The 57,671-nt window shown below is 56.0% G+C and carries 50 protein-coding genes and 1 tRNA gene (1 of these 51 cut by a window edge); 15 read left to right on the top strand and 36 right to left on the bottom strand.

Translation table 11 applies throughout. The features are described 5' to 3' along the window. The first annotated feature begins 80 nt into the window (after window positions 1-80). A complete protein-coding gene (locus AAFM46_RS08050; RefSeq protein ID WP_283526963.1) occupies window positions 81-1,016 on the top strand; it encodes an SPFH domain-containing protein in 936 nt (311 codons plus the stop codon). A gap of 266 nt (window positions 1,017-1,282) precedes the next feature. Continuing rightward, window positions 1,283-1,624, top strand: coding sequence for an RNA polymerase-binding protein RbpA (locus AAFM46_RS08045; protein ID WP_283526961.1), 342 nt, complete (start codon window positions 1,283-1,285; stop codon window positions 1,622-1,624). Between the two features lie 143 nt (window positions 1,625-1,767). Here the strand turns inward: AAFM46_RS08045 and AAFM46_RS08040 are convergent, their stop codons facing one another. The 18 genes from AAFM46_RS08040 to AAFM46_RS07955 form a co-directional block, all read right to left on the bottom strand. Further along, window positions 1,768-2,499 (bottom strand): polyprenol monophosphomannose synthase, encoded by a 732-nt coding sequence (locus AAFM46_RS08040; RefSeq protein WP_343317328.1) that lies wholly within the window; start codon window positions 2,497-2,499, stop codon window positions 1,768-1,770. Between the two features lie 507 nt (window positions 2,500-3,006). Further along, entirely contained in the window at window positions 3,007-4,728 is a 1,722-nt protein-coding gene (locus tag AAFM46_RS08035) for an amidohydrolase family protein (protein ID WP_343317327.1), read from the bottom strand. 62 nt (window positions 4,729-4,790) lie between these two features. Beyond that, complete coding sequence (locus AAFM46_RS08030; protein WP_343317325.1) at window positions 4,791-7,637, bottom strand: DEAD/DEAH box helicase; 2,847 nt, start codon at window positions 7,635-7,637, stop codon at window positions 4,791-4,793. A 19-nt stretch (window positions 7,638-7,656) separates the two neighbouring features. Further along, entirely contained in the window at window positions 7,657-8,457 is an 801-nt protein-coding gene (gene tatC, locus AAFM46_RS08025) for a twin-arginine translocase subunit TatC (protein ID WP_283526953.1), read from the bottom strand. A 59-nt stretch (window positions 8,458-8,516) separates the two neighbouring features. Then, the gene (gene tatA / locus AAFM46_RS08020; RefSeq protein WP_283526952.1) at window positions 8,517-8,843 is read right to left on the bottom strand and encodes a Sec-independent protein translocase subunit TatA; all 327 of its coding nucleotides are present in this window, start codon (window positions 8,841-8,843) and stop codon (window positions 8,517-8,519) included. 21 nt (window positions 8,844-8,864) lie between these two features. After that, window positions 8,865-9,236 (bottom strand): hypothetical protein, encoded by a 372-nt coding sequence (locus AAFM46_RS08015; protein ID WP_283526950.1) that lies wholly within the window; start codon window positions 9,234-9,236, stop codon window positions 8,865-8,867. Window positions 9,237-9,245: 9 nt separating this feature from the next. Beyond that, complete coding sequence (locus AAFM46_RS08010; protein ID WP_343317324.1) at window positions 9,246-11,336, bottom strand: WYL domain-containing protein; 2,091 nt, start codon at window positions 11,334-11,336, stop codon at window positions 9,246-9,248. 203 nt (window positions 11,337-11,539) lie between these two features. Beyond that, window positions 11,540-11,935 (bottom strand): FKBP-type peptidyl-prolyl cis-trans isomerase, encoded by a 396-nt coding sequence (locus AAFM46_RS08005; RefSeq protein WP_343317323.1) that lies wholly within the window; start codon window positions 11,933-11,935, stop codon window positions 11,540-11,542. 30 nt (window positions 11,936-11,965) lie between these two features. Further along, window positions 11,966-12,922: an FKBP-type peptidyl-prolyl cis-trans isomerase gene (locus AAFM46_RS08000; protein WP_343317321.1), complete on the bottom strand. Its 957-nt coding sequence runs from the start codon at window positions 12,920-12,922 to the stop codon at window positions 11,966-11,968. A gap of 194 nt (window positions 12,923-13,116) precedes the next feature. Next, window positions 13,117-14,490: a Pup--protein ligase gene (gene pafA / locus AAFM46_RS07995; RefSeq protein ID WP_343317320.1), complete on the bottom strand. Its 1,374-nt coding sequence runs from the start codon at window positions 14,488-14,490 to the stop codon at window positions 13,117-13,119. Window positions 14,491-14,577: 87 nt separating this feature from the next. Then, window positions 14,578-15,318 (bottom strand): proteasome subunit alpha, encoded by a 741-nt coding sequence (gene prcA, locus AAFM46_RS07990; RefSeq protein WP_343317319.1) that lies wholly within the window; start codon window positions 15,316-15,318, stop codon window positions 14,578-14,580. Between the two features lies 1 nt (window position 15,319). After that, window positions 15,320-16,141, bottom strand: a complete 822-nt coding sequence (gene prcB, locus AAFM46_RS07985; protein WP_343317318.1) for a proteasome subunit beta — start codon at window positions 16,139-16,141, stop codon at window positions 15,320-15,322. A 6-nt stretch (window positions 16,142-16,147) separates the two neighbouring features. Then, window positions 16,148-16,354 (bottom strand): ubiquitin-like protein Pup, encoded by a 207-nt coding sequence (locus AAFM46_RS07980; RefSeq protein ID WP_283526934.1) that lies wholly within the window; start codon window positions 16,352-16,354, stop codon window positions 16,148-16,150. Between the two features lie 141 nt (window positions 16,355-16,495). After that, window positions 16,496-18,073, bottom strand: a complete 1,578-nt coding sequence (dop, locus tag AAFM46_RS07975; protein WP_343320418.1) for a depupylase/deamidase Dop — start codon at window positions 18,071-18,073, stop codon at window positions 16,496-16,498. A 14-nt stretch (window positions 18,074-18,087) separates the two neighbouring features. Continuing rightward, entirely contained in the window at window positions 18,088-19,815 is a 1,728-nt protein-coding gene (arc, locus tag AAFM46_RS07970) for a proteasome ATPase (RefSeq protein ID WP_343320416.1), read from the bottom strand. Between the two features lie 123 nt (window positions 19,816-19,938). Beyond that, window positions 19,939-21,021: a tRNA (adenine-N1)-methyltransferase gene (locus AAFM46_RS07965; protein WP_343317317.1), complete on the bottom strand. Its 1,083-nt coding sequence runs from the start codon at window positions 21,019-21,021 to the stop codon at window positions 19,939-19,941. Window positions 21,022-21,101: 80 nt separating this feature from the next. Further along, a complete protein-coding gene (locus AAFM46_RS07960) occupies window positions 21,102-22,277 on the bottom strand; it encodes a site-2 protease family protein (protein WP_343317316.1) in 1,176 nt (391 codons plus the stop codon). After that, window positions 22,274-23,011, bottom strand: a complete 738-nt coding sequence (locus AAFM46_RS07955; protein ID WP_343317315.1) for an HAD family phosphatase — start codon at window positions 23,009-23,011, stop codon at window positions 22,274-22,276. The genes AAFM46_RS07960 and AAFM46_RS07955 overlap by 4 nt, the downstream gene beginning before the upstream one ends. A gap of 106 nt (window positions 23,012-23,117) precedes the next feature. Here AAFM46_RS07955 and AAFM46_RS07950 point away from each other — a divergent pair, with 106 nt between their 5' ends. After that, window positions 23,118-23,999 (top strand): PAC2 family protein, encoded by an 882-nt coding sequence (locus AAFM46_RS07950; protein ID WP_343320414.1) that lies wholly within the window; start codon window positions 23,118-23,120, stop codon window positions 23,997-23,999. Window positions 24,000-24,116: 117 nt separating this feature from the next. On the opposite strand, the gene mshC is transcribed toward AAFM46_RS07950, so the two are convergent. Further along, complete coding sequence (gene mshC / locus AAFM46_RS07945; RefSeq protein WP_343317314.1) at window positions 24,117-25,409, bottom strand: cysteine--1-D-myo-inosityl 2-amino-2-deoxy-alpha-D-glucopyranoside ligase; 1,293 nt, start codon at window positions 25,407-25,409, stop codon at window positions 24,117-24,119. 343 nt (window positions 25,410-25,752) lie between these two features. After that, complete coding sequence (locus AAFM46_RS07940; protein WP_343317313.1) at window positions 25,753-26,589, bottom strand: undecaprenyl-diphosphate phosphatase; 837 nt, start codon at window positions 26,587-26,589, stop codon at window positions 25,753-25,755. Between the two features lie 92 nt (window positions 26,590-26,681). Here AAFM46_RS07940 and AAFM46_RS07935 point away from each other — a divergent pair, with 92 nt between their 5' ends. Continuing rightward, on the top strand, window positions 26,682-27,620 hold the full coding sequence (locus tag AAFM46_RS07935) for an aldo/keto reductase (RefSeq protein ID WP_343317312.1): 939 nt from the start codon (window positions 26,682-26,684) through the stop codon (window positions 27,618-27,620). A 151-nt stretch (window positions 27,621-27,771) separates the two neighbouring features. Here the strand turns inward: AAFM46_RS07935 and AAFM46_RS07930 are convergent, their stop codons facing one another. Further along, window positions 27,772-28,071, bottom strand: a complete 300-nt coding sequence (locus AAFM46_RS07930; RefSeq protein ID WP_283526916.1) for a hypothetical protein — start codon at window positions 28,069-28,071, stop codon at window positions 27,772-27,774. Between the two features lie 130 nt (window positions 28,072-28,201). Between AAFM46_RS07930 and AAFM46_RS07925 the strand changes: the two genes are divergently transcribed. After that, window positions 28,202-28,441: a DUF5703 family protein gene (locus AAFM46_RS07925; RefSeq protein WP_283526913.1), complete on the top strand. Its 240-nt coding sequence runs from the start codon at window positions 28,202-28,204 to the stop codon at window positions 28,439-28,441. A gap of 94 nt (window positions 28,442-28,535) precedes the next feature. Here the strand turns inward: AAFM46_RS07925 and AAFM46_RS07920 are convergent, their stop codons facing one another. Together AAFM46_RS07920 and AAFM46_RS07915 are read right to left on the bottom strand one after the other, a co-directional pair. Continuing rightward, the gene (locus tag AAFM46_RS07920) at window positions 28,536-29,687 is read right to left on the bottom strand and encodes an acyl-CoA dehydrogenase family protein (RefSeq protein WP_343320412.1); all 1,152 of its coding nucleotides are present in this window, start codon (window positions 29,685-29,687) and stop codon (window positions 28,536-28,538) included. 30 nt (window positions 29,688-29,717) lie between these two features. After that, the gene (locus tag AAFM46_RS07915; protein WP_343317311.1) at window positions 29,718-31,022 is read right to left on the bottom strand and encodes a M20/M25/M40 family metallo-hydrolase; all 1,305 of its coding nucleotides are present in this window, start codon (window positions 31,020-31,022) and stop codon (window positions 29,718-29,720) included. 202 nt (window positions 31,023-31,224) lie between these two features. Between AAFM46_RS07915 and AAFM46_RS07910 the strand changes: the two genes are divergently transcribed. Beyond that, window positions 31,225-31,307: transfer RNA gene (locus AAFM46_RS07910), tRNA-Leu, on the top strand. Window positions 31,308-31,457: 150 nt separating this feature from the next. Continuing rightward, window positions 31,458-32,234, top strand: a complete 777-nt coding sequence (locus AAFM46_RS07905) for a DUF2786 domain-containing protein (RefSeq protein ID WP_343317309.1) — start codon at window positions 31,458-31,460, stop codon at window positions 32,232-32,234. A gap of 111 nt (window positions 32,235-32,345) precedes the next feature. Here AAFM46_RS07905 and AAFM46_RS07900 read toward each other — a convergent pair whose 3' ends face one another. From AAFM46_RS07900 to AAFM46_RS07890, 3 genes are read right to left on the bottom strand one after another with little or no spacing between them, the layout of a single operon-like run. Then, a complete protein-coding gene (locus AAFM46_RS07900) occupies window positions 32,346-33,257 on the bottom strand; it encodes a MaoC/PaaZ C-terminal domain-containing protein (RefSeq protein ID WP_343317308.1) in 912 nt (303 codons plus the stop codon). Beyond that, window positions 33,254-34,630 (bottom strand): 3-oxoacyl-ACP reductase, encoded by a 1,377-nt coding sequence (locus tag AAFM46_RS07895; RefSeq protein WP_343317307.1) that lies wholly within the window; start codon window positions 34,628-34,630, stop codon window positions 33,254-33,256. Before AAFM46_RS07895 ends, AAFM46_RS07900 begins: the two co-directional genes overlap by 4 nt. Before the next feature lie 4 nt (window positions 34,631-34,634). Next, window positions 34,635-36,017 carry an acetyl-CoA C-acetyltransferase gene (locus tag AAFM46_RS07890; RefSeq protein WP_343317305.1) on the bottom strand — a complete coding sequence of 461 codons (1,383 nt, stop codon included), beginning with the start codon at window positions 36,015-36,017 and terminating at the stop codon, window positions 34,635-34,637. A gap of 71 nt (window positions 36,018-36,088) precedes the next feature. Here AAFM46_RS07890 and AAFM46_RS07885 point away from each other — a divergent pair, with 71 nt between their 5' ends. Next, on the top strand, window positions 36,089-36,940 hold the full coding sequence (locus AAFM46_RS07885; RefSeq protein ID WP_283528550.1) for a TetR/AcrR family transcriptional regulator: 852 nt from the start codon (window positions 36,089-36,091) through the stop codon (window positions 36,938-36,940). Continuing rightward, complete coding sequence (locus AAFM46_RS07880; RefSeq protein WP_343320291.1) at window positions 36,937-39,012, top strand: acyl-CoA dehydrogenase; 2,076 nt, start codon at window positions 36,937-36,939, stop codon at window positions 39,010-39,012. Before AAFM46_RS07885 ends, AAFM46_RS07880 begins: the two co-directional genes overlap by 4 nt. Before the next feature lie 108 nt (window positions 39,013-39,120). Here the strand turns inward: AAFM46_RS07880 and AAFM46_RS07875 are convergent, their stop codons facing one another. Continuing rightward, the gene (locus tag AAFM46_RS07875) at window positions 39,121-40,041 is read right to left on the bottom strand and encodes a hypothetical protein (RefSeq protein WP_343320290.1); all 921 of its coding nucleotides are present in this window, start codon (window positions 40,039-40,041) and stop codon (window positions 39,121-39,123) included. Next, a complete protein-coding gene (locus tag AAFM46_RS07870; protein WP_343320288.1) occupies window positions 40,038-40,757 on the bottom strand; it encodes a DUF6318 family protein in 720 nt (239 codons plus the stop codon). Before AAFM46_RS07870 ends, AAFM46_RS07875 begins: the two co-directional genes overlap by 4 nt. A 298-nt stretch (window positions 40,758-41,055) precedes the next feature. Between AAFM46_RS07870 and AAFM46_RS07865 the strand changes: the two genes are divergently transcribed. Next, window positions 41,056-43,140 carry a DUF222 domain-containing protein gene (locus tag AAFM46_RS07865; protein ID WP_343320287.1) on the top strand — a complete coding sequence of 695 codons (2,085 nt, stop codon included), beginning with the start codon at window positions 41,056-41,058 and terminating at the stop codon, window positions 43,138-43,140. A 56-nt stretch (window positions 43,141-43,196) separates the two neighbouring features. On the opposite strand, the gene glgA is transcribed toward AAFM46_RS07865, so the two are convergent. Then, on the bottom strand, window positions 43,197-44,399 hold the full coding sequence (glgA, locus tag AAFM46_RS07860; protein ID WP_343320285.1) for a glycogen synthase: 1,203 nt from the start codon (window positions 44,397-44,399) through the stop codon (window positions 43,197-43,199). Window positions 44,400-44,504: 105 nt separating this feature from the next. On the opposite strand from glgA, the gene glgC reads away from it, so the two are divergent. From glgC to pepN, 4 genes are read left to right on the top strand one after another with little or no spacing between them, the layout of a single operon-like run. Further along, window positions 44,505-45,935 carry a glucose-1-phosphate adenylyltransferase gene (gene glgC / locus AAFM46_RS07855; protein ID WP_343320284.1) on the top strand — a complete coding sequence of 477 codons (1,431 nt, stop codon included), beginning with the start codon at window positions 44,505-44,507 and terminating at the stop codon, window positions 45,933-45,935. After that, entirely contained in the window at window positions 45,932-47,371 is a 1,440-nt protein-coding gene (locus AAFM46_RS07850) for an SDR family oxidoreductase (RefSeq protein ID WP_343320282.1), read from the top strand. Before glgC ends, AAFM46_RS07850 begins: the two co-directional genes overlap by 4 nt. Next, the gene (locus tag AAFM46_RS07845) at window positions 47,365-48,432 is read left to right on the top strand and encodes a putative sulfate exporter family transporter (protein ID WP_343320281.1); all 1,068 of its coding nucleotides are present in this window, start codon (window positions 47,365-47,367) and stop codon (window positions 48,430-48,432) included. Before AAFM46_RS07850 ends, AAFM46_RS07845 begins: the two co-directional genes overlap by 7 nt. A gap of 26 nt (window positions 48,433-48,458) precedes the next feature. Further along, window positions 48,459-51,176: an aminopeptidase N gene (gene pepN, locus AAFM46_RS07840; RefSeq protein WP_343320279.1), complete on the top strand. Its 2,718-nt coding sequence runs from the start codon at window positions 48,459-48,461 to the stop codon at window positions 51,174-51,176. Here pepN and AAFM46_RS07835 read toward each other — a convergent pair. From AAFM46_RS07835 to AAFM46_RS07805, 7 genes are all read right to left on the bottom strand, one after another. Then, the gene (locus tag AAFM46_RS07835) at window positions 51,173-52,255 is read right to left on the bottom strand and encodes a tellurite resistance/C4-dicarboxylate transporter family protein (RefSeq protein ID WP_343320278.1); all 1,083 of its coding nucleotides are present in this window, start codon (window positions 52,253-52,255) and stop codon (window positions 51,173-51,175) included. The genes pepN and AAFM46_RS07835 overlap by 4 nt on opposite strands. After that, a complete protein-coding gene (locus AAFM46_RS07830) occupies window positions 52,252-53,313 on the bottom strand; it encodes a biotin/lipoate A/B protein ligase family protein (RefSeq protein ID WP_343320276.1) in 1,062 nt (353 codons plus the stop codon). The genes AAFM46_RS07835 and AAFM46_RS07830 overlap by 4 nt, the downstream gene beginning before the upstream one ends. Window positions 53,314-53,502: 189 nt before the next feature. After that, complete coding sequence (locus AAFM46_RS07825) at window positions 53,503-53,757, bottom strand: type B 50S ribosomal protein L31 (protein WP_283526879.1); 255 nt, start codon at window positions 53,755-53,757, stop codon at window positions 53,503-53,505. 135 nt (window positions 53,758-53,892) lie between these two features. Continuing rightward, complete coding sequence (locus AAFM46_RS07820) at window positions 53,893-54,351, bottom strand: peroxiredoxin (RefSeq protein WP_343320275.1); 459 nt, start codon at window positions 54,349-54,351, stop codon at window positions 53,893-53,895. After that, the gene (locus tag AAFM46_RS07815) at window positions 54,348-55,160 is read right to left on the bottom strand and encodes an RNA methyltransferase (protein ID WP_343320273.1); all 813 of its coding nucleotides are present in this window, start codon (window positions 55,158-55,160) and stop codon (window positions 54,348-54,350) included. The genes AAFM46_RS07820 and AAFM46_RS07815 overlap by 4 nt, the downstream gene beginning before the upstream one ends. Next, window positions 55,157-55,936: a sulfite exporter TauE/SafE family protein gene (locus AAFM46_RS07810; protein ID WP_343320272.1), complete on the bottom strand. Its 780-nt coding sequence runs from the start codon at window positions 55,934-55,936 to the stop codon at window positions 55,157-55,159. The genes AAFM46_RS07815 and AAFM46_RS07810 overlap by 4 nt, the downstream gene beginning before the upstream one ends. 101 nt (window positions 55,937-56,037) lie before the next feature. Beyond that, window positions 56,038-56,823 carry an ABC transporter ATP-binding protein gene (locus AAFM46_RS07805; protein WP_283526871.1) on the bottom strand — a complete coding sequence of 262 codons (786 nt, stop codon included), beginning with the start codon at window positions 56,821-56,823 and terminating at the stop codon, window positions 56,038-56,040. A gap of 127 nt (window positions 56,824-56,950) precedes the next feature. On the opposite strand from AAFM46_RS07805, the gene serB reads away from it, so the two are divergent. Further along, window positions 56,951-57,671: the 5' portion of a phosphoserine phosphatase SerB gene (gene serB / locus AAFM46_RS07800; RefSeq protein WP_343320270.1), read on the top strand. Its footprint extends 209 nt past the window's final position; 721 of the gene's 930 nt are visible here — the first part of the coding sequence; its start codon is at window positions 56,951-56,953; the stop codon falls past the right edge of the window.

The following is a 57,671-nucleotide window of genomic DNA, read 5'->3' as shown; positions in this document are numbered from 1 at the left end:
AGCTGCCGGACCGCGAGTTCACGCCCGCGGGCCATGTTGGCACAGATGCAAAGATCTTTACATAGAGAAGAGGGGATTTCATGGGAGACGGAGCAGGCACCATTGTGTGGCTATTTGTTGTTTTAGTCCTACTGATATTCGTAGTTATTGTCCTTGTTCGTTCCGTGCGCATCGTTCCGCAGGCACGTGCGGGTGTTGTCGAACGGCTGGGTAAATACCAGCGCACACTCAACCCAGGTCTGACAGTGCTGATTCCGTTTGTGGATCGCCTGCTGCCCCTGCTGGATTTGCGCGAGCAGGTTGTCTCGTTCCCGCCGCAACCAGTGATCACCGAAGATAACCTTGTGGTCTCCATTGACACCGTTGTTTATTTTCAGGTCACAGATCCTAGGGCAGCGACCTATGAGATCGCGAACTACATTCAGGCAGTTGAACAGCTGACAACTACCACCTTGCGTAACGTTGTGGGTGGACTGAACCTGGAGGAGGCTCTGACCTCCCGTGATCAGATCAATGGCCAGCTGCGTGGTGTCCTCGATGAGGCCACAGGCCGCTGGGGCATCCGAGTCAGTCGGGTAGAGCTCAAGGCCATTGACCCGCCCTTGTCCATTCAGGACTCCATGGAAAAGCAGATGCGTGCTGAGCGTGATCGCCGTGCGGCTATTTTGACAGCTGAAGGAACTAAGCAGTCAGCTATTTTAACCGCAGAAGGTGAACGCCAGTCCTCCATCTTGAAGGCTGAGGGTGATGCCAAGGCGGCGATTTTGCGTGCAGATGGTGAATCGCAGGCTATTCAGAAGGTCTTCAGTGCTATCCACAAGGGCAATCCCACGCAGAAGCTATTGGCCTACCAGTACCTGCAGACGCTGCCCAAGATTGCCTCCGGTACCTCAAACAAACTGTGGATCATCCCCAGCGAAGTAGGCGAGGCATTGAAGGGGATCGGGAATGTTCTGGGGACAACAACCCCTGACAGTGACGATGCCGGTGAGCCCGCCATGAGCTCGGAAGCGTAGCCCACACCACTCCTGGAACAGCAACGGCATGATGAGGGTGGCCAAGCACGTATAATGGGTGCTTGGCCGCGTGGCGTTTTGCCCGGCCGCATTTTTCACATCCAAGCCATGCAGGAACAATTGCATGCGGTGATGCGTTGATATTAATGTCGTCAAAGTCTTGAAGAACAACGGAAGCCCAGAAAATCGGGAGCCGGGAAAAATCAGGGCCTTACACTCGTGCTCCATGAACGTCTTGGAGCATGGCACAACTTGAGGGAGAAGTCATGAGCGATCGCAGCCTGCGTGGCATGCGCTTGGGCGCACAGAGCATGGAGACGGAATCCGGTGTGGAGCCGGCCCCCCGCCAGCGCGTAGAATACCGTTGCCCCGACGGTGAGCAGGTGTTTGTCACTTTCTCATCCGAAGCCGATATCCCAGCGACATGGATGTCCAAGACCGGCAAGGAAGCTCTCCTTGTGAATGGGGAGGCCCCGGATACTTCCAATGACAAACCGATCCGCACCCACTGGGACATGCTTTTGGAACGCCGTAGCCTACCGGAGCTGGAAACCATTCTGGCTGATCGTTTGACCTTTCTGCGGGAAAAGCGCGGCGAAAAGGTTTAGTTGGATGCGTTGGCTCCGTTGTTTCGAAGGCAGCCATTAACGTGAGTATGAAGAAAAGGTGGGCCACCCGATCGGGTGGCCCACCTTTTCTTCATACTCACGTATTTGTAGTCAAGCCTGGCTTTTCATTGCGGCAGTTATGGCTATTTTGACTTGCCGGTTAGCTTGCGCCACCGTGCGCTTAGGCCCCACTTGGTGACGTTGAGCATGGCTTCTTGAACAATATTCCCGCTCATCTTGGATGCGCCAAACTCGCGCTCCACGAAGGTGATGGGCACCTCAACAACTTTGAGTCCCTGCTGGCAGACGCGCCACAGCATGTCCACCTGGAAGCCGTAGCCCACTGATTCCACAGAGTCCAAATCAAGGGCTTCCAAGGTGCTGCGGCGAAAGGCCCGGTAGCCACCTGTCACATCGCGGATGGGGATGCCAAGCAAAACGCGTGAATAGAGGCTGCCACAGGTGGAAATGAGTTTGCGGTGCAGCGGCCAGTTGACCACTTTGCCCCCTGGAACCCAACGAGAACCCAATACCAGGTCCGCACCCTGGTCAATCGCGTCAAGAAGCAATGGCAGTTGTTCTGGCTGGTGTGAGCCATCTGCGTCCATCTCAACTAGGACGTCATATCCCGCATCCAGACCCCATGCGAAACCGGCAAGGTACGCCGCCCCCAAACCTTCTTTACCGGCGCGGTGTAGAACGTGGACTTGGTCATCGGTGGCGGCAAATTCTTGGGCCCAGTCACCTGTGCCGTCAGGGCTATTGTCATCGGCGATGAGTACGTCAGAGTGAGGCACGGCCGCACGGAGACGAGTGAAAGTTTTGGGCAGTGATTCGATCTCGTTGTACGTGGGGATAATCGTCAGGACACGCAACAATTGGTGCCTTTCAGTGGAGAAAAATTGGTGGGAGGCCGTGCACTGTTTCCGCCGAAGCCAGAAGGAGGATCCTACTCACAGCGGATGGGACAGGCAATGCCGAATCACCAGTATATGTGAGGACCCAACCGTTAGTGGTTCACAATGCTTGTAGACCGGGCGTATACGCCGGTGACAAGACGAGAAGATAAGTCTGCACGCCTTCGGACCAAAGAGGACTCAGCCCAAAGTAAAATGTTGACAAAAATGTACAAACAAAGTGCTTAACAGGCTAAGGCCGAATTGTTTTCTAGTGGCGCGCAGACCTATCTCCCTAGTGTCGGTAGGACGGTTTCCCGCTCCGACCGGGTCCCTCCTCATAGGAGGTTCTCCGCTCCCCTAAAACTAATTGCCTGTGCGCTTGGTGTCAACACGGTGCTGACCTGCACCGATGTGCATCGATGCAGGTCAGGCGCGGGATTGGTCAAGGAAGATAGACCCCTCCAGGTCGTTTTTTGCGTGGAATTAAGCCAGCTCAGCCCCGGAGTCCAAGTCTTCGTTGACGTAGAGTTCACGGCCCATGTGCACCGTTTGCAGGCAGCGAGGATCAGTTTTGCTATCAAGGGCGGGAAGCAGCGGGGTTCGGGCGCGTGGATCGGTGGACCACGATTGAACTCTTTCATCGGCAACCTGCACCATCAGCTCCTCCACATCCCACACGGCGAAGCTAGCGGGAGCACCTGGCACTAATTGCCCCTGCAAGGGGTTCGTGGACTTGGCGGCGCGCCAACCGGCACGAGTATGACCTATGAATGCGGCCCGTGCAGAGATTCGAGAACTGGGTTCGTGGTGGTTAAGCGCCGCACGGACGCTAGCCCAAGGGCTCAATGCAGTCACTGGTGAATCGGAGCCGAAGAACACGGGCACACCTGCACTGTAGAAACGGGCCAATGGGTTGAGCTCTCTCGCTCGAGCCGTGCCCAAACGCCGTGCGTACATGCCATCGATACCACCCCAGAGAGCGTCAAAAGCCGGCTGTACCGACACCCCAACAGCATGTATGGCCAAGACCGCCATGGCAGCCTCATCAACCATTTCGGCGTGTTCGAGCCGGTGCCCGGCCGCCCGAATCTTATCGAGGCCTACTTCTTGGCTCGCTTGTTTTAGACCGGCCACCACAATGTCCATGGCGCCCTCTCCAATGACATGGAATCCGGCGCTGAGACCAAGCTCTGAGGCGGCTGCGAAATGGCTTCCAACCTGATCAACTGTGAGGTGTGCTACGCCAGTGGTTCCGGGCGCGTCGGTGTATGGGTTTCGCAGAAGTGCTGATCTGGATCCGAGGGAGCCATCGACGTTGATGTCCCCTGCCAGTCCAAGAACATCCACGCCCAGCCCAGATAACTCAGCCAGCACAGCACGAGCCTGATCCACACTTGAAACCAGCTGGCCCCAGTAGGGCAACACCTGCGGGAAGTACTGGCCACTAGTGCTTGAAGAGACACTACCTCCGGAGTAAACGCTCGGTGCCGCTGTGGCACCGGAGTTCTGAGATGTGGAAGGTTGTGTCAACGCCATCAGAGATGCCAAATCCTGGATCGACCCCACGTGGGGGGCGCTCATCTCAGCCAACGCTACATAGCCATTCCGGGCCGCGTGTTGGAGGGCACGTTCTTGGACGCGCACGAGCTGTTCGGGAGTAAGCACGCGTGCAGCATCCCTAGCCGTGGCATGGGCACGTCCACTAACAAGTCCTTCCCCGTCCCAGCCAGGCATGCTTGCAAGATCACAACGCCGTGCCAATGCCGCAGAAACCAGGCCTGAGTGAACGTCGACTCGTGCCAGGTAAAGTTCACGCCCACCGGCGGCCCGTTCCAGCTGAGCTGCTGTGGGAAGCTCAGGCACTGCCCACAAGGAGTTGTCCCAACCATGACCAAGCAGCAATCCGCTACTCTGCGCAGCGGCGCCCGCAACCAGGTCTAGAAGCTCCTGCGCTGAACGTGCCCCCGTGAGTGACACCGAGCCAAGTGAAAGACCGGTCTCGGTAATGTGAACATGGGAGTCAACAAAGCCCGGAGCTACCAGTGCTCCACGAAGATTAACTTCCCGCATACGGGTATCAAGCAGTGACGTTGCCGCATGCTCGGAGCCAACCCAAGCCACCGTATCCCCGTCCACTAACATGGCCGTGGCGAAAGGGTCCGCAGCACTGTAAACAGAGCCGTTTCGATACAAAGTTAATGACATGAGAAAGCTGTCCTTTCAAAGAAACAAGAGAAAATATGATTGGTCGGCACCGACACAAGCTGTTATTCCACCACAGTGGTGTAAGCCACTACTCCTCGGCGCACAAGATCCATCGCGGAGCGGCATACGGATGCGAAGCCTGGAGGCATCGAGGTGACTTGTGAGAGTTGCCCCAGTAGGTCAATGACCTGTTTGCACCAGCGCACAAAGTCTCCGGCGGCGAGGTCGGTGCCTTGAAGTGCCTCGTGGAGGCTGCGGCCCTTCGCCCACTTGTACATGGGCCAGAGCAGTCCCAGTTCGGGTTCGCTTGTCAAGGGAAGCCTGTGCGATTCCTCGGCGTCCTGGAGCCCTGTCCACAGCACAATGACGTCTTCAACGGCTTGCTCCATACTGACGCTGGGCATCCTGGGCCGGGCTCCCTCGGCGTCGCGCTTGGATTGGTAAACCAAGGTGGTGACAAAGGCGGCCAACTCAGGCGCGTCCAGATCCTCAAACGATCCCTGGCGTAGCGCCAGCGCAATCAAAAGATCCTTCTCTCCGTAGACCCGGCGCAGGCGTTGACCATCCCGGCTTGGTTGCAGATTCCCACCAGCATCGGCAACCACAAAGCCATAGCCGGAGAGCAGATCAATGACCCTGTCAAAAGTGCGGGCAATAGTGTTCGTTCGTGCCTGGATGGCCCGGATGATCCCATCCGTTTCTTTGCGCAGTTTCCACCATCGCTCAGACCATCGGGCATGGTCTTCCCTATCGCTACAGGCATGGCAAGGGTGAGCGCGCAACGCCCTTCGCAGGGTTGCAATGCCCTCATTCTCAACACCAACCAGGTCCTGGTCTCGGTGCGCAAATTCTGCCGAGCGGTGTGGGCGTTGTCCGGACGTATCCGCCAAGCGGGCCTGAACAGCGGCCAGTAGATTTCTTTTGTCCTTGGGAACCCTGGCATTGAATCCCTTTGCGATCCGCACTTGGGCGAGCGCCTCAAGCGGGGCGTTGAGGTCATGCAGGCTCAGCCGGCGGTACTCCTTGTCCACACCAAGTATGCCGGGCCGTGGAGCACGAGAGTTGGCATCAGCATCAAGTACGACCGCGTAACCTGCGTTGCGCCCAACGGGAATCATAATCACGTCTCCGGCGCGCAGATTGGCCACAGATTCCACGATGGTCTCACGGCGCTGCTTGGCTTTTGATTTCGAGGCCCCAGATTCGTGATCGGAGAGTTCACGGCGCAATTTGGCATACTCGGTAAAGTCACCCAGATGGCAACTCATGGACTTTTCGTAGCCAGCCAGAGACTCTTCACGCGAGCGGACTTGACGGGCCAAATCAACCACGGAACGATCAGCTTGAAACTGAGCAAAAGAGGACTCTAAGATCTGGCGTGTTCGAGGGCGACCAAACTGCGCAACGAGGTTAATGCTCATGTTGTACGTGGGACGGAAGCTTGAGTTCAATGGGTAGGTGCGTTTTGAGGCTAAACCGCCCACAGCTGCCGGGTCAGTGCCGGGTTGCCACAGCACAACAGCGTGGCCTTCAATATCGATCCCTCGACGTCCGGCCCGGCCCGTTAGCTGGGTGTACTCCCCCGCAGTGATGGCCACATGGGCTTCGCCATTGTATTTTTCCAGCTTTTCCAGAACAACCGTCCGGGCCGGCATATTAATGCCCAGTGCCAAGGTTTCCGTGGCGAAGACAGCTCGCACAAGACCATCTGCAAACAGGTCCTCAACAACTTCTTTGAAACTGGGCAGCATGCCCGCGTGGTGCGCAGCGAGACCGCGCAGTAGGCCGTCGCGCCAACCCCAAAAGCCTAAAACGTCTTTGTCCGCATCCGGAAGTTCGGCGCAGGCCGAGTCCACGCGCCGGGCAATTTCGCTTCGCTCTGTCTCAGTTGTCAGCCACAATCCAGCTGCTGCGCATTGTTGCACGGCGGCGTCGCAAGCGGCCCGAGAAAAAATAAAAGTAATGGCCGGGAGCAGATCTTGGCTCTCCAGGGCACGTATCACTTGTGGCCGCGATGCCGGTTTGGCCCAACTTTGCCCGTCATTGTGTTGCCCGCGCCCGCGAGAGCCCCCCGAGCCTCGACGGCCGTGGCTGTTGCCCTTACCTGTGCTGACAGATTCCGAGCGTGCAAGTTTTAGCAGCTCAGAGTTGATCTTGGGAGTTTTGGCACCGCTGGTGCTGGTGGTTTCCACCGCGATCTGATCAAAGGGTATGTTCTCCGCGAACAAGTCAACCAAGTCGCGTCGGACCATCACGTGTTGCCAGAGAGGCACAGGGCGGTGTTCTGAGACGACCACTGCCGTGTCTCCACGCACGGTGCCAAGCCAGGCACCAAACTCTTCTGCGTTGGAAACAGTGGCGCTCAGGGAGATGACGGACACTTCACTTGGCAGGTGGATGATTACTTCCTCCCATACAGCCCCCCTGAAGCGGTCTGCTAGGTAGTGAACTTCATCCATCACTACATAGGAAAGCCCCGTCAAAGTGTGGGAATCGGCGTATAACATGTTTCGCAGTACCTCGGTGGTCATAACCACCACCGGAGCTTCGGAGTTCACGCTGGTGTCCCCCGTTAGCAGGCCCACGTTGTCAGCACCGTACTTGGCTGCCAGCTCCTGGAATTTTTGGTTGCTCAGTGCCTTGATGGGGGTTGTATAAAATGCCTTGTTTCCCCGGGTGAGTGCCAGATGAACTGCAAACTCACCCACGATCGTCTTGCCGGCACCTGTGGGTGCGGCAACCAAAACACCGCGGCCAGCCTGAACGGCCCGGCACGCGGTGTCTTGAAAAACGTCTAAGTCAAAGTCCAGCCCTGCCTTAAAGTCTCCGAAATCTGTTCCTTGGTCCTGAACTCGCAGCTTGGCTGCCAGAAAGCGTTCGGAAGGACTGGGCATTTCTGAGCTTGGCATAGTACTAGCCTACGTCAGCTTAAAGGATCTCCAAGTCCTTCGAGGGTGTGGGCAGATCCGCGTTGCCTTCGGACTCCTTGGCCTTTTTAGCGTCGCGTCTATCACGTCGCTTGTCGTTGAGTATGCACAAACCAATGGCACCGAAATATAGTATCAACAGCGGGGCACCCAGGAAAAACATGCTCATGACGTCCGACCCCGGGGCTGCCATCGCCGAGACGATGGTTACGCCCAGAATGGTGAAGCGCCAAGCCTTCAAGTAGGTCCGGCCGCGGACCAAGCCAATAGCGTTGAGCGCAAAAAGTAGAACAGGTACCAGGAAGGCCACGCCCATAAACAGCATGAGTTGCATAGCGAAATGCAGGTACTCAAGCGCCGTAATGATATTTGCGCTTTCACTGCCTGCTGGTGTGAAAGACGTGAGGGCCTTCACAATATTTGGCCAAATAAGCCAACCAGCATAAATCCCAGCAAGGAAAAGTGGTACCGAGGCCAACATATAAGAAAGGGTGTAGCGGCGTTCTTTCTTAGTAAGCCCGGGGGTAATGAAAGCCCACAGCTGGTATATCCATACGGGTGAGGCGATGATCAGCCCAAGAATCAGGGAAATCTGGATCTTCAAGTCAAAGGACGTCGTAACACCCTGAAAGTTCAGGGTTGCAACGATGTTCCGTTCATGGCTGATATCACGCAAAGGCTGCGTCAGAGCAAACAGGAGCGGATCATAGATAATCCAGCCAAGAACAACTCCTGGCAGCATAGCCAAGGCGCTCTTAAAGAGCCTATTTCTGGCTTCAATTAGGTGCGCTTTGAGCGGCATCCGTCCTTCGGGATTCGCTTTACGACCTTTTTTGGCACCCACCGGTTCCGCAATCGTTTCTATGACTGAGCGCCGGTACCGGTTCCGGTGCCCTCGCCCTGTGTATTTCCCTGCGTGGGGTTATTGACAATCTTGCCCTCGAAGGGTGCCTCGGGTGCTGAGGGAGCACTCGATGCATGGGGGGCTGTAGATGCGGCGGGTGGAGCTGACGGGGTGGAGGCATCTTCCTTGCCGTCGTTCTTCATCTCCTTGACCTCAGATTTGATGATCCGCATGGACTGGCCCAGACTACGGGCCATGCCCGGCAGTTTTGGGGCTGCGAAGAGCAAGAGGACAACAATGATGATGATGGTGATAGCCCAGGGGCTCTCAAAAAGTCTTCCCACGGTAAAGCCTTTCCTTTTGGTTCATCCTACGTCTTGTATTGCTTCGATGTCGCGCAAGGATTGGAGCTGTCCGCGTTCTTTCCTGCGGGCGACGCGCCTTTGAAGTCGGAGAAAACGCCGTTCTTCTTTGGTAGCTAGGTAATCATCCTTCATTTTTTCAGGTGAGGCAAAAACAGCACTACCTGGCACAACGCTTCGTGGCTCGATGACCTGAGCAATCGTGGCTTTTTCTATACTTGAATCCCAATAGGCAGCCCGCTCGGCCGAGACTTCGCTAAAAGTGCGGACCGTGGAGGTGGCTCCACGCCACAGTTTAAAGCCCAAAAAGGCGATGAAGAGCAGTGAGAGCGCTACAAGCGCCAACCAAATAAGAATCCAAGACCACCAGAGCATCCTGTGAGTCTATCTGCCCTGGCTGGGAGGTGCCGGAGTGTTTTCGCCCACAGCGTCATAGTTTGCAGCTGCGCCAGCCAACCATGCCGCCGCAGCAAGCCGAACAGTCTCCGGAGCCGCAACTCTGGCGTGTCCTCCGAGCCGAGCCATGAGCGGGGCAAGCATGGCAGTGTCACCCACTAACAGCCGCAGACCGACCAGATCGGAGACCTCATCCGTGTCCTCGCCGGGTCCGCCAGCCGTGCTTACTGCATAGATTGTGGCGTTGTACGCTGGGCTCAGACGTTGGGCGGTGGCAACATCGGTGAGTAAATCTATTGCGATGTCGTTGCTGTTTGGATGATAAATACCGTTACTGGAGTCCCAGCTCACGGTATCGCCGACGGCATGTTCCTGTGCATCGCCCTCTACCAGCTCCTTGATGTGATCAACCCGGAAGCTGCGTAGTTCCTGTGCTTGTCGGCACCAGGCGCGCACATACCAGAGAGAGTCCATAGAGAATAGCCGGCGAGGTTCAATAACGCGTTTACTCACCTCATCTCGGGTGCGCACCAAGTAAGAGATGGTGCAGGCGCGGGAGTTATCGATCGCTCTTTGCAATGTTGCGATGGTTTCGATTTCCGTGCCGGAGACCAGGTGAAGGCCTACAACATTAGCCAGCCAGGCATCCGGGCCAGCAACAGCACTCACTGAATCTATGGCCCGTTTCAGTGCTTGTTCTTCTCCCGTGTTAGCAATGGCAGTGAGGGCTTGCAGACCAACAAGCACAGAGCAGGCTTCCTCTTGAGTTAGCCGCAGGGGGGCTGAGAGTGTTTCAGCATCTCTGATGAATACTTGCCCGGTTTCAGTGCTTACATCCATCAGATCGCCGTGGAAGTAACCTGGTAATCCAGTGACGTTTAGTGTGTCTTGATCCTTAGACCAGTCGCGGGCGCTGATGCCAAATTCGCTGAGCACCTCGGCTTCGGTTACGCCCGGATTGGCTACCAGGTAAGGAACCATGGACAAAAGCCGTATTAGCCTGTCCCGGGAGTCCTTCTTCTTGGCAGGAGACGAGGCCAGGACTGCTTTTGCATCCAGACGAATGGGGGTCACAGCCGCTGCTTTGGCGGCTCCTTGCAACCTGCGAGCAACTGCCTCGCGAAACTCAGGAGGGGCCAAAACCAGACCCTGCGCACCCATGGCCGCGACGTCGTCGGCCATTAGCTCAGGTTCACGGAAGCTGATGTGTAGAACATCCCAGCCGTCCTTCGCCCATGGCGAATCTGAGATAATTTCAGTACCAGCCCGGCTACGTAACCAGTTGGCTGACCCAACCGGGACGGCTACCTCTGCCGTGTGGGTGGTGCCTGTGCCCAGCCGTGCAAGCACATTGGAAATAGAAAAATTGTGGGGACGCTCGAAGTTTTCTTGGATATGAACTTCAACGTCGGAGGTGATCCGTGACAGCCGAAAATTACGCTCTTGGGACTTCTGAACATCGAACGCAGCCAGATACCACTGCCCATACTTATTGCCCAAACCCAACGGTTGGACTGTGCGGTTGGCGCTCTCCGTGGCCCCCGTGCGGCGATAGCTAAAGGTCACAGGATGGTGATTGCGCAACGCGGCCCACAGGGGTTCAAAGGACGGCTCTGCAGTTCGAATACGCGACTGAGAGGTTCTTTGATCCTCATACCAGCTTGTCCCAGCGCGCGTAGCGATTTTGCGCAGTGCAGATTGCGCTGCGGCCCCAAGAGAGGCTTCAGCCCACAGGTTCGCGGCAATCGAGAGCAGTGTCATGGCCGATTCATCCAGACGTACTGCCGGGACACGGTACTCATCTGGATTGATCCGGTACAGCACTTGATCGTAGGTGTCATTGCCTTGGACTTCTGATTGCCTGATCGGGATGCCCAAGTCCAATAAAATCTTCTTGTCTCGCTCAAACATTCGTTCAAAAGAGGCATTAGCTCTGGCCCGCTCTTCGGCGCTGGAGGAAGAATCCACGTACCCGTTAATATTTTCACGCAGGTAGCTCTTGCTGTAGCCGCGGCGGGTCCCCAGCAGGGCAATCACCAAGTTTAATAGCCGTTCAGTGGCATCAATTTTTATGGACACATGGCCCACAGTACTAGCCGGTACGCCAACTTATCGCCAACGAGCGGGCCCGGCCAGGAAATGGCGGATTATTTGAAGGAATAGATCGCGGAGGTTAAAGGGAAACAATCTGGTCGCCAAGAAATACCTTGGCGACCAGATTGTTTGATATTTTTGTGGATCTCACCGGCGATGCCGGAGTGGGCCGCTTGTGAGAGTGGGCCTTACCGCACGCCCATCAGGTCAACGACAAAGATCAACGCTTCGTTAGGAGCGATCGCTCCGGCCGCGCCACGTGATCCGTAGGCTAATTCGGAGGGAATTTCCAGTCGACGGCGTCCGCCAACTTTCATGCCGAGCAGACCCTGGTCCCAGCCCTGAATAACCTGACCGATGCCGGCCTTGAACTCAAGAGGGGTGCCCCGGTTCCAGGAAGAATCAAATTCCTCACCAGTGGAGAAAGCAACTCCAACATAATGGGCTGAAATTGTATTTCCTGCAACGACTGCTGGACCTTCGCCCTCGATTAGCTCTTCAATGACCAGTTCGGTGGGGGCACCGTGTTCCGGGAAATCGATTTCGGGCTTGCTGCGGTCAAAGTTACGGGTTCCAAAAGACATGATGCTCCTCGTTGTGGAAGATTTTTCTAGTTACTGGACACCAAGGATATCAACAACAAAGACAAGATCGCCCTTGGCCTTACCCTGGCCGCCGTCGCCGTAAGCCAAGTCCTTGGGGATTACGAGCAGTACTCGTGAGCCTACAGTTTTACCCGTTAAGCCCTGAGTCCAACCCTTGATGACCTGGTTCAATCCAAAGGTGGCAGGTTCGCCCTTGCCAAAGCTGGAGTCGAAGACTTCCCCACCAACGAAGTTCACACCTACATAGTTGGCGACAAGCGTGTCGGTGGCCTTTAACGCGGGACCCTTACCAATGATCAGATCCTGTGCAACAAGTTCCGTGGGAGCCTTGGCGTCTCCGATGCTGATCTCCGGAACACCTTTGTCATTGTCCTTCACCGTTGGTAGGCCGGCGGGCGGGGTGACGCTCTCACCTTCTGGCTTGCTCAGCGGCTTGGCAACGTCACTGGCAGCCTCAATCAGGAACACTGTCAGGACTGTGGGCTGTGCGGGCGCTTCCGTGCCGCTCTGTGCGGCTGTGGCCTGGGGGTTGGCGTATGCCACGTATGAGCCGACCTTGGCGCCAACGAAAGTGTCATATACCACGGCGTTTTGTGCTTTGAATGTGTCGTCAAAGACAAGGCGCTGACCCGCTGGTTCGCTGAAGCTGTCTGCGGTGGCTTTCCCATCTTTAGCATTGAGCTCGATAGCCTGAAGGGTCACAGCTTGACCAGCCTTGACAGGCTCGCCTTTGCCCTCGTTGACAACCCGGATTGATTCGGATTGAACACTCAAGGGTGTGTCAAAAGTGACTTTGGGCGCTTTGCCTTTACCTTGATCCTGAACTTTCACCGATGCCAGGGCCTCGGCGTTGGCTGGTGGAATGGAGACGCTTGGGGCATTCGAGGAAGCAGGATCGGAGGATCCGGGTGAACATGCTGTCGTTAAGAGCAGCAGAGGAAGAAGCAGGGCAAGAAATCGGCGCACAGGCACACTTTCGAAGTTGGGAAAAGGATTATGGGAACAAACGGAGCGTAGTGAACACTTCGGGGCCATGAACAGCAATCAGCCTAGTGGCTAAAGCTGGACGGAACCTGCTTGTTGAGTTGAATGTAGATGTGAAAGAAGAACTCTGGTGTCTATTTTACGTGCTCAACCGGCGCCAAGGGTGGTGCTGCCTGTCAATGCCCGCCCCGCAGAGAAGCGATCATCGCATCCACTCTTTTATCCTGGCTCTTAAACGGATCCTTGCAGAGGATCGTTTGATGGGACCGATCATTGAGCTTCAAGTGCACCCAATCAACCGTGTAGTCGCGGCCGGCATCGCGTGCTGCTGTGACAAATTTTCCGCGCAAATGGGCGCGAGTGGTTGTTGGTGGCGTCTGTGTAGCTATGGCAATCTGGGCAGCCGTACTCACAGTTGCCGCTGCGCCACGCCTCTGAAGCTTGTTGAACAGTCCACGCTCGGGCGAAATATCGTGATAGCGCAAATCCAGCTGGCCAACTTCTGGTGACCCCCATTTTACCTGGTGCCGCTCAGCGTAAGCCCCCAGCAGTTTGGCCTTGATGGCCCAATCAATTTCCGTGTCGATACTTGAATAGTTTTCGGCTTCAACGGCATCCAGCGTACGTTCCCATAAATCCAGAATGCGTGGCACCAGCTCGTGATGAGCCCCGTTCGAGCGGACAAAGCTACTGACCTTCTCAAGATAATGCCGCTGAATTTCTATGGCTGTCAGAGTACGACCGTCAGCCATCTTCACAGGGTGCTTGCCTGTGATGTCGTTGGAGATTTCACGGATGCTGCGGATGGGGTTTTCCAAACGCATGTCACTCATGATCGTTCCGGCCTCAATCATGCGCAGAATTAAGTCCACGCTGCCCACTTTGAGCATCGTGGTGGTTTCAGACATGTTTGAGTCCCCCACAATGACGTGCAAACGGCGGTACAGCTCAGCATCGGCGTGGGGCTCGTCGCGGGTATTAATGATGGGGCGGGAACGGGTCGTGGCGGATGAAAGGCCCTCCCAGATATGGTCCGCTCGTTGGGAGAAAGCGTACTTTCCGCCCTGTTGCGCGGGAAGGACCTTCCCGGCCCCGGACAGTAGCTGACGGGTAACAAGGAAGGGTATGAGGATGTCTGCCAGACGATTAAATTCGCCCCTGCGAGGGATCAAGTAGTTCTCGTGGCTGCCGTAGGAGTTGCCCGCTGAATCCACGTTGTTCTTGAAAAGGAAGATTTGTCCCGGGTAGCCTTCGGTTTCCAGCCGATCCTGCGCCTCTTGAACGAGTTCGTGCAGGATCGTCTCCCCTGCCCTGTCATGGGCAATGAGTGAACCGATACTGTCGCATTCGGCAGTGGCATATTCGGGGTGCGACCCTACATCTAAGTACAGGCGTGAGCCATTGGGTAAGAAAACGTTGGAGGAGCGTCCCCAGCTCACCACTTTACGGAAGAGATACCTGGCAACTTCCTCCGGGGACAATGGACGTGAGCCGGGCGCAGAATATGTCACACCAAACTCAGTTTCTATCCCAAATATCCGCCGGTCCACTAGTGAGGCCTCCTAAGTTGTAGTGCATTAGTTGTTGTGCATGATTGCTTGCTGGGACTCTAACTGATTCTTCTAGCCTGGGTCGGTTCAGGGGGAAGAGTCTTGGCTAAGTTCCCTGGCGATGTCATTGGGTGTGAGTCGTCTGAAGGACCTAAATGAGCCACTTGACTGTGCCGGTGTCCGATCCAGGATGGCTACTTCCAAAGTGTTGGCCAACACGGGCTGGGCTGTCCCTGCGCCGGCGGCCGTCACTGCGGCCCGCGGCGTTTCCAAGGCGGTGACGGCCCAGCGTAGTGCTTTATCAAGTGTGGCCCCGGTGGACCAGAGGTGCTCAAGTTCTGCTTGTACCAAATCGGCTTTTCCCCCCATAGCCAGAAAACCAGATTCGTCAGAGATGGAGCCATCAAAATTCAGGCGAAAAATATGGTCCTCACCCTGCCGCTGCCCCACCTCAGCTACCGCGAGTTCTACTTCGTAGGGTTTTTGCTCTGCCGTGAAAACTGAACCTAGACTTTGTGCGTAAACACTGGCAAGACCACGGGCTGTTACATCAACTCGGTCGTATGAATAACCACGCACATCCGCGTAACGCACACCTGCTTGTCTCAGACTCTCAAACTCGTTGTACTTCCCCACAGCGGCGAACGCAATGCGGTCATAAATTTCACCGATCTTATGCAACGTTGGAGATGGGTTTTCTGCCACCAAGGCCATGCCGTCTCGGTAACTCAGCACTACTACTGACTTACCCCGAGCAATTCCTTTGCGGGCAAAATCGGCCCTATCCTTCATGACCTGTTCGGGGGAAACATAAAATTGTTGTGCCATGTTATGCCTCTCTTCGTTCCAGGGTCCGTTGGGTAACGATGGTCCCCACCACTGAAGCCAACACCTCCTGGGCAACCCTTGTTACGCCGTCGTCCCGCACAACATAAACCACCGGCCACAGCTTGCGCACAAGGTCAGGCCCGCCGGTGGCCGAATCGTCGTCGGCTGCGTCTACGAGGGCCTCCACCCCTACGGCTACGGCTTCATCTTGGGACAGCTCCGGGCGCCAGAGCTTCTTCAGCGCACCGCGGGCAAACACTGAGCCTGAGCCGATGCTGTGGTGTTCAAGCTCCTCATACCGTCCGCCAGTGACATCGTAGGAAAAGAGCCGCCCAACCGCTTGATCGCCGTCAATGCCGGCAAATAGCGGAACCACGGAGAGGCCCTGTAACGCCATGGGAAGGTTTGCCCGGATCATTGCGCCAAGTCGGTTCGCCTTACCTTCAAGACTGAGCAGCGTGCCTTCAATCTTCTCGTAGTGCTCAAGTTCAACCTGAAATAATCGCACAATATCGATAGCGATGCCGGCAGTTCCAGCGATCCCCAACACGGAGTATCTATCTGCCGGGAACACTTTCTCAATATGCCTGTTGGCGATCATGGAGCCCATGGTGGCACGGCGATCCCCTGCCATGAGGACACCACCGGCGAAGGTCAGGGCAACGATGGTTGTGCCATGTGGGGTTAGTGGAACAGTACCCGCGGGGATGTTTTGGCTGAACGGCAGCAGCCCCGGATTGGTGCGGCTGACATGGTCAAAGAACGACGACGAAGAACCTCCGGTTTCCAGCGCTGGAAAATTGCGGCTGCTGTGGGCACTCATGAGTCCCTACTGTCCACCTTTTTGGACAAAGCCGCGGACAAACTCCTCAGCGTTGACTTCAAGGACGCCGTCAATTTCATCGAGTAAATCATCCACGCCGGAGGTAGCCGCCTGGGCGGATCCAGAATCCGGGTTGGGGACCGGCAGGGGCACATCCTCGAGATGTTCCTCTTCGGGGCGGGAGGAGGTGTTCTTTTGTTCTTGCGATGCCATGATGAGTCCTTTTTGCGTGTTTCCCAGATACCGACACCGGCATCTGATCCCATCCTGCCACGGACGTGCAACATTTGTGTGCCGGTATCAACTGCGTCTCTCATGCAGCGGACCTTAAAAGCGGACCCTAAAAGCTGCCTGCTAATGAGTGTCGGATAACAATTGGCCCAGGAAATCCGCCAGCCCGTTGTTCTGATCAAAAAGAGATGCTGTTAATTCTGCAGTCCCACGCAGCGGCTCCTTGGTGGAAACACGCTGAAGTCGTCGCATCTCGGGTAGTTCAAAGATCACTGAATCCCAGCTGGCACCCACCACATGTGAACCAAATTCCTGAATACACCGGCCACGGAAATAGGCCCTGGTATCTGTCGGTGGTTGCTGAACAGCTGCACGAATTGATTCGTCGGTGACCACCCGTTGCATGCGGCCAAGCTGCAGAAGTTTGTAATAAAGTCCCTTTTCGGGACGGATGTCAGACCACTGCAAATCAATGAGCCCCAGCCTGGGGTCGTTCCACGCCATGTCATCGCGTGCTTTGTATTGCTGCATGAGGTTGAGTTTGGCCACCCATTCCAGCTGATTGGCAAGACTCATCGGATCACTGCCCAAGGCAGTGAGGACTTCTTCCCACTTGGCCAGTAGAGCTGCTGTGTGGCCGTCACCTGTTGCGGGATGGCTTGAACCGTTGGCTTCCGCATGCTTCCTGGCGGCGTTGAGGTACATCCACTGCACATCCAAAGCGCTGACACGCCGCCCATCTGTGAGCTGATGCGTTTGCTTCAGTTCCCAGTCGTGGCTGATGTCCTGCAGCGTAGAGACTGAATCGGAGAATTCCAGTTCCGGGGCATTTCCGTGCTCAATCATGTCAAGCACAAGTGCGCTGGTACCGAATTTAAGGTAGTTGGCAATTTGGCTGAGGTTTGCGTCGCCAATAATCACATGGAGCCGGCGGTACTTCGTAGCCACCGCATGCGGTTCATCCCGGGTGTTGATTATGGGCCGGCGAATGGTTGTTTCCAAACCAACCTCAGCCTCAAAGAAATCGGCTCGTTGGCTAATCTGGAAGCCAACCCCGGAGCCATCCTGGCCTATCCCAACCCTGCCAGCACCACACATAATGGCCCTTGTGACGAAGAAAGGCGTCAATCCTTGGACAATGCTGCTGAAAGGGACAGAGCGCGGCATCAAGTAATTTTCGTGGCTGCCGTAAGAGACCGCTTTGTTATCAGTGTTGTTTTTGTAAAGGTTAATCTCGGGCAACCCCGGCGTGGCGGCAATCCTGCGCACGGCCGCTAGCGCCACAAGGTCCCCGGCGCCATCCCAGCGGACAGCATCCAGAGGATTCGTCACCTCGGGCGAAGAATATTCCGGATGTGCATGGTCCACGTATAACCGTGCACCGTTACCCAACACCATATTCATCATTAAGGGAGCCGTGATGTCTGCGCACTCGCCGCCTTCAAGGGCAATCTGAGCTGCTGTTAATTCCGGTTCCACATCTGTGAGCTGACTGGGATGCGCGGACGCCCTGGGCACGGACCACCCGCGTGCATCAGCTAACGGATCCTCATCCGTGTAGTCCCAGCGTGTTTCACCCCCGGCTGCGGCACGCTGCTTGGTTGACTGTGAATAGGCGTGCACCACCTGGGTTGAAAGCCATGTGGCATTGAAGGTGCCGCCGCTTGGAGCATGAATCCCATATTCGGTTTCGGCACCCATCACCCGCACTACGCTCACAGGTACTGCCCCGTGTTGTGCATTGTTTCAAGGGTCCGCCCCGGCACCTGGCCTTCCTTGCTCTGCACGATCGTGCGAATGTAGGTGATCCGTTCACCCTTCTTACCCGAGATTCTTGCCCAATCATCGGGGTTGGTGGTGTTGGGCATATCTTCATGCTCGCGGAACTCATCAACAACAGCCCTGAGCATGTGTTCGATCCGAATGCCCCGTTCACCACTTGTCAGAAGGTCCTTAATGGCATACTTTTTAGCTCTATCAACAACGTTTTGGATGACAGCACCAGAGTTGAAATCCTTGAAATACAGCATTTCGGTGTCACCATTTGCATAGGTCACTTCTAGGAATTCATTGGCCTTGTCCGTGGCGTACATGGCTTCAACAGTTCGCTGGATCATCGCGTCTACTGTGTCCTGGACGCTACCGTTGTTTGCCACCAAGTCATCCGCGTGGAAAGGCAGCGCCGTTGTGACGTATTTTGCGAAGATATCTGCAGCAGCTTCCGCGTCTGGACGCTGAATCTTCACTTTTACATCAAGCCGGCCCGGGCGCAGGATGGCCGGATCAATCATGTCTTCACGGTTGGAAGCCCCAATAACAATGACATTGTCAAGACGTTCGACGCCGTCAATTTCGCTGAGCAGTTGCGGCACAATAGTTGTTTCCACATCTGATGAGACGCCCGTTCCGCGGGTGCGGAACAACGAGTCCATCTCATCGAAAAATACAACAACCGCACTTCCATCAGAGGCCTTCTCGCGTGCCCGGCTGAAAATGAGTCGTATTTGACGCTCAGTTTCTCCCACATACTTATCCAGAAGTTCGGGGCCCTTGATGTTCAGGAAATAGCTTTTTTGGTCTTTCACGCCCGAGCGTTCCCTGGCACGTTTAGCCAGTGAGTTGGCAACGGCCTTAGCAATGAGAGTCTTTCCACAGCCTGGCGGGCCGTAAAGCAGAATACCCTTGGGAGCCTTCAGACCGTGTTCAATGTACAAATCCGGATGCAGGAACGGCAGTTCCACTGCGTCGCGAATTTGTTCAATCTGGGATTTTAGTCCACCAATGTCCGAGTAGGAAATATCCGGTACCTCTTCAAGGATGAGGTCCTCCACTTCGGAACGGGGGATCTTTTCCAACGCGTAGCCTGTGCGGCCGTCAATAGTGAGTGCGTCGCCTACCTTGACAACACCACCTTGGAGAACCCCTGCCAAGCGCACAACACGTTCTTCATCGGCGCGGCCAAGAACCAGTACCCGGCTGGTGCCCAGCAGTTCCTTGACAGTGACTAACTCGCCAACCTTCTCGAAACCCAGAGCAGCGATGACTGTAAAAGCCTCATTGAGGAGCACTTCTTGGCCCACGGAAAGTTCGTTCATACGCAACAACGGGCTAAGACCAAGACGCATTTTCCGTCCAGAGGCGTAAACGTCCAAGCTTTCACGAGACTGTGCAGAGCTATTTCCTGAAACAGCCTCAGGCTTGTTAAGCGCCACGATGGTGCCAAAACTATAGGGTGGCTCGCCGTCGTTCTCCAGCGCCGATCGCAATTTCTGAATTTCCGCTTTGGCGGTCTCAAGAACTGCCACAAGTTTGGAGTTATTTGCCGTGGTCGAGGCCAGCTGCCGATCAAGGTTGCGCGCCTTGTCACGGAGCACGTTAAGTTGGCGTTCTAACACTGCTTGTTGGCCGGGCCCCGCTGTATAGCTGGTCCCTTGGGACCCCAGTGTGGGGACACTCGTAGGGGGAACGCCCTGGGCAGGGCTTTCCGGGGTGGAGTGAGTTGATTCGCTCATAACCATCGATCCTTCCGCAGCCGTGGCCGGCCGGTACAGCTGATTTTAGTGCGTTTATGCGTTGGAGACGGTTTCCTGACCGTTTCCTTCGTCTGTGGACTTACTCTTTGTCCGTTTCGTCTGGATCGTTGATGAGGCGTCCCTGGCAGCGCGGCGCAGTTTCTTATCAGAAACTGCGCGCTCCCCTACCGCTGCTGGAGTCCATGCATCCAGGTCTTCTTGGGCGAAGTCGGTCTTGGAGGCGCGACGTTTTAGTGTCATGCCGGTTACCCCGTCCGCGAGGCGGCGTGTGACCATCAGGAAACCGGTGTGTGCCACCATTCGATGGTCAGGACGGACAGCAAGCCCCTCCAGATGCCAGCCGCGTACCATCGACTCCCACGCGTCCGGCTCCGTGAAGCGGCCATCGGCCCGGATGGCCTCCGCAGTCCGGGAAAGCTGGGTCACCGTGGCCACATAGTTAATCCACACCCCGCCTGGTGCCAGCACTGTTGCCACAGCATCGAGACATTCCCACGGGGCAAGCATGTCCAGGACCACGCGGTCAATGCTACCCGGGGCTTCCTGTTCTACCACTTGATCTTGGAAATCACCCAGAGAGATCTTCCAGGCCGGGTGGGGACCACCAAAGATTGTCTCGACGTTGCCGCGGGCAATGTCAGCAAATTCTTCTCTGCGTTCAAAGGAATGCAGGTAACCGTTGTCCCCCACGGCGCGCAGTAGCGAGATTGAGAGCGCACCGGAGCCCACACCGGCTTCAACAACACGAGCACCCGGGTAGATATCTCCCATGGTGATGATCTGGCCGGCATCCTTTGGATAGACAACAGCGGCACCACGGGGCATTGACAGGACAAAATCTGAGAGCAGCGGACGGAGCGCTTGGTACTGCTGCCCAACGTTGCTCTCAACCATGGAACCTTCGGGAGCACCGATCAGCAGATCATGATTCAGGAAGCCCTTATGCGTGTGATAAGCGGTCCCCGGTGTCAATGTCACAGTATTCATGCGCCCACGCTCGTCGGTTAGCTGCACACGTTCGCCCGCGCGGAACAAGCCGCGGCGGGCGCCAGCACCATGCGGGGCGCCGGCACCATGCGGGGCCGTGGGTGCTTCGCTGGAGTTAATATGGTTCATAGGAAAGTCCTGTCTTGTGGGTACACGCAAAAATCAACTGTGCCGCTAGATACTGGCTGGTGGCTTCGATGGTGGGGAGGTCAAGAAAGTGGTTTGCCCGTAATGGCTGCAACAACCTTCGCCTGACTAAGTAATCCAGTGACTCTGCCTTCAACGTCGATCACCGCATATTCCATATCGGGAAGTTGGGAAAGGTAGGCCACTAGTTCAGCGCCTGCCGCCAGTTCGGGGACATAGGCGCCGGCGGACAGGCTCCGTGAAACAGCTGTTGCCGGCGTTGTGGCTGCCGCTTGTGGAGGTACATGCGCCAATGCATATTCATCAACCACAGAGGCGGGCCGACCATCTGTGCCAAAAAGAACTATGGGCTCACTAGGGTACTGACCCCGAAGAGTCCACAGTTGTGCCACCGAGCACTGGTTTGAAGCGCTAACAGCCCTTGCAGCCAAGGAACCTGCTGTGATGGCGGGCAAGCGTAAACGCATGGCCGCGCCCTTGATGGAGGCCGATGCCCCCATCCACAAAAATCCGGCCAAGAGGATAACGATAAAGGTGGTTGTTAGCTCGGGTTGAATACCGCGAAGGTATGGCAGCGCCAAAACTACTGCAACAATCACAATCACAATGACGCGCCCGGCCCAACCGGCAGCTATGGTTCCCTTTTCCTGGCTGCCAGTCGCTTTCCACACGATCGATTCAACGAGTCGTCCACCGTCGAGAGGCAACCCGGGAAGCACGTTGAACAACCCGATGAGTAAATTGGCCCAGATAAAGATGTTCGCCAGCAAGACAGCTATGGCCGTGCCCAAAGAGACACCTTCACTTGAAGCAACCTCGGGCAGGCCCAATTTAACCAGCCAGCCCAGCCCCGCCAGGACAAAGTTCGCAATGGGACCGGCGAAGGCCACTACAAGTGCCTTTCCGGGGGTTGCCTTGGAGAAATCAAACTCTGTATGGCCTCCCCACAGATTCAACACAATCTTGTGCGTGGTCCAGCCATATAGTTTGGCGGTTACAGCGTGGGCCAGTTCGTGGATGAGCACGGAAAACAGCAAGAGCAAAGCGTAGGCAAAGGCAACAAGATAAGCTCCCGCGCCCAGCGAAGGGTAGATCTGCTGTAATTGGGGGCCAAAAATGATCACGGTGACAGCGGCGATTAGAAACCAGGAGTTCGCCAAAATAATGGGTGTTCCCCGAACCGAGCCAAGGACAAGACCCTCACGCCGGGTCTTAGCTCCATCGATATCACCGCTCACAAAGCAGCTCCAGTAGGTGCTGCATGGGAGAGCAAAACTGCCGTGACGTCGTCGTACGTCCTGTGCGCCAGTGTGGGCCACGTTGTATGGCGGGAATCTTCAGGCAAGGGGACGGCATGCGGGATAGCAATTGTAGCCACACCGGAGGCTACAGCTGATGCCACACCAGGAATGGAGTCTTCCAGGGCCACACAATGGCGTGCCGTCAGCAACGGATCACGTTGGCGCAGACGCTCAACGGCCATCAGGTATGGCTCAGGGTGGGGTTTGCCGTTGGACACTTCATCCCCGGTGATCAGAAACTCAAAGTATTCCGAGTCGAGGGCACTGACAACCTCGCTGGCCAGATTCCGTTCGCTCATTGTCACCAGGGCACAACGCACGCCACGGCTCGCCAGCTCCGCTAGCAGCTCGCGGGCGCCTGGACGCCACGGAACTTGCCGGCGAATGCCGGCAATCACACGATGGGAGAGGTGATCGATGATCTCGCGAACTGACAGTTGTACACCAGCTTCTTGGAGTATCTTCGCCGAAGTAGCAAGCGCATTGCCCACCAGCGCCATAGCTTTTTCTTCGTCCCAGTGCCCGCCGTGAGCTCTCACAAGCTCAATTTCGGCCGCAATCCAGTAGGGCTCGGTGTCCACAAGGGTTCCATCCATGTCCCAAAGGACGGCCTTGAGAGTGGGTGCAGTGGTAGTCGCCTCGGGTGTGCCGGCGGCAGTCGATAAAAGCATGCTTCCAGTCTACGTGGCGTAGAGGCTGGAACCGTTTTCGTCCGTAGTGTGCGTGGTGTGTGGTGCCATGAACGGGTTGTCGCCGTAGGCTGGAACTGTGAGCAAAATCAATGATGGTGAATCCCCGCAAGTCGGACGGTTGCTGCAACCGGCGCCGGGCGAGGACCGTGTGACGGTGCTATTGGCTGCTTTTGAGGGTTGGAATGACGCCGGTGAGGCCGCTAGCGACGCTTTGAAGTACTTGCACAAATTGTGGGATGCGAAGAAAGTGGCAGTGATCGAGCCGGATGAGTACTACGACTTTCAGTTCACTCGTCCGGAGGTCAGGCTTGCTTCTACTGGTGGGCGCAAAATCAAGTGGCCGGTGACCAAAATTGCTCAGGCCAGCATCCCGGGTACCAACATTGATGTTGTTCTGGTTCACGGCATTGAACCCTCATACCGGTGGCGCGCCTATACAGCGGAACTGCTGGCCAAGGCAGCCCTGCTGAATGTGAATTATGTGGTGCTTGTTGGTGCGTTGCTTGCTGATGTTCCCCATTCTCGGCCTATTCCCGTCACAGCAACCTGTGACGATGAGCAGTTGAGTGAAAGGCTTAACCTTGAGGCGTCCCAATACGAAGGTCCTATTGGCATAGTGGGTGTTTTGAACGAGCTGGCGTTGTTGGCCGGTCTGCCCACCATTTCCCTGTGGGCTGCGGTGCCGCATTATGTTGCCCAAGCACCCTCCCCCAAAGCTGAGTTGGCACTGCTGAACCGCATTGAGGATTTCTTGCACGTTCCGCTTTCCACCGATGAACTGGCCGACGATGCTCAGGCTTGGGAACGAGGTGTGAACGACCTTGCCGCCGACGACGTTGAAATAGCCGCCTACGTTAAGCAGTTGGAAGAGGCCAAGGACACCGCAGAGCTACCCGAGGCTACGGGTGAATCGATCGCCAAAGAGTTTGAACGCTACCTTCGTCGCCGCGGTACAGACCAGCCTTAGAGGCACAGGGCTCGAGACTCAGATACCTATAAAGAGACAGATACAAAAGACAGACACAGAGACAGCACCGTTTGATTCTGCTGCCTCTGTGTCTGTTTGTATCTGTCTGCGAAATTGCTAGAGCTGAATTCCCAGAAGTGCCTCGAGTGTGTCAGAAACCAGGTCGGCGTCCCGTTCGGAAACCACTGGGTTTGCTCCTGCTGCGCCAGCTGTTGCCGCCCAAGCGTCAACGGCTGCCAGTGCACGTGGTGCATCCAGGTCTTGAGAAAGTGCCGCACGCAGTTCTGCCAGTAGAGGCTTGGCGGATCCTTCAGGAGCCAGCTGGACCGCTTTGCGCCAACGCTCTAGACGGTATTGCGCATTTTCCAGCAACTCCTGTGTCCAGAACCAGTCGACGCGGTAGTGGTGGGCAAGGATGGCCAGGCGAATGGCGGCAGGTTCAACGCCTTCCCGACGCAAAACAGAGACAAGAACCAAGTTTCCCAAAGACTTGCTCATTTTTTCGCCATCAAGTCCTACCATGCCTGTGTGGCTGTAGTGCTGCGCCATGGGAGTGCTTTCCAGCGCGTAGGCGTGTCCTGCTCCCATCTCGTGATGGGGGAAGATCAGGTCGCTGCCGCCACCTTGGACAATGAATGGTTTGGGCAGGAAGCGCTGAGCAATAATGGTGCATTCAATATGCCAGCCTGGGCGCCCCTCCCCCAGCGATGCGCCATCCCATAACGGCTCGCCTTCACGGGCTATGCGCCAGAGCAGAGGGTCAAGTGCATGGCGTTTACCTGCACGTTCCGGATCGCCGCCCCGTTCGGCAAAGAAGGTAAGCATCTCATCTGGACTGAGCCCGGAGATCTGTCCCAGCCACCAAGGGGAATCTAGTCCACCAGTTTGTTCCGATGCCGAGGCGGCCTCAACAGAGAAGTAAATATCTCCGTCCGGCTCCCCATTACTTCCCGGTACTGAATAGGCGATTCCAGCAGCGATGAGCTTTTCTACTTCCGGGACAATCCAGCTGATTGCTTCGACTGCGCCGATGTAATGATCAGGGGCCAATACGTTTAACGCTTCCATATCTGCTTGGAAGAGTTCTGTTTGGGAGAGCGCCAGTTCGCGCCAGTCTTGGCCGTCACGGGTGGCCCGTTCAAGCAGAGGGTCGTCAATGTCCGTGACATTCTGCACATAATTCACTGTGCGGTCCTGGTCACGCCATGCGCGGTTGAGCAGATCAAAAGCTACGTAGGTTGCTGCGTGGCCAATATGCGTGGCGTCATAGGGGGTGATGCCGCAGACGTACATACTGGCGGGTTCTGTGTCCGGTAAGGGAACCACCCGCTGAGTGGTGGTTTCATGCAGATGGATGCCGGGCATGAGGCCAGGCAGCTGAGGGAGGGCAAGAGACTTCCAAGTTTTCACAGCCTAAGCCTACCGGCCGAGGGGCCCGGGGCGCGCGAAGCGGGTCTGGGGAGGGTGGAAGGCGCTACCGGCCGAGGGGCCCCGGGGCGCGCGAAGCGGGTCTGGGGAGGGTGGAAGGCGCTACCGGCCGAGGGGCCCGGGGCGCGCGAAGCGGGTCTGGGGAGGGTGGAAGGCGCTACCGGCCGAGGGGCCCGGGGCGCGCGAAGCGGGTCTGGGGAGGGTGGAAGGCGCTACCGGCCGAGGGGCCCGGGGCGCGCGAAGCGGGTCTGGGGAGGGTGGAAGGCGCTACCGGCCGAGGGGCCCGGGGCGCGCGAAGCGGGTCTGGGGAGGGTGGAAGGCGCTACTAAGGCGTGATGACGCCAGTGCCGAGCAAGACATAAAGCAGCAAGCCCAACCCGATCCTGTACCAGACGAAAGGCCGGAAGCTCTTGGTGGAGATGAACTTGAGGAACCAGCCAATGATGAAGTAGCCCACGACGAAAGCAATAACAGTGGCTAGTGCTGTTTCGCCAATTCCAAAGGACCCGTCAGCGCTTTCGTGTCCTGACATGATTTTATAGAGCTCGTAAAAACCGCTGCCAAAAACTGCCGGAATAGCCAGCAGGAACGAGTACCGGGCGGCGGATTCGCGGGTATAGCCCATCAAGAGACCAGCTGTAATGGTGCCTCCTGAACGTGAAACACCCGGTATTAGAGCTAGGGCTTGGGCGAAGCCGTAAATGATGCCGTGCTTGTAGCTGAGGTCTTTGAGTTCCCTGTTTTGGCGGGCCACGGTGTCCGCAACCGCCAGAATCAACCCAAAGACAATTAGTGTCGTGGCAACGAGCCACAGGTTACGCAGAGTTGATTCGATATGACTTTGAAACAGCACACCGAGGATCACGATCGGCAGACTACCCAAGATGACCAACCAGCCCATGCGCACATCCGGGTCAGTTCCAGGGACCCTGCCGCGCAAAGATCCCCACCAGGCTTTGATGATGCGAACAATGTCGCGCCAAAAATAAACCAGCACTGCTGTCTCGGTGCCAAGTTGGCTGACGGCAGTAAAGGCGGCACCGGGGTCAGCGCCCGATGGCAGGAATTTGCCGACAACAAAAAGATGGGCGCTTGAGGAAATCGGGAGGAATTCTGTCAGGCCCTGGATTAGGCCTAAGAAGGCTGCTTCAAACCAGTTCACGGGTTTCAGCCTAAAGCATGTGCGGACATGTAGTGTCCAACCGGGGTATCGACGCGCGTTGTGCGCTCAAAGTTCACCGTAAGCTAGCACGTATGGAACAACGATTCATGGGCACCAGTGGGTTGCGCGTCTCCGCGCTGACCTTGGGCACAATGACCTGGGGCAATGAAACCGACGCAGAGACTGCCCGCACGCAGCTACGTGACTTTGTGGATGGCGGCGGAACAACTTTGGACACCGCGGTGAGCCACGTTGAGGGCCGTAGCGAGGCAATCCTTGGCGAGCTACTGGGGGATGTGGTCCCACGCAGCGATGTTGTTTTGATTTCCAAAGCGGGAATCAGTCATCGCAATGGAAAACGAATGGTTGATACTTCCAAACGGGCCATGTTGGCCGGTCTCGATGCCTCTCTTGCCCGGCTCGGCACCGATCATCTAGACCTGTGGCTGGCAAATATTTGGGATGAAAACGTGCCCTTGGAAGAAACCCTTGGGGCCCTTGAATATGCTGTCAGTAGCGGACGTGTCCGCTACGCCGGCGTGTCCAACTACAACGGCTGGCAGCTGGCGCGTGCCGCTACTTTGTCAGATACACCCATTGTGGCCAACCAGGTTGAGTACTCACTGTTGGCACGAGCCGCTGAGCAAGAAGTGATTCCTGCCGCCGAGCACGTAGGTGCCGGACTGTTGTGCTGGGCACCGCTGGGTCGGGGTGTGCTGACAGGCAAGTACCGTGGTCAGATCCCTGCCGATTCAAGGGCTGCCAGCGCCACCATGGGAAGCTACGTGGAGAAATACTTGGAAGGTCGCCCCAGCCGGATTACCGAGGCTCTCATTACCGCCGCAGACGGGCTGGGACGCAAACCGTTGGATGTAGCTCTGAGCTGGCTCCTAGAGAATCACGGTGTGTCTGCTGCGATTGTTGGCCCTCGCACTGGAGAACAATTAAAGGAAATTATGAAGTCGTCGCTGGCTCCGTTGCCGGACCAGATTGTCAAAGTACTCAGCGAGGTTTCACGTCCCCAGCGGTAGTTCTTTGTAAGAAAGTACTCACTTGTGAAGAAATACGGCGGGCCCTCCTTGGAGAGCCCGCCGTATTTTTTATAGTTCATATTCTGGCAGTTCAGTTCTCACAGCTCACCAGGTATCACCCACGGAGCTGTTGGATCACCCCGGCTGATTCTTAGCCGTGTGCATCCCCGCCGTCTGAATCCGCATCGTCTTGGTCATCATCATCGTCATCTTCATCATCGTCCTCGAAGTCAATATCGTCATCGTCGTTCTCACCGTAAATGACAAGTGGCGTCACTTCGTCAAAGGCATCAAAGAGGGCTTCTTCGTAGGCTTCAAAGGCGTCGATGATACCCAGGAAAGTTGCCTCGACAATCGGATCTTCTTCCCCTCGGCGCGCTGATGCGGCCACCAAGTGTTCTTCTAATGCTGTGGTCAAGGCGCTCAGTGCTGCGCGGGGTTCGATGCTCATGCGATTGACGGTACCAGTGTGCTAACAAACTTGAAAGTCCTTTTGCCTATGAGGCATCTAGCGTGGACCGCAACAGGTAGCTTTAGTATTGAACGCAAAGAAAATCCACAGGGGGCGGGAAGGACAGTCCATGAGGGAATCGCTGAAACCGGTACGCACAGGCCAAGGTGCGCCAGTGCGTCAATTCGAGTATCTCGTCATTACTGTGGGGTCAAGGGAGTCCGTTCCGGGTGCGTACCAGCGGTTGCGCGAGCATGCCGAATATGGCAAGTGGGAGCTCGAGCGCAGCACCCTGTACTTGGGTGGAGAACGGAAATATCTCATGCGCAGAAAAGTACTCCGAGTCGAGCGGACACTAACCATCTACTAGCGAACTCTTTGCTAGCCCACTTCTTTTCACCCGATTTCTAACGCGACTTCTAACGAGATGAACTGTTCACTGCGCCCGCCACCGAACGTGCAGGTTAGGGCTCAATTGGCCCCAACCACGCGTTGGCAATGGTTGAATGAGCCGACTCGTCATCTGAGGGGTGAAACATGCCCGCCAACACGTCTCGGTAGAGTCGGCCAAGCTCGTTCCCGGCGAAATAGGTCCCACCACCACTGACTCGAATGATGAGATCAACAACGGTTCTGGCCGTCTCGGTTGCCCGCACTTTTAGCCCTACCATTCTTGGGAACCATTGGCTGCCATGGTTCACAAGATTATCCACGTCCCTGGCTAGCGACTCCAACTGTGGGTACAGCCCATCCATGGCTAAAGCGGCATCCGCTATGCGCCACCGGATATCCGGATCTTGGGCGTAACTCTTCCCTGTTTTCTTGGATTTGCGTCGGTGAACAGTGGCTACTCCGAGTTCCAGCGCCCGCTCCCCCAAACCCGTATAGACAGCGGCAAGTAGCGTCTCAAAGCACGCAAAAATGGAGAAAATGAGCGGATCCGCTGTGGGGCCCACGGGAAGTTTTCGAAAAACACGATCCGCCGGTGCAACTGCACCGTTGAGCACGGTTGTATTAGATTGGCTGGCACGCATACCCAGCGTGTTCCAGTCGTCCTTGATGGTGTACCCAGGTGTTTCCCGAGTGATGAATGCGTGCACAAGGCAGGGTTCGTCTCCCGATTCATCCTTGCCGAAAATACCCAGTCGTGTCCACGCTGGGGATAAGGATGTAAAAATCTTGGTGCCGGTAAATGAATAGCTGCCGTCCTCCAATGCAGTGGCCACTGTGTTGGAGTCGAAAAGCACTGAGTCATTACCAGCCTCCGAGTTCCCAAAAGCAAATACTTCCCCGGCTACAGCTTCCTTGAGCACATAGTGCAGGGAGTCATCCCCGCGGCATGCGAGCAAATGTGCGACGCCGGTCCACACCAGATGCATATTGATCGCCAATGCTGTGGCTGGTGCCGCTGTTGCTAACCTGCGTTGCGCGGCGGCGACCTGTTCCAGACCAAAGCCAAGTCCGCCGTCGTCCATTGAGGCAAACATGCCCAAATATCCTTGCGCCTTCAGCTCGGCTAAGTCTTCATGAAAGAACTCATTGCGCTCGTCATAGCCTTTAGCCCGGTCCCGAAACCGCTCCAACAGCTCATCAGGTAGTAATTCTTTCAGTGGAATGCTCATAGGGCGTCGTTTCCTAGTAGTTGGTTAGTAGTTGCTCAGCAGGCGGTCAAGGACACGGACACCGAATTTGAGCGAATCAACCGGGACTCGCTCATCCACGCCGTGGAACATGCCGGTGAAATCCAGTTCAGGAGGTAGCTGAAGCGGCGCGAAACCGTAACCTGTGATGCCCAGACGGCTCAGTGACTTGTTGTCTGTGCCGCCTGAGAGTGTGTAGGGAAGCACCGTGGAGCCGGGGTCCTCGGCATGCAAGGAGTCAATCATGGCGTCAACGAGGTTGCCGGCAAACGGCGTCTCCAAGGACACATCGTTGTGGATGGTTGAGATTTCAACCCCCTCACCCGCCAGTTCACGGATGAGTTCTAGCACCTGTTCGTGCTGGCCAGGCAGTGTCCGGACGTCGATCATGGCTTCAGCGGTGCCTGGGATCACGTTGGCCTTGTAGCCGCCGCTGAGAAAACTCGGGTTGGATGTGTTTTGCAGCGTTGCACCAACAAAACGGGAGACCGTGCCCAACTGGCTCAGGAGTTTTTCCGGGTTAGACTCATCGAATTCAATACCCGTGAGTTCTGAAACACCTTCCAAAAATGCGCGTGTAGTATCCGTGTACTCAATGGGCCACTGGTAATCGCCGATGCGGGTAACCGCCCGGGCGAGCCGGGTCACGGCGTTGTCTGTATTGATATGGGAACCGTGGCCGGCCCGGCCATGGGCAGTCAGACGCAGCCAAGCAAGCCCCTTCTCCGCCGTCTGCAAAAGGTAGGCGCGTTTTCCATTGATGTCTGTGGAGAATCCACCTACTTCAGAGATTGCCTCGGTTGCCCCTTCAAAGAGCTCGGGACGGTTGTCCACCGCCCAACGCGCCCCATAAGTTCCCCCGGCTTCTTCATCCGCGAAGAATGCAAAAACAATGTCACGCTTAGGTTTCCGGCCCTCCCTGCTCATGGAGCGCATGACGGAGAGGATCATGGCGTCCATATCCTTCATGTCCACCGCGCCTCGACCCCAAATCAAACCGTCGCGTTCTTCTCCGGAGAATGGATCCACGCTCCAGTCGTGAGCTTGGGCGGGAACAACGTCAAGGTGGCCGTGCACCACTAACGCAGGAAGTGAGCGGTCAGTGCCTTCCATCCGAGTGATGACATTCGCGCGTCCCGGGGATGACTCGAACAGTTCCGCGGACAGTCCCACCTCTGAGATGAGGGCCGCCGTGTGCTCCGCAATGGCCCGCTCACCAGGACCTTCATTGTCGGCAAAGTTGCTTGTGTCGAATCGAATAAGATCGGCGCAGATACCTGCTACTTCGTCCTCGGCCCTGACAGTGTTCACGAGAAGACTCCTTTGTGTGGTGATGTCGTGTCCAGCCTACCTTCGGCCGAATTTGGCGGAGAATTTAATAGTGTTTCAAGGACCAAAAACCGGTACCAGTCAACGATTTTTCTTTCCCCTAAAAGCTGTGCTATTGTTTTCATCGCTGCTGCGGGAGACAACGATTCATCTGAAGAGAAGAATCGATCTCCGGCAATCACCTGCGCGGGTGGCGGAATGGCAGACGCGCTAGCTTGAGGTGCTAGTCCTGGAAACGGGGTGAGGGTTCAAGTCCCTTTCCGCGCACTGACAGACTCCTTGGGAACTTAGGTTCCCAAGGAGTCTTTTTTGTTTCTATACCTGGCGCATGAGTGTCTCGCAGCAGTATCAATGTCCCACAATGGCGGGCCCGAATCCTCGCCTAAGCCCGGGTTGCCAGTGTTGAGGAGTCAGAAGATGATGGAGTCCCACAGCGAAGCCAGCGGAAAGTCAAAAAAGACCCTCACGCTGATCTCCAAACTGTTGGCCAAGGCGGAGAGTACGCCGTTTCCAGCCGAAGCCCAGACCTTCCAAGAGCACGCTGAACGGCTCATGGTTCGCTATGGGATTGAACAGGCCACCATCGATGCAGAAGCGGGTAAGTCAGGCAAGCCACTAGAGCCCATGGTCGAGGAACGCTATGAGTTTCGCGGCCATTACCGGCTTGGCCAGGCCAGGGGTTTGACGGCAGTGGCACTGTCGTTCAATACAGTCCGGGTGTTGCAAGCAACCACCAGGAGCAAGAAGATTGTCTACCTCATTGGGGCTGAATCTGATGTTGGACAAATCCTGCGCCTTTTTGCCTCTCTGCAACAGCAGCTAGAAAGTGCCATGCAGTCTTGGTGGCTTGACTACCCCTACAAGCCATACTTGTCTGCCCATGAGAAGACCCTCGAGCGGCGGCAGTTTCAGTTGGGTTTCCTCAGTACAGTGGCACACCGAATTGCAGCCATCTATAGCGAAGAGGTTGCAGGTGGTGAACCGGGCAACGAGCTAGTTTTGGCCAGCCGATTAGACCGGGCAGATGACCATGTCCAGTTACTTCACCCAGAACTGCGAACAGCACGACGCCAAGCGATCTCCGTGGGATCGCCCGGCGCCCATGCGGCCGGTAGCTTTGCCGGCACTATGGCCATGGTCAATGATGAGGTCAACGCATCAAATCCTCATGTTCTTGCTGCCGGAACCAGCTAGGACGTTGAGTGCCACCCGCGTGCTGTTACGGCGCAGTGGGTGATCCCGGGGATGCACAAGCATAGCTCCGGTTTTCGCTCGTAGGATCTTCTTTCTTCTTATTCTTTTGCTTCAGGGGCAACCGGCAGTCACTGTGCCACTGAAGTACTTCCGGGCGGTGTGCCCGTTCCATGCCGTGAACTCGGAGTTCAGCCACACTCCGTCCTCAGTTCTGTGGTCAAGAACTTCCAGTGACACTGTTGCAGGCAGGAATACGGGCGAATCAAAGGAGATACTCCAGCTGAAAGCATCCGGTTTAGCCTGTGGAACAGTGGCCAAAACGCGGGCAGCCGCGTACATGCCGTGGGCAATTGAGCGATGCAAACCCAGAGCCTTAGCGCTAAGTACGCTCAAATGGATCGGGTTGAAGTCCCCCGAGACAGCCGCATAGGCCCGGCCAGTATCCACCCCAAGTTTCCACTGCGCAGTAGGTACCGGCGGATTGAATTCAATGCGGGCTGGGGCTGCGCTTGGTTTATCCAGCCCAGGCAGGAACACGCCCTTGGCCAAATAAGTTGAGACTCCACGCCACAGCAGCACCGTGCCGTCAGCGTCGTGAATTTCGGCCACGATCTGGACACTTGTGCCGCTTCTATGCCCGGCCAGCTCCCGTGCCCATGCCCGAACAGAGAGTTCGTCGGTGAACAGAACAGGCGCAAAATGCTCCACTTCATTGCGCAAATGAATCATGCCCAACAGTGGAAGTGGAAAATCTTCCTGGACCATGACGCTCATGGCAACGGGAAAAACGAGAGCATGCAGGTAGCCGGACGGTAGCACATCCCTAGCGGGCTCCCCCATCAAGTGAGCGAATTCAGTCACTTTCGCCAGATCTGCCTGCACCCCACGCACCTCAACTGCTCTGGCTGGCAGTGCAACCACGGGTGCGGAGCGGATGAGCCGGCTTTTAGCTGACATGGCTGCGGCGTTGACGTAGAGCTTGGAAAGTGAGGGCATGTGCGTCAGCATGGTCTCGGATGTCATTGTCCCACCAGATTTTGTCCACAAACACGGAGGATATTGGCCGTAACACCCGCCGCACCGGGTTGGGCAAAGAAGGCGATCGCCTCTGCGACGTCGCTAGGCTTGCCACCTTGCTGAAGGCTATTCAAACGACGCGCAACTTCCCGAGTAGCAAAAGGAATCTTGGCCGTCATTTCGGTTTCAATGAAACCTGGTGCAACAGCGTTTACTGTGCCGCCGCCCTGCGCAAGCAAAGGAGCGGTGGCCCGGACCATACCTATGACTCCTGCTTTCGAGGCAGCATAGTTGGTTTGCCCACGGTTGCCGGCAATACCGCTAGTGGAAGATACAGAGATAATGCGTGAGTTTTGCGCAAAGTCACTGCTGCCCAAAAATACTTCATTCATACGCAGCTGAGAGGCGATGTTCACAGCTATCACCGAGTCCCAGCGGGCAGCATCCATATTCGCCAGCAATTTATCTCGCGTAATACCAGCATTGTGCACAACAACGTCGAGCCTGCCATAGCGAGCGATGGCATGTTCTAAGATGCGTTCTCCAGCATCGTGCGTGGTGACGTCCAGCTGGAGTGCTGTGCCGTGAATTTCATTGGCGACGGCGGCCAAATGATCTCCGGCGACAGGAACATCCACCACGATTACTCTTGCTCCGTCACGTGCGAGCGTGCGGGCAATTGCGGCACCTATCCCCCGGGCTGCTCCGGTCACCACTGCAACGTTTCCGTTTAATGGCTTTTCCCAGTCAGTCTCGGCGTTCTCACCCCGCGTAGATGCGGTCAGGAACTGACCGTCAACGAAGGCTGAACGTCCGGAGAGGAAGAAGCGCAGGGCTGACATTGCGCTGGGTGAATCTGCCGAGATGTCATTGGCCAGCAAAATCCCATTGGCGCTAGCTCCGGCACGGAGTTCTTTGGCAAGTGAACGAATGATGCCGTCAATACCGTTACGGGCAGCGGCTACAGCAGGAGTGTCTCTAGCAGTAGCAGTTCGTGAGATGCTGACCACGCGAGCGTTCTTGTTCAAATCCCGCAGAGCCGAGCCCAGGGTGAGCATGGCATCCGAGAGCTGGTCTGGGTGCTCTAACTCATCCAAGACAACAACGATGGCACCAAGTTTTTGTTTTGGTGTCGCATGCCTGCGCACATCCTGCTGCCATTTCAGCAGCACCTTGGCAACGGCGTCGGGCCCTGCTCCCTCGCCTATAACCAAGATTGGGCCCTCAACAAGAGGTGCACCTGGATGATACCGGCGGAGGATGGCCGGCTGGGGTAGACCCAAGCGCTTGGCCAGGTCCTTGCCCAATCCGCGGCTGACGAATTCTGTATACTTATCAGCCTTGTCCCGCAGACCGGCTGTGTTCTTCTCTGCACTCATGTTCCTACCGTGCTTCCAAAATAGCCACGACGCCTTGACCGCCTGCAGCGCACACCGAGATCAGCCCACGTGCCGGGCGTCCATTGACTTGACCCCGTTCGTGGAGCATTTTAGCCAAACTTGCTACGAGGCGCCCACCTGTTGCTGCAAAAGGGTGTCCGGCGGCGAGCGAGGATCCATTGACATTGAGTTTGGCCCGGTCCACGGTGCCAAAGGCGCCGGTGAGGCCCAGTCGCTGGATACCGAAGTCTTCATCAGCCCAGGCTGCGAGGGTGCTCAGAACAGTTCCGGCAAAGGCTTCATGAATTTCAAAGTAATCGATGTCATCAAGTGTCAGCCCGTTGCGTGCCAGTAGTCGGGGTACGGCGAAGGCCGGGGCCATAAGAAGTCCATCCTTGCCATGAACAAAGTCAACTGCTGCCGCTTCCCCGTCAACGACGTCGGCCAAAATAGGCAGGTCTCGTGCCGTTGCCCACTCTTCGGAGGCCAGTAGAACTGTGGAGGCGCCGTCGGTCAGGGGGGTGGAGTTGCCTGCTGTCATGGTTGCCGCGTCACCGAGTGATTTACCGAACGCTGGCTTGAGTTTGGCCAACTTCTCCAAGGTGGAGTCGGCGCGGAGGTTCGAATCGCGTGTGAGTCCACGGAAGGGTGTGATTAGGTCATCGAAGAAGTGGTTCTCGTATGCTGCCGCAAGATTCTTGTGACTGGCAAGGGCAAGTTCGTCTTGAGCTTCACGGCTGATTTTCCATTGGGCCGTGGTGAGCGCTTGGTGGTCCCCCATTGACAGTCCAGTGCGTGGCTCACCCGTGGAGGGAGCGTCGGGAGAAAGGTCCTTGGGCCGGATTCGGCTGAGGATCTTCAGCTTCTGGCCCGTTGTTTTGGCTCGGTTGAGATCAAGCAGAATTCCTCGCAGGCCCTCGCTGACAACAATGGGTGCATCGGATGCAGAGTCCACGCCGCCTGCAATAGCGGAGTCGATCTGGCCCAATTTGATCTTATTGGACAGGCCAATGACTGCTTCCATACCCGTGGCGCACGCCTGCTGCAGGTCGTATGCGGGAGTTGTGGCTGCCAATGCGGAGCCAAGAACTGCTTCGCGAGTGAGATTGAAGTCCCTGGAGTGTTTCAGCACCGCTCCTGCGGCAACTTCTCCGATTTCTTCATCTGCCAAACCGAAACGGGCAATGAGGCCATCGAGCGCGGCCGTCAACATGTCCTGGTTGGACGAATGCGCGTAGGCACCGCCTGACCGTGCGAAGGGGATGCGGTTGCCTCCGACAATGACAGCCTTGCGTGTCACAGGGACTGATGCAGTCTTCCTCGTGGTGGCTGGCTGGCTAGAATCTATCGTCTTGGATTCGTTGCCTGGTGTAGTGGGTGTAGTCATGAAGATCTCTCCTTCGGGAACGCCGTTTGTTACTGATACCCAGCGTACCTGATACGCTGGGTATCGTGAACATGTTGCAGCAAGATCCGGCTACGCCGTCATCTTCCCGAGGGCCCGAGCGGAGCAGCTCCGCACCTGTATCTGCCTCAAGTGAAACTGGAAATAAACGACGTGAGGGGCAAGCAGACACCGCCACGGCTATTGATGGACGCTCGGCGAGATGGGAATCGCACCGTGAGGAACGCCGTCGTGACTTGATCAAAGCGACCCGGCGGGCTATTCACCGTTTGGGACCGGACGCCTCCATGGAAGACATTGCCACTAACGCAGGAACGTCAAAATCGGTTTTTTATCGCTATTTTGGTGACAAGTCCAGACTTAGAAGAGCTGTCGGAACTGTGGTTATTAGGCAAATGCAGGACACCATCTCTGCAGCACGGCAGGGGGCAACTGCGCCAAGGGAAGGCGTGACAGCCATGATCGCCGCCTACTTGAATATGGCGGCAACCTCACCGAACGTTTATTTTTTCGCCACAATCCAAGCCGATGGTGATCCCAACCAGTCGGGTGAATTGAGCGGATTTTTCGACTCCGTAACAGCAATGATCACGGAGCCGCTGCGTCACCTCATGGATGACCCCGACTCGCCATTGCTGGGTTATTGGCCCACAGCCGCTATCGGTCTAATCCGCACTACTGGTGAATTGTGGCTTCAAACTGCAGTTGACCCGAGTAAACCAGATTCACACGCCATGGCTGAGCAGATATCAACGTGGCTTTTCGACGGCGTGGGGCAGTTGGTCTCCCCCACGTCAGCTCCTGCAATAGAAGCAGCTTCAGAGTCCGAACCAGAATCAGCAGCGTCAGTAACAGCAGCGTCAGTAACAACAGCGTCAGTAACAACAGCAGAAGGAAAATCATGAGCAATATAGTGACACCACTTTCTTCCGCCGCCAGCAACCTAGATGCGAGTGTTGACGTTGCCGCGCTTGGCGAAGTCCTCCTTGGCCGATGGGCAGAGGTCAGGTTGGCTGCCCGCGAGCTGGCCGGAAAGCCGGAACTGCATAAAGTTGAAGGAATGACCCACACCGAACACCGGAAACTGGTGTTTGAGCAGATGGGCATTCTGGTGCAGCAGAACGGGGTGCACCGTGCATTTCCCACTCGTTTGGGCGGCAGTGACGACCACGGCGGCAACGTAGCCGGCTTTGAAGAACTCGTCATTGCAGATCCATCCCTTCAGATCAAAGGCGGTGTGCAGTGGGGACTGTTCGGCTCGGCCGTGTTGCACTTGGGGAACGAAGAGCACCAAAATAAATGGCTCCCCGGGATTATGAATCTTCAAATCCCCGGGTGTTTTGCAATGACAGAGATTGGCCACGGCTCCGATGTGGCGTCAATTGCCACCACCGCTACCTACGATGAGGCCTCCGAAGAGTTCGTCATCAACACCCCGTTCCGAGCCGCCTGGAAAGAGTACATTGGCAACGCAGCCGTGGATGGGCTGGCAGCCGTGGTATTCGCTCAACTCATCACCAAGGGCGTGAACCATGGAGTGCATGCACTCTATGTTGAATTGCGAGATCCTGCATCCAAAGAATTCCTCCCCGGGGTACAGGGCCGTGATGACAACATCAAGGGTGGACTCAACGGCATTGATAACGGGCAGCTGGCGTTTAATCACGTTCGGGTCCCCCGCACAAATCTGCTGAACCGATACGGTGATGTAGCTGTCGATGGAACGTACAGTTCACCGATCTCCAGCCCCGGACGTCGATTCTTCACTATGCTTGGCACCCTCGTGCAGGGGCGCGTCTCCTTGAACGGGGCCGCAGTTGCGGCGTCGAAGGTGGCCTTGAAGATTGCTATCCAATACGCCACTGAGCGCCGCCAATTCAACGCCGCCTCAGATACCGAGGAAGTCGTTTTGCTGGACTACCAACGTCACCAGCGCAGGTTGCTTCCGTTGTTGGCTACCACTTATGCAGCCGCCTTCGCCCACGAAGAACTACTGGTGAAGTTCGACGACGTGTTCTCCGGCGCCCACGACACCGACGACGATCGTCAGGATCTGGAAACGCTCGCAGCAGCGTTCAAGTCCCTCACTACTTGGCATGCACTGGATACGTTGCAGGAATGCCGGGAGGCTTGTGGTGGTGCTGGCTTCATGGTGGAGAACCGTTTCACTTCGCTGCGTGCCGACCTTGATGTGTACGCAACTTTCGAAGGTGACAATACTGTCCTGCTCCAGCTAGTAGCCAAGCGTCTACTTGCCGACTATTCCAAGGATTTCCGCAACCTTGATTTTGGTGTCTTGGCACGGTTCGTGGCAGGACATGCCGCCGACCTCACACTGAACAAGACGGGGCTGCGGCAGGTAGGCCAGTTCGTTGCTGACAGTGGCTCAGCGCAGAAGTCTGCAAGAGCTCTGAAGGATGAAGACACTCAACGGCAGTTGCTTGCGGATCGCGTCCAGAGCATGGTTGCCGATATTGCTGGGGCTTTAAAAGAGGCCGCGAAGCTTCCTAAGGCGAAGGGTGCAGCGGTATTCAACGAGAATCAGAATGCCCTGATCGAGGCAGCACGTGCCCATGCCGAGCTTCTGCAGTGGGAGGCGTTCACTACTGCACTGGGCCGTGTTGACGACGCCGGAACCAAGCGGGTCCTGACACGTCTGCGTGATCTATTCGGACTGGGTCTGATCGAGAAACATCTCGACTGGTACCTGATGAACGGGCGTATTTCCATGCAACGTGCACGCACTTTGGCACCATACATCAACCGTATTTTGGCCAAGCTCCGACCTCACGCATTGGATCTGGTAGATGCCTTTGGTTACGGCCCCGAGCATCTGAGAGCAACGATTGCCACGGGCATTGAGCGTGAGCGCCAAGATGAGGCACATGACTACTTCCGCACGCTACGTGCCAGCTCTGATGCACCCATGGATGAGAAGGTGCTCATACAGAGGGCTAAAGCTTCTGCCAAGAAGTAGTTTTTGACGGCAGTACTGCTATTTACCCGACTGCGGGAAATACGACGGCGGTTCCCAAACAAGCTGTTTTGGGAGCCGCCGTCAGTCATTCGCCGGCTTACTGCTTTACTAGCAGCCGATCCCTTGTGGATTTTGGAAGCAATTGTCAGCATAAAGGTTGGTCTCAGCACGCCAGACTATTAGGCCTAACGGAGACGAAAGAATGTTGCCTTGACCCGGGATGGGTAAGACGGGGCCATCGTTAACTGTGTAACTGCCATCGAAATGCGTCGTGAGACCTATGCTAATTTTCCCCGACTCAGTGTAGACATGACTGGTCTGGGTCTGTTCACCGATCCGATCGACGTGCAGCGGCGCACCATGCACAGGTGTAGGACCCCAAACTTCGCCGTCGCCGTAGTCCCATGTGTAGGCAACGGGCGTGGCTGTGATGGTGACCTGCTGGCCGAGAAGTGTGATGGCAAAGGTCTGCGTTGACGCTTCGGCATACACGTTGGTCTCCTTGCCTCGGAGCGTGTGGGGCCCTGGCTGACTGCCAATAGTTGCCCCGGCCACAGGAGTGCGCTGAAACTCATGCGCGATTTGGGCAGCGATTTCCGCGAGGATATCCCGGGGCTTTTCACCGTACACACACTCTGGCCCTGAGTAGTAGTGCCATATAGCTGGACTCATATTCTTTTCGGCGAAGTACCAGTAGATCGCTGTACCCGGTTTTCCCTCAGGATTGCCACTTCCTGTAGAACACGAGGACATGACTGTGGCGCATGCAGGAAAGATACTACTGTCGCCGTCTGCGCAAGCAAGCCTGGCTTCATATGTATACGGGTCCTGGGATCCGACGCCAGGAGATTCGCCGAAAAGATTGTCAGTTCCTGGGATTGAATTCCAAACGTCTGTGTCCACACCGGTGTCATCCCAACTTAGTTCAGAGTCGTGAGAATCAGACGCAAATGCGTAAGAAGGCGTGCCGAGTAAACCGACGGTCAGGATCAAAAGGGTCTGCCACGAGCGTCGCATCGACATGCTCATGAGCCCTTGCTCCCACCAAGGTGTTCCACAGTTAGCGCTATCCACTGTCCCTCTTGATAAAGCCCAACAAGAATATCTCCTTGGGCCCTTGTTACGCCGCGATCGATTGACAGCGATTTGTCCGCGTTGAAGTATTGCACACGCTCTTGACGCGCCAGAGTCGTCGCCTGGTAATTGTCCTTAGGTGTCAGCACAAAGGAAGTGTGCGGCGGATCGATAATTATCTTTCCACCTACAATCCATTTACCCCCTGCATGACCAGCCACAACAGTCTGGCTCATTGCCGCGCAGGTCTTACAGTCCGGTCCGCTCACGGCCATCATGGGGTCCGGATCTCCCGTTTCAAAAGCGTAACCTAGCGTGCTGTACCAGTATTCAGCGAATGCGATGAGCCCGTCTTTGCTGAATTCTTTGGCCTTATCAGGTAGGACGGGGATTGGAACGTTTTGGGCTGGCCCATCAGCAGTTGCTGGCATATAGGCAGCTTCAACGGTCGGCGGCGGGGCAGCCTTACTGGTCGTAGCTCCAGCGCTGGCTATCCCCGAATTTTCTGTCTCCGATGGTGCAGGGACGTTGGGTGTAGATGAGCACGCACTGAGAGTTAGCAGCGTAGAAATGAAGATGGCCATGGCACGAGTCGTTAGTCGTCGATGGATACTCCAAAATGCCGGATTACCAATGTTATTGTGTGTCGTTTCACTGTGGCGCGCACTCATCGTTGCCCCTACTGGTGGTGCTGAGTGGGCAGTATGTCTCAACGTCGGGACTTCCTGCTCTTGGCTTGCTACCAAAGTACACTCGATGCGGCAGACGTGCCAGAACTTATCCACAGTCTGCGCGAATGTCAGCTTTGAAGTGTTGGCAATACTTCAGCTTCCCCATTTTCTAACTTTTCTTTTCCGAAGTTCGACGTGCGAGATTCATCCTTTCCTCCACAGGGCTACCAAGCACGTGCTTGTCCACACATCGCGGATTCCCCCTCACAGTGACCGTGCTTTCCTCTAGAATATAGATATGGGAACAACAGCAAGGACTACGATCGATTCGTTGTCCAATTCGGGTCTGAAGCAGGTTGGCGAGCATGTGCACCAACTCCTCGCACTTGCCGGAGCGTTGGTACGTGCCACCACTAATGCCACTACTAGCGAGCCTGAGAGCGCTTCAACTTCAGACCTGTCTTCTCCAGGGTCTACGGAGCCAACTGCCGGAGAACCGTTCGGTCTGGAACTCAGTCAACTCACTGATAAGGAGTGTGTTAAGTGGGCGCAAGACTTGGAAAAGCTACTTCGTTTTGGGCAGGCACTAGTCGTCCAGACCACGGCCGAACTCTCCCAGCGAGTTGACGCCGGTAGATACGCCACCACAGGCGTTCGGGGAGCTGTGGACATGTTGATGCAAACTTTGACGATCAGTGCGTTTGAAGCCCGCCGTCGAATCCGATTGGCTGAGGTCCTCCTACCAGTTATGGATACTGTGACCGCTAAGATCGCACCGACTGAACAACCAAAGCTTGGCGAAGCGTTTTTCAGAGGAGATGTCTCTCAAGAACAGGCGCTATTGATCTCAAAGTATGTCGAAGAAGCCAGCCGACTCGCGGAGAATGGACGTATCAGTCAAGAAAAGTGCGACAGCGTTCAGGAGGACTTGGTTCAAACAGCTAAGAATGAGGGCCCGGACTTCCTGCGACAGGTAGGCAACCACATGATGAGCCTGTTGGATCCGGACGGCCAGAAACCCAGCCACGCGGATTTAGTGGCTAAACAAGGTATCTACTTCCGTAAGCCTCGGCGTGGACTCATAGCGATTGGTGGTCACCTGACAATCGCGCAGTATGAACAGATCATGGTGATTTTGGATCGCTTTGCCAACCCGAATAAGCGCTCTGATATCAACGCCACCGTTCCAGTAGGGCCGCTGAACCCAGTGCAGTTGGACCCAGTGCAGTTGAACCCAGGGCCGCTGGAGCAACTACGGCAATCTGTTCCACCTAGTCCGTCTCGATCCCAAACTTCTCATGATGCAGAGCCGGGAAGTTTCGAAAGTGACACCTTAGGCTCTGATCACGTCAGGGGCGCCTGCCATAAACCCTTTATTCCTGAGTCGGCGACCCCAACAAGCCAAGAGGCCGCGAATTTCACTCGTCTCAAGTTAGCGTGTCAGGTCGGCAAAAATACTGGCGCTCCTGTGGGTACTGACTTTGACGCTCACGCTGGCGGAGATGACGCGGAAGCTGGCGGTGGTGACGCGGAAGCTGACAGACACGAGACTGGCTGTGGCGACCCACCCTGCCAAGATGCTTATTCGGAATCCCCTGATGCATCACAGTGGCGCATGGATGCCGATGATAGTGGTCGGTTGGGTTCGGCAGCAGAGAACTTTGTCCAAAACCATACAGAGGACTCTGTCCAAAACCATTGGGTGGTTAATGGGGTTCGAATCCCCTTCCCAGATTCAGGTGAAGAGCTGGAGGGAGGCGACCCAATCGATCCAGAGAGTACTGACCCTGCCGTCAAGGACGATAGAACTCGAGCACAGAAACTTCCTGACGGACTACTGGATTGTTTGAAACTAGCCGCCCGCACGGACAAACTGCCTCTGAACGGTGGGCTGAAGGCACAGTTGATTATTTCCACCCGGCAGGAAGACCTTGACCGACATGACGGAACCGGGACGGCATTCACGCAGTACAGCGGTCCTGTGCCACTGGCGTTATTCGACCAGTCGTTATGTGACCCAGAAATAATCCGTTTGGGCCGGGGAGAGGGTCAAGAGGTTCTCAATGTCGGACGGAATCAGCGCCTATTTACAGCCGCACAGCGCAAAATCCTGTTTGCGCGTGATCTCGGGTGTTGCTTCCCCGATTGCACCATCCCGGCACCTTGGGCGGAAGCGCACCACATCATTCCTTGGCACGATGGAGGCGAAACCAACATTGACAATGCGGCGCTCCTTTGCGGTTATCACCATACCCTTGTCCACCAAAGTGACTGGACTATGAAACTGCTTAACGGCATCCCGCTCTTCACAGCCCCTTACCTGCTCGACCCCATGGGAACGCAGCGCCGCAACCGCTATCACCACGGCATTGAAAGTAGATAAGAACACCACAGGAACAAGAATAGGAACCTGTAGGTAAATCCCTGCCGGTGCGATGATCAGTCTTGCGGAAGCACGCTCTTATAAACTTCCAATGTTTGCTCCACGATCGATTCCCACGAGAAATGTTCCGTTGCGCGCTGGCGACCTCTTTGACCCATTTCTCGTGCACGGTTGGGGTCATTCACCACTTCAATCATGGCTGCGGCAAAGTCGGCGACAAACTTATCCGGATCCAGCGGTGTCCCCGTCCCATCCCCTACCTGCGCCAACGGAACAAGCAGCCCGCTCTCACCATGGGCTACAACCTCAGGGATGCCCCCGGTTGCGCTAGCAACAACTGCGGCGCCGCAAGCCATGGCCTCCAGATTAACAATGCCAAGTGGCTCATAAATTGAAGGGCAGGCAAATACGGTTGCATGACTTAAGACCTGGATTAGTTCAGCGCGAGGCAGCATGCGTTCAATGACAATCACGCCATCGCGCTGTGCCCTCAAACCTGCAATGAGCTCATTCACCTCAGCGCCTAGTGCCGGAGTGTCTGCAGCCCCTGTACAGAGCACCAGCTGAACTTCTGGCGGCAGCGCAGCAGCGGCCTTTAGTAAGTACGGCAATCCCTTTTGGCGCGTAACTCTACCTACCCAAACAACGCTGGGACGTTCGGGATCAATTCCAAGGCCACGAACAAGGTCATCCTTCTCATCACGCTGCCACGCTGCAACGTCGATGCCATTGTGAATGACCCTTACTTTTGCAGGATCCACATCGGGATAACTGCGCAAGATGTCTTGGCGCATGCCATCGGATACGGCAATAATCGCTGCAGCACCCTCGTACGCCGTCTTCTCAACCCACGACGAAATGGCATAGCCGCCACCAAGCTGCTCAGCTTTCCATGGCCGCAGGGGTTCCAAGCTATGGGCGCTGAGTACGTGCGGAATCCCGTGCATCAAGGCAGAAATATGACCAGCCATATTGGCGTACCAAGTGTGAGAGTGCACAAGATCGGACCCGTCAATCGCGCCAACGATTTGCAAGTCCACACCAAGTGTTTGGACGGCTGGGTTCGCATCGGCGAGTTCAGGGAGGTTGCCATAGGATGCAACTACTGCCCCATGGAAGTCCGGCTCTCGCAGATGACCAAAAGCATGAATATGCAAATCAACTTTTGCAGCGAGGACCCGGCTGAGCTCAGCAACATGTACACCGGCACCTCCATAGATCTCCGGCGGAAATTCCTTTGTCACAATGTCTATACGCACACTCTCAAGGTAGTCTGTCGGGACACTTTTGTTCTAGTGTGAAGTTGTTGTGACCCTTAACTGGCACAGCGGAGTGCACAATATCGAGCTCTCGGAGGTTGGATCATGTCAGTCAAGAAAGTTCTGGCGATCGTACTAGCAGGCGGTGAGGGTAAACGTCTGATGCCCTTGACAGCAGACCGTGCTAAACCAGCCGTACCCTTTGCGGGTTTTCGATTGGTTGATTTTGCTTTATCAAATCTTGCGAATTCAGGTTATTTCAAGATAGTGGTGTTGACGCAATATAAGTCACACAGTTTGGATCGACACGTCTCTGAAACGTGGCGTATGTCTACGCAGTTGGGCAACTATGTTGCCTCAGTACCGGCGCAACAAAGGCGTGGCAAGAGCTGGTTTCTAGGCAGCGCCAACGCCATTTACCAGTCAATGAACCTCATTGGCGACGCTGAACCCGACATCGTTGTTGTGGTGGGCGCCGATCATGTGTACCGCATGGACTTTGAACAAATGGTTGAAAGCCACATCAATTCAGGTGCCCGGGCCACTGTTGCTGCCGTACGTCAACCCCTGGATATGGCCGATCAATTTGGTGTCATCGAGGTTGATGGCGGTGAAGTTCCTGGCGCCATTGGTGCGCATAAGATTTCGGCGTTTGTGGAGAAACCGGAGTCAACTCCCGGACTTGAGGACGCACCCGATCAGTTCCTAGCTTCCATGGGAAACTACGTTTTTGACACGGACGCGCTTGTCGAAGCATTGGAGCACGACGCCGTCAAAGAAAATACGAAGAACGACATGGGCGGGGACATTATTCCGTACTTCGTAGAACGTGGCGAAGCCTTCGTTTATGACTTCTCCACTAACGACATCCCTGATGCCACGGACAGAGACCGCAACTACTGGCGGGACGTCGGCACCATTGACTCCTACTATGACGCACATATGGACCTGATCTCCCCGTTGCCAATCTTCAACTTGTACAACAGGGCCTGGCCCATCTTCACGCGCAACACGACATCGCCGCCAGCCAAGTTCGTTCGGGGCGCTCATAATTCCGTGGGCACTGCATTAGATTCCATCGTGGCGCCTGGCGTTGTAGTATCCGGCGGAGTGGTTGAGAACTCGGTACTCTCCAACGACGTTTACGTTGCCACGGGCGCCCGTGTCCAAGATTCAGTCCTCATGGACAAAGTCACTATTGGGGCTGGTGCCGTAGTGCGCCGTGCGATCATTGACAAAAACGTCAAGATTCCTGCTGGAGCGGCTATTGGTCTGGACCATGACCTTGATAGATCCCGCGGATTTGCGGTCACTGAATCGGGGATCACAGTTCTGAGTAAAGGCCAACTTGTCCCGAATCCCGATGCTACGGAGCTCGCGTTATCACGGACTGCGGCTGCGGAACTACCCGAAGCTCTGGTCTTGGCCGTAGGGCTTGATCAGGTGGCACAGGAGACCATGGATCTGGTGGTGGAGAACCAGATATCCGCAATTGGGTCTGCGACATCCGGTGAAGAGGCTAAAATCATTGGGTGACTGCACCTGACTTAAGCCCCGAAGAGATCCAAAATTGTTTGAAAGTTTTGGAGAATATCCATGTCTATGACGAAGAACATCCGGACTATGTACTGGTTCGCCGGGCCACAGGAAAGATGTTCAAGGCAGTCAAACGATACCGCCGCACCGTGAAACGTGATGCTGTCAATGATGCAGACAAGGCAGTTATTGCTAAAACTGCCACGGCAGCACCTGACCGCATAGACGATGAAACTCGGGGCAATAAGCTCAGGCCCTCCACTACAGGAGATACGGCGGGGACACTAAAACGTCCCCGCCCGTGCTACATCTGTAAGCAGCACTACACACAGGTGGACGCGTTCTACCATCAGCTGTGCCCCGATTGTGCTGCATTCAATCATTCCAAACGTGACGCACGTACTGACCTTCGCGGCAAGAGGGCTCTTTTGACAGGCGGCCGTGCCAAAATTGGCATGTACATTGCCCTGCGGCTTCTACGCGATGGCGCCCACACCACGATCACCACACGCTTCCCCAAGGATGCAGCACGTCGTTTTGCGGCCATGGAAGACAGTGGCGAATGGCTCCACCGGCTTCGGATCGTAGGAATTGACCTGCGGGACCCCACTCAGGTGGTGGCCTTGGCGGACTCACTGAACGAGGCCGGCCCCCTAGAAATCATCATCAACAATGCTGCACAGACAGTACGCCGTTCAGGAAACGCCTACGCTCCCCTAGTCGATGCCGAACTTGAAGAGCTCCCGACGGACACGCCCATGCCAGAACTGGTCACGTTCGGTCACGCACACGACAAACACCCCTTGGCACTGGCCACCCAGATGATGGAACAACCTAAACTTGGTGGCGATGAAATTGCGGCACTAGCACTCTCGATGGGTGCGGCGTCGTTAGAACGTATTGAGGCAGGCACAGCTATTGATGCTGGCGGACTGGTACCGGATAAGGCTGAGATCAACAGCTGGACTCAAGTGATTGACCAAGTTGACCCGCTGGAAATGCTAGAAGTTCAACTCTGTAATGTCACAGCGCCGTTTCTTCTGGTTTCCAGGCTGCGTCCGGCCATGAAAGCCTCCACCGCCCACCGAAAATATATTGTGAATGTTTCGGCGATGGAGGGACAATTCTCCCGCGCCTACAAAGGACCTGGTCACCCCCACACAAACATGGCAAAGGCTGCATTGAACATGCTCACCCGGACTAGTTCCAAGGAGATGCTAGAAGCCGACGGAATCCTCATGACAGCTGTTGATACAGGCTGGATCACCGACGAGAGGCCCCACTACACAAAGGTGCGCCTGGCTGAGGAAGGCTTCCACGCTCCTTTGGACTTGGTTGACGGGGCTGCTCGTGTTTACGACCCCATTGTGATGGGCGAGTCTGGTGAAGACCAATACGGTGTCTTCCTCAAGGATTACAAGGTCAGCCCATGGTAAATCCGGAAGGTAAAAGGAGCGGTTCAAGAGAGCAGATCCTTGTTATTGCACCAGGGCTGGCTGTGGCACTGGCAGCGGTTGCCGTATCTCTGCTGCTGCACAGCCTGGTGCCGATGCTCCCTGCCATGACCATCGCCGTCGTGCTTGGGATTGCCGCAGTGAACCTGCCCGGGACCTCGACGCTGTGCCAAGGACCGTGTCGTGCCGGATTAAACTTCGCGGGCAAGCATTTCATGCGCGCTGGCATTGTCTTCCTGGGCCTCAAGCTCAGTCTCGGAGACATCATGGACCTAGGCTGGCTGAGTGTGGGCCTGGTCGTAGCAGTTGTGTTGCTCAGCTTTGCCGGCACACTGGTCCTGGGGAAGCTGTTCAAGCTAGAAGGCGACACTCCCCTTCTGATTGCAACTGGGTTTTCCATTTGCGGGGCTTCGGCTATCGGAGCCATGGCCGCCGTCAAGGGAACAAAACATGAAGATACTGTGCTGCCAGTGGCATTAGTGACCCTATGCGGCACCCTGGCGATAGGTATTTTGCCACTTCTGATGAATCCGCTAGGACTTTCACCACTGGAATTTGGTCAGTGGGTTGGTGCCGGAGTTCACGATGTGGGTCAGGTAGTGGCCACCGCCCAAACGGCTGGAGCTGTTGCGCTGAGCGCGGCGGTGGTGGTGAAGCTGACTCGCGTTGTGCTGTTGGCACCCATCGTGGGTGTGGCCGGGGCGATCGAGCGCAAACGCCAAGCACGTGCTCTTGAACTCCAACGCGCTGGAAACGTGGAGACTGCCACGAGCACCCGTTTTCCTCCGGTCATTCCAATGTTCGTGGTTGGCTTTCTATTGATGGCAGCTCTGCGCACCACCGGGTGGCTACCTGAATCGGGTATTGAAGCCGGTGCCCTTGCCCAGGACATCGCCTTGGGGGCTGCTCTCTTTGGCCTTGGCTCCAGCGTACGGGTACGTGATCTGCTGAATACAGGAGCCCGTGCAACCGTCATGGCCTTGTGTTCCTGGCTGCTGATTGGGACCCTGGCGTTTGGGGCTGTGCACCTGATGAACATCTGACTTAGAGTCCATGATTGAATGAAATAGTGTCCAATCATAATCTTCTGCGCAATGAAGCTGCAGACCGCAAATCACTTCTCACCGTCCACTCCTATGATGTGGACCTCGACTTAGGTTTGGCCGGTGACCTGAGTGTCGCCGGGTTCCCAAGCCGCAGCACAATACTGTTCGCTGCCGATCTATCAGCCGGCGACTCTGCCGATGCTGCCAACACCGCTGAAACATTCCTTGACTTCATCGGTTTGAGCGTTGAATCGGTAGTCCTTAACGGTGCGAACCTGAATCTGGCTGACGTGGTTGTTGGCTCACGCATTCGTTTGCCGTCGCTCCAGGCTGAGAATGAAGTTGTTGTGTGTGCTACTGCCGCGTATTCGCGCAGTGGCGAAGGCCTGCACCGGTTCGTGGACCCTGCAGATGGCAGGACATACACGTACACACAGTACGAGCCAGCTGATGCGCGGCGTGTTTTTGCAAACTTTGAACAACCAGATTTGAAGGCCCCGTTTACTTTCCATGTGACTGCTCCGGCGGGTTGGGAGGTAGCATCCAACCAATCGGTAAGCCGATATGTGGGCCCGGATGGTGAGAGTGCTCCTGTAGCGGAGAGTAACTTGCTTAATCAGGGACAGGATGCGCCAGTGCTAACGGCACGCTGGGATTTTGCCGCCACCCTTCCCATCTCCACTTACATCACCACGGTGTTGGCGGGGCCGTATTTCAAAGTGGAGGAGCACTTTTCGATGGTCTTTGGTGCAGAAAGTGCACACCAGGGACAGCGGCTGGACATCCCACTTGCCGCATATTGCAGGGCATCCCTCGCGCCGCACTTTGACGCGGCGGAGATTTTCAAGGTCACTAAAGATGGCTTGTCATACTTCAACGAACTCTTTGACCACCCATACCCGTTCGGTAAATACGATCAGGCGTTTGTGCCTGAGTACAACTTGGGCGCCATGGAAAATCCGGGCCTTGTGACGTTCACGGAAGCGTACGTGCATGAGTCCCGAGCCACCGATACGGCTTACCAACAACGTGCCAACACGATCATGCACGAGATGGCGCATATGTGGTTTGGCGATCTTGTCACGATGACGTGGTGGGATGACCTGTGGTTGAAGGAATCCTTTGCTGATTACATGGGTCACTTGGCTGTTGCCGAGGCGACACCGTGGGGTGCCAAGTCCTGGACCATGTTTGCCAGCCGTCGTAAGGCGTGGGCCTATGTACAAGACCAGCTCCCCACAACCCACCCCATCGTTGCTGATATCACCGACCTTGAAGCCGCCAAGGCTAACTTTGACGGGATCACGTACGCTAAGGGCGCCTCAGTGCTCAAGCAGCTTGTTGCGTACGTGGGCCATGAGGCCTTCATCGCCGGTTCAAGAGAATATTTCGCTGCCCACGCGTATTCAAACACCACTTTGGCGGACCTCTTGGATCCGCTGAGTACAGCTTCCGGGAGAGATTTGGGGACGTGGGCCAGCCAGTGGCTGCAGACCTCCGGTATGTCCACGCTCACCCCCGTCATTGACACAAACAATGGCAAGGTGACTTCCGTTGGGATCCGACAAGAAGCTATTGATCCGGTCACTGGTGCCCAAGCGCTGCGTCCTCACCGGTTGGCGGTTGGCTGCTTTGATTACGACGGCGGATCTCTTGTCCGCACACACTCGGTCACCTTGGATGTGGTTGGCGAGGTGACGGAGGTGCCAGAGTTTATTGGCGTGGCAACACCGGCATTGCTACTGGTCAATGACGAGGATCATAGCTATGCCAAGGTCAGGCTCGACGCCGGATCCCTTGCCACCGCGCTTCGTTCCGTTGGAAAAATGATAGACCCGCTAGCTCGCAGCCTTGTGTGGTCTGCACTGTGGAATGAGACACGGGACGGGCTTCTTCCTGCGTCGGTTTACCTTCGCGCAGTGGTGGATCACGCCGGGGGTGAAAACGATGTTAGCCTGCTGCAAACCTTGGCGGACAACGCTGTTTACGCACTGCATTATTACTGTGCCCCAGCTGAGCGCGCGTTGGCTATGGACATGCTGCTCGCTGGCATTGGGCGGCACCTGAACCAGGCGCAGCCAGCAAGCGACGAGCAGTTGGTGTGGGCGCGCACCCTCGCGATTGTGGGTCGCTGCAGTGACGCGGTGGTGCAGATTAGCCGGGACTTGCTGGCAGGAACACACGTGCCGGCCGGATTGGCTGTTGATGGTGGCCTGCGTTGGCTGTTGTGGCAGCAGTTGGCTTCCCGGGGAGCAGCCACCCAAGCGGAACTGGATGAAGAACTGGCGGCAAACACTACCGCCGAACACAGGGCGAGTCATTGTGCCGCTACAGCCGCACTGCCTGAGCTGGCCCTGAAACAACGTCGCTGGAGTGAAGCCGTCGATGAGGATACGCTCAGCAATGAACTCCTCAGCGCTACTATCGCCGGATTCTCGATGGCGGGGCTAATCGCTGGTGAGAGAGAGCTAATTGAATCGTTCGTGGAACCCTATTTTGTGCAGATTGAACGTATCTGGTCTGAGCGCAGTCTGGAAATGGCTGGGCGGGTAGTCCGGGGATTGTTCCCGCTGCAGCAAGATCTTGTCTCTGGGACTTCTCCTGGTGATCACCCGGTGATGGTTCGAACCGATGCCTGGTTGGCAGACCACCCCCATGCATCCACCGGGCTGCGACGCATGGTGCGCGAACAGCGTGACCAGCTACTACGGGCCCTCAACGCCCAAGCGGTTAGCGCCTAGATAATCTGTGCGCCTTTGTCCGGTTCGTGTTTAAGCACCCATCGGGCAAAGGCAAGCAGCATGCCAGCCACAACTATTAGCCATGCTGCGACCGCCACCCACGTGGCAACGTCGCCTACGAAGGTGACAAGCGGCATTTGGTTTTCAGTGCCAAAACGGAATGTTGCTACGGCGAACATTCCTAACGGAAACACAATTGACCACAATGCGGTGCTGTATCGCAAGGGTTGGCGCCGCACTATATGGTGCCAGAAGCCGAAAGCCACGAGAAGCGGAACCCACCACAGGCCAAAGGCCCACAGCAGGTAGCTCAGGCCGCCCACAGTTGGACCGGCCAAATGCACAACCGGGATATCCGCCGGCAGATGCAGGATCATTGAACCGGCCAGGACGGTGATGGCGGTGGCCCCCATAAAGATCCAGTTGGTGGGCACTATGCCACCAAGATTTTCACCACCTGTAAGGAGTCGGAGTACAACCATGGTGGTGAGCGTCAGGTACAGCATGATCCCTACGCCCCAGAATGCTACAGCAGCATCGCTGAGAAGCCGCACAGTACTTCCGCCAGTTGCTAGGGAGGCTGCGGCCATGGAGATCGACTGCGTGGAGACAACCCAGAGAAACCAGGTGCCGTCCACAGGGAGCAGCCGGGGACGTAAGCTCTCTCCCATTTCTGTTCGCAGCATCATTGACAGGGGGACTCCGTACGCCAAGAACAGCCAGAGCACAATACTTATTGCGGCCAGAATCCATGTGGCTTGTGGTGCGACGGGATGAAATCCAATGCCAACAACGTTAATGGCTGCTACCAGTGTCAGGTAACCGAAGCCTTTGTGTGGATTGCGAAAGTCAGCCGCGGCATCAGCATTGTGGGTAACAAGGCGACCAATGAGTCCAATAAAGAGCAGCAGCAAAGCAACAGCCGCTATCCATAACAAGATCGTGGCTGCAACGCTCCAGCCAGCGTCGAGAAGTGAGGCAGAAACAATTCCGGTAGCCATGACGAAGGCAAAGGAAGCAGGTGGCTGATTGGGCCACCAAGACAGCGCTCGTGGTGAATCTTGGGAAGAAGCGCTCATGTAATTCTGTGCAGCCACTCCGTAGTGCCAAATTTACGCTCCACACGGTGTGCCGCCTCGGCAAGTTCGGTATCAGTGAGGAATGCTGCACGGGCACCATAACGATCAATGAATGTCTCTGACATGCGCTCAAGAATGTCTTGGCGGCTTAGCCCACTCTGGCGGCGCAAAGGATCTACACGCTTCTTGGCGGATCGGGTGCCCTTATCTGAGAGCTTCTCTTTCCCGATGCGCAGGACCTGAATCATTTTTTCCGCATCAATGTCATAGCTCATTGTCACGTGATGGAGCATTGCTCCGTTGCTGAGTCGCTTCTGGGCTGCGCCGCCAATTTTACCGGCGCTGGTGGCAATGTCGTTCAGCGGCACATAGAAAGCCTCGATGCCCATCGACTCAAGAGCAGCTAATACCCAGGCATCAAGAAATTTGTAGGAGTCCTCAAAAGTGAGTCCATCAACGAGAGTCTGGGGAAGGTACAACGAATAGGTGATGCAGTTACCTGCTTCCATGAACATGGCACCGCCACCACTGATCCTGCGGACAACGTGAATACCATGCTTCTCCACCCCGATGGGGTCGAGTTCATTGCGGACGGACTGGAAGCTGCCGATAACAACCGAGGGTTCTTCCCAGTCCCAAAAACGGAGGGTTGGGTTTCGTCTACCCGCTCCCACTTCCTCGGTGAGGATCTCATCCAAGGCGACATTGATGGCTGTTGGCAGGACAGTTGGCGCAATAATGTCCCACTCATGGTCAATCCAGCTTGTTGCCTTGGTCAGTGCTCTGCGCACTGCTATGGACACGGCCTGCGCTGAAAATCCAAACAGCACCGCGTCCGCAGGGAGGGCAGCCGTGATGGCGCTGGCGAATTCAATAGCGGGCAGTTCAATAGCTAAACCGTTCAGGGCAGCATTGATGTCATCCAGCGCCTCATCTGGCTCAAGGAAAAAATCACCACTGACCTGGACCTCATCAAGGAGACCATGCTTGACCGTGCAGTCAACCACGACCAATTTGCCGCCATGCACCTTATATTCACCATGAAGTTGCGTTGCCATGCCTCCATCTTCCCCGCTGTCAGCTCTTCTGTGCAAAATTCTTCTGTGCAAAATTGACTCGCTTTATGTCTTTCGGTCTTTCGGTCAGGGCACCAGAGATGATTTCTTGGTGCTGTGATGACATGAAAACAGGGCCCGCACCGTATAGTGCGAACCCTGTCTAAAACAAAAAACTGTTGGAAAGAAGTACTACTTCTTGCCGAAGCCTGCGAAGCGGGCGTTGAAGCGCTCCACGCGGCCGGCGCTGTCCATGATGCGCTGCTTGCCCGTGTAGAACGGGTGTGACTCTGAAGAGATTTCCACGTCGATAACGGGGTAGGTGTTGCCATCTTCCCACTCGATGGTCTTCTTGGACGTCGCCGTGGAGCGCGTCAGGAACTTGGTATCTGAAGCCAAGTCATTGAAAACGATGGCTTCATACTTCGGGTGGGTGTTCTGCTTCACTGTAAACCTCAGAGTGTTATCGTCTGGTTTTTGCCAGACTGATGAATGGTATGGGCACTAGGCCCAGCTAGAAACTTTACCGCTTGGAGCCGAATTCACCAAGCTGGAGTCTGCAGCAGCATCCGGGTTGCTGTGTTAGCCCATTGTGGCGAGAGCAGCCAGTGCCTGATCGGCATGTAAATTCATATTTGTTTCACTGGAGACTGCGAAACGCAGAATTCTGTTTGTATCAACAATGAAGGTGGCTCTTTTGGTGGGTAGGGATTTCGCTAATAGGCGACGCCGTACTCCGAACAAGTCGGCTACCTCGCCTTTTGTGTCGCTCAGCAGTGGGTAGCTGAGGTTGTTTTTCGTGGCAAAGTTCAGCTGTTTGGTTTCAGAGTCCGTGCTGATGCCCACAATGGCGGCGCCCGCCTCCGCGAACTCGGCCTGCAAATCCCGGAAATGGCAGGCTTCCTTGGTGCATCCTCCGCTGCCAGCCAGCGGGTAAAAGAAAATAACTAAAGGACCATCGGCGCTTAGTTCGGAAAGAGTCCTGACCATTCCATGTTGATCAGCCAAAGAAAAATCCGGTAATTTCTCATCTAAGTTCATGTTTCTACACTACCCGCGGTGGCGAAAAAGGCTACAGCACACGCTGCTGCCACATTGAGCGAATCAACGCCGGCGCACATGGGGATCATCACGGTGTGATCGGCTCGTGCCAGTGTCTGGGCACTGAGCCCGTCCCCCTCTGTACCCACCACCAATGCCAGCTTTTGCTCATTGCGGGCAGCAAGTTCGTGAATGGTGAGCGAGTCCTTCACGAGGGCAAGTGCAGCCAAGGTAAATCCTTCTTCATGGAGCATGGCCAAACCCGCCGGCCATTCCGGCAGCCGTGCCCATGGGACTTGAAATACCGCACCCATACTGACCCGGATACTGCGCCGGTAAAGGGGGTCCCCACAACGGGGGCTAATGAGAACTGCATCTATTCCCAATGCGGCAGCAGATCGGAAAATCGCACCAATATTAGTGTGATCCGTAACGTCTTCCAGCACGGCAATCCGCCGGGACCCGGCCAGTAGAGCCGGGATGTTGCGCGCATCTGGACGGTGCATGGCAGCCATAGCGCCGCGATGAAGGTTGAAGCCGGTAATTTCCGTCAGAATTGCGCTGGACCCTACGAAGGCGGGAACGTCGTCGTACTTTTCTAAAACATCAGCCATCTCCGGTAACCATTTTTCTGCCAGGAAGAAGGATCTGGGCCGGTGACCCGCCTCCAAGGCCCGGCGCAGGACTTTGGGGCTTTCGGCGATATACAGGCCTTCTGCGGGCTCTTTGGTCTTGCGTAATTGGACGTCGGTGAGGGAAACGTAATCACTGACGCGAGGATCGCCGGCATCCTGCAGGACGATGATCATGCAATCACCAATTTTTGTATCATGAAGAACAAAGCAACCAATCCGAGGGCGACAATAACCGTGCGCAACACCACGGGCGGCAATCTGCGACCGATCTTTGCGCCAACAAAACCACCAATGAGCGAGCTGACTGCGATCAAACCAACCACGATCCAGATGATCTTCTCGGGGGCGAACAGCAAGTAGGAAATAGCCGCAATGACGTTCACGCTCAGTGAGAGCACGTTCTTGACGGCGTTCGCGTTTTGCAAAGTTCCACTCATAAAGATGCCAAGGATCGCTACCAACAGCACTCCCTGAGCCGCAACAAAATAGCCGCCATAGATTCCCGCCAGAAACACCAAGGCCACCATTAGCGCATCATGAGAGCGGACGGATGTGGCATTGCCGCGACGGGCCTTCACGGCAGCCTGCAGCCGGGGCTGAAAAATTACCAATGCCAGTGCAAAGACAATCAGCACGGGGGCAACAACGTGGAAAACTTCTTCAGGTAGATGCAGCAGGAGGTACGCCCCTGTTATCCCGCCCAGTACCGACGCAGGCATCAGACGGACAAGATTGGGGCCCATCCCTCGCAGCTCGCGACGATAGCCCCACGTGCCGGAAACTCCGCCAGCAATTAAACCCATTGCATTGCTGACCACTGCCATGACGGGAGCGATCCCCAAGGCGATCAAGATGGGGAAGGTAACAAGAGTCCCCGAGCCAACCACTGTGTTGATGGTGCCGGCCCACAGACCGCCTAGCAGGATGAAAAATGACTCAAGCGCGTTCACAGCTCTGGCGGGATCCTATGCGGTTTCGGTGGCCTACTAAAAAACTTATCGCGAAATACTAGTCTGGTGTTCTTACTGGTGTCCGAGTAGAACGATGACGGTTAGTGCCGTGCTGTCGCCGTGTACCTTCCGGCGTTACTTGCGACATTCAGCGGCAGGCCGAACGTAGCGCTGAGTTTCTCTTCCGTCAAGACATCGGCGATGGGCCCTTGGGCAACCACGGCACCGTCGCGCAGCAACAGTGCATGCGTGAAACCGGGTGGAATCTCTTCAAGGTGGTGTGTGACAAGGACGGTGCTGGGGGCCATTGGGTCAGCTGCCAGTTCGCTGAGGCGCTTGACCAGGCCTTCACGTCCGGCTAAATCAAGACCGGCTCCGGGCTCATCGAGCAAAAGAAGCTCCGGATCACTCATGAGTGCCCGGGCAATCTGCACCCGCTTGCGTTCGCCATCGCTCAATGAACCAAAGGTGCGGTTAAAGAACGTTGAAACACCCCACTCCTCGAGCAGACCAAACGCACGGCGTTCATCATTACGATCGTATGCTTCGCGCCAGCGACCTGTGACGCCGTAAGAAGCCGTCACAACTACATTGAGCACCTTCTCATGCTCCGGAATCTGGTTTGCGAGACTGGCAGAGGCCAAACCAATACGAGGGCGCAACTCGAAGACGTCAACGGCCCCCAAAACCTCATCTAGAATCCCGGCAACCCCACGCGTGGGGTGCATGCGGGCACCAGCAATTTGCAACAATGTGCTCTTGCCAGCACCGTTGGGTCCAAGAACCACCCAACGTTCGCCTTCTATGACACGCCAGTCGACGTTGTCCAACAATGTTTTAGTGCCGCGGACAACGCTGACACCGGCCAAACCTAAGACTTCACTCATAATCAATGAGCTTATGACACGAGAGGTGGACTGCGCTAACCAGCACGCCGTTCGCTATGAAGAAGTAGGAGAGGGGCCTTGGATGGGATTCGTGGAGGCACAGTCGGGTGCGGGTAGAATTCTTAGCATGCCCTCCACTTTCACAGCAGTTAGCTATGGCCAAACGCTCTCCCCTGCAGCCATGGAGAAAACCAGGACAGTATTGACCGAGCATGGTTACACCATCGCCTCGGAACGACGCGAGAACCATCCTGAATTTGAAGTGATTGTGCTGGAACTGGGATCCCTCACTCCTTCGGGAACAACTCACGCCCAAGCTGCTGCACGACTGACTCGCTTGCGTCGGGCCCTCACTGAGGCCGGTGCCGGAGAAATAAACACTGCCGTTGTTCCCGACTCGCTTCGCTGGGCAAAACGTAAATTCATCATTTTGGATGTTGACTCCACACTGATCCAGCAGGAAGTGATTGAACTTTTGGCAGCCCATGCTGGATCGGAGGCCGAAGCCGAGGTCACAAAGGTCACCGAGGCGGCCATGCGCGGAGAGTTGGATTTTGCTCAAAGTCTGCATCATCGGGTGGCCACCCTAGCGGGACTTCCGGAGAGCGTACTGGCGGAGGTTGGCGCGGCGATCCAGCTTTCAGCCGGGGCCGAACGGCTCGTATCCCAGGCAAAGGAAGCAGGACACGTTGTTGCCGCTGTTTCAGGGGGCTTTTCACAGATCCTCACCCCGCTGGCCGAGAAACTGGGCTTAGATTTCGCGATGGCAAACGACCTCGAAATCATTGATGGGCACCTAAGCGGCAAAGTGGTGGGGGCGGTAGTTGATAGAGCCACTAAGGCCGTGC

This window comes from Arthrobacter sp. TMP15, from assembly GCF_039529835.1.
GTDB lineage: Bacteria > Actinomycetota > Actinomycetes > Actinomycetales > Micrococcaceae > Specibacter.
The sequence above is the reverse complement of the archived record's forward strand: the minus strand, read 5'-3'. Positions and strand labels throughout refer to the sequence as shown.

Bases quoted from the DNA above. Each gene is read 5' to 3' on its own strand.
- AAFM46_RS08050 (WP_283526963.1), top strand. From the start codon at position 81: ATGGGAGACGGAGCAGGCACCATTGTGTGGCTATTTGTTGTTTTAGTC.
- AAFM46_RS08045 (WP_283526961.1), top strand. From the start codon at position 1,283: ATGAGCGATCGCAGCCTGCGTGGCATGCGCTTGGGCGCACAGAGCATG.
- AAFM46_RS08035 (WP_343317327.1), bottom strand. From the start codon at position 4,728: ATGTCATTAACTTTGTATCGAAACGGCTCTGTTTACAGTGCTGCGGAC.
- AAFM46_RS08030 (WP_343317325.1), bottom strand. From the start codon at position 7,637: ATGCCAAGCTCAGAAATGCCCAGTCCTTCCGAACGCTTTCTGGCAGCC.
- tatC (WP_283526953.1), bottom strand. From the start codon at position 8,457: ATGCCGCTCAAAGCGCACCTAATTGAAGCCAGAAATAGGCTCTTTAAG.
- AAFM46_RS08015 (WP_283526950.1), bottom strand. From the start codon at position 9,236: ATGCTCTGGTGGTCTTGGATTCTTATTTGGTTGGCGCTTGTAGCGCTC.
- AAFM46_RS08005 (WP_343317323.1), bottom strand. From the start codon at position 11,935: ATGTCTTTTGGAACCCGTAACTTTGACCGCAGCAAGCCCGAAATCGAT.
- prcA (WP_343317319.1), bottom strand. From the start codon at position 15,318: ATGGCACAACAATTTTATGTTTCCCCCGAACAGGTCATGAAGGATAGG.
- prcB (WP_343317318.1), bottom strand. From the start codon at position 16,141: ATGAGTGCCCACAGCAGCCGCAATTTTCCAGCGCTGGAAACCGGAGGT.
- AAFM46_RS07980 (WP_283526934.1), bottom strand. From the start codon at position 16,354: ATGGCATCGCAAGAACAAAAGAACACCTCCTCCCGCCCCGAAGAGGAA.
- dop (WP_343320418.1), bottom strand. From the start codon at position 18,073: ATGGGTGCCGAAACCGAATATGGGATTCATGCTCCAAGCGGCGGCACC.
- AAFM46_RS07965 (WP_343317317.1), bottom strand. From the start codon at position 21,021: ATGAACCATATTAACTCCAGCGAAGCACCCACGGCCCCGCATGGTGCC.
- AAFM46_RS07955 (WP_343317315.1), bottom strand. From the start codon at position 23,011: ATGCTTTTATCGACTGCCGCCGGCACACCCGAGGCGACTACCACTGCA.
- AAFM46_RS07935 (WP_343317312.1), top strand. From the start codon at position 26,682: ATGGAACAACGATTCATGGGCACCAGTGGGTTGCGCGTCTCCGCGCTG.
- AAFM46_RS07930 (WP_283526916.1), bottom strand. From the start codon at position 28,071: ATGAGCATCGAACCCCGCGCAGCACTGAGCGCCTTGACCACAGCATTA.
- AAFM46_RS07925 (WP_283526913.1), top strand. From the start codon at position 28,202: ATGAGGGAATCGCTGAAACCGGTACGCACAGGCCAAGGTGCGCCAGTG.
- AAFM46_RS07905 (WP_343317309.1), top strand. From the start codon at position 31,458: ATGATGGAGTCCCACAGCGAAGCCAGCGGAAAGTCAAAAAAGACCCTC.
- AAFM46_RS07900 (WP_343317308.1), bottom strand. From the start codon at position 33,257: ATGACATCCGAGACCATGCTGACGCACATGCCCTCACTTTCCAAGCTC.
- AAFM46_RS07895 (WP_343317307.1), bottom strand. From the start codon at position 34,630: ATGAGTGCAGAGAAGAACACAGCCGGTCTGCGGGACAAGGCTGATAAG.
- AAFM46_RS07890 (WP_343317305.1), bottom strand. From the start codon at position 36,017: ATGACTACACCCACTACACCAGGCAACGAATCCAAGACGATAGATTCT.
- AAFM46_RS07885 (WP_283528550.1), top strand. From the start codon at position 36,089: ATGTTGCAGCAAGATCCGGCTACGCCGTCATCTTCCCGAGGGCCCGAG.
- AAFM46_RS07880 (WP_343320291.1), top strand. From the start codon at position 36,937: ATGAGCAATATAGTGACACCACTTTCTTCCGCCGCCAGCAACCTAGAT.
- AAFM46_RS07875 (WP_343320290.1), bottom strand. From the start codon at position 40,041: ATGAGCATGTCGATGCGACGCTCGTGGCAGACCCTTTTGATCCTGACC.
- AAFM46_RS07870 (WP_343320288.1), bottom strand. From the start codon at position 40,757: ATGAGTGCGCGCCACAGTGAAACGACACACAATAACATTGGTAATCCG.
- AAFM46_RS07865 (WP_343320287.1), top strand. From the start codon at position 41,056: ATGGGAACAACAGCAAGGACTACGATCGATTCGTTGTCCAATTCGGGT.
- glgC (WP_343320284.1), top strand. From the start codon at position 44,505: ATGTCAGTCAAGAAAGTTCTGGCGATCGTACTAGCAGGCGGTGAGGGT.
- AAFM46_RS07845 (WP_343320281.1), top strand. From the start codon at position 47,365: ATGGTAAATCCGGAAGGTAAAAGGAGCGGTTCAAGAGAGCAGATCCTT.
- AAFM46_RS07835 (WP_343320278.1), bottom strand. From the start codon at position 52,255: ATGAGCGCTTCTTCCCAAGATTCACCACGAGCGCTGTCTTGGTGGCCC.
- AAFM46_RS07830 (WP_343320276.1), bottom strand. From the start codon at position 53,313: ATGGCAACGCAACTTCATGGTGAATATAAGGTGCATGGCGGCAAATTG.
- AAFM46_RS07820 (WP_343320275.1), bottom strand. From the start codon at position 54,351: ATGAACTTAGATGAGAAATTACCGGATTTTTCTTTGGCTGATCAACAT.
- AAFM46_RS07815 (WP_343320273.1), bottom strand. From the start codon at position 55,160: ATGATCATCGTCCTGCAGGATGCCGGCGATCCTCGCGTCAGTGATTAC.
- AAFM46_RS07805 (WP_283526871.1), bottom strand. From the start codon at position 56,823: ATGAGTGAAGTCTTAGGTTTGGCCGGTGTCAGCGTTGTCCGCGGCACT.